The 55045-nt window shown below is 47.8% G+C and carries 65 protein-coding genes, 1 tRNA gene and 1 pseudogene (1 of these 67 cut by a window edge); 39 read left to right on the top strand and 28 right to left on the bottom strand.

The features are described from left to right. A protein-coding gene (gene blh / locus GS501_RS00325; RefSeq protein WP_160829913.1) for a bifunctional sulfur transferase/dioxygenase Blh crosses the window boundary here: on the top strand, positions 1-1069 show its 3' portion. The gene continues 227 nt to the left of window position 1, outside the view; only the last 1069 of its 1296 coding nucleotides appear in the window; its start codon lies beyond the left edge, outside the window; its stop codon occupies positions 1067-1069. Positions 1070-1239: 170 nt separating this feature from the next. Here blh and GS501_RS00320 read toward each other — a convergent pair whose 3' ends face one another. Further along, positions 1240-2676: a Hint domain-containing protein gene (locus GS501_RS00320; protein WP_160829912.1), complete on the bottom strand. Its 1437-nt coding sequence runs from the start codon at positions 2674-2676 to the stop codon at positions 1240-1242. Between the two features lie 340 nt (positions 2677-3016). On the opposite strand from GS501_RS00320, the gene rfaE1 reads away from it, so the two are divergent. The 3 genes from rfaE1 (at position 3017) to GS501_RS00305 (ending at position 6292) form a co-directional block, all read left to right on the top strand. Beyond that, the gene (gene rfaE1 / locus GS501_RS00315) at positions 3017-4447 is read left to right on the top strand and encodes a D-glycero-beta-D-manno-heptose-7-phosphate kinase (protein WP_160829970.1); all 1431 of its coding nucleotides are present in this window, start codon (positions 3017-3019) and stop codon (positions 4445-4447) included. Further along, positions 4444-5616 carry an AGE family epimerase/isomerase gene (locus tag GS501_RS00310; protein ID WP_160829911.1) on the top strand — a complete coding sequence of 391 codons (1173 nt, stop codon included), beginning with the start codon at positions 4444-4446 and terminating at the stop codon, positions 5614-5616. Before rfaE1 ends, GS501_RS00310 begins: the two co-directional genes overlap by 4 nt. Positions 5617-5686: 70 nt before the next feature. After that, positions 5687-6292 (top strand): LysE family translocator, encoded by a 606-nt coding sequence (locus GS501_RS00305; RefSeq protein ID WP_160829910.1) that lies wholly within the window; start codon positions 5687-5689, stop codon positions 6290-6292. A gap of 345 nt (positions 6293-6637) precedes the next feature. Here GS501_RS00305 and GS501_RS00300 read toward each other — a convergent pair whose 3' ends face one another. Further along, a complete protein-coding gene (locus tag GS501_RS00300) occupies positions 6638-7816 on the bottom strand; it encodes an MFS transporter (RefSeq protein ID WP_160829909.1) in 1179 nt (392 codons plus the stop codon). A gap of 30 nt (positions 7817-7846) precedes the next feature. Further along, positions 7847-8254, bottom strand: coding sequence for a Rid family hydrolase (locus GS501_RS00295; protein ID WP_160829908.1), 408 nt, complete (start codon positions 8252-8254; stop codon positions 7847-7849). A gap of 74 nt (positions 8255-8328) precedes the next feature. Between GS501_RS00295 and GS501_RS00290 the strand changes: the two genes are divergently transcribed. Then, a complete protein-coding gene (locus tag GS501_RS00290) occupies positions 8329-9186 on the top strand; it encodes a TrmB family transcriptional regulator (protein ID WP_160829907.1) in 858 nt (285 codons plus the stop codon). Positions 9187-9247: 61 nt separating this feature from the next. Further along, positions 9248-10168 carry an STM4504/CBY_0614 family protein gene (locus GS501_RS00285; protein ID WP_160829906.1) on the top strand — a complete coding sequence of 307 codons (921 nt, stop codon included), beginning with the start codon at positions 9248-9250 and terminating at the stop codon, positions 10166-10168. A gap of 110 nt (positions 10169-10278) precedes the next feature. On the opposite strand, the gene GS501_RS00280 is transcribed toward GS501_RS00285, so the two are convergent. The 4 genes from GS501_RS00280 to gatC form a co-directional block, all read right to left on the bottom strand. Then, positions 10279-10370 (bottom strand) — tRNA-Ser (locus tag GS501_RS00280). Between the two features lie 93 nt (positions 10371-10463). Further along, a complete protein-coding gene (gatB, locus tag GS501_RS00275; protein ID WP_160829905.1) occupies positions 10464-11924 on the bottom strand; it encodes an Asp-tRNA(Asn)/Glu-tRNA(Gln) amidotransferase subunit GatB in 1461 nt (486 codons plus the stop codon). Continuing rightward, a complete protein-coding gene (gene gatA, locus GS501_RS00270) occupies positions 11921-13402 on the bottom strand; it encodes an Asp-tRNA(Asn)/Glu-tRNA(Gln) amidotransferase subunit GatA (RefSeq protein ID WP_160829904.1) in 1482 nt (493 codons plus the stop codon). Before gatA ends, gatB begins: the two co-directional genes overlap by 4 nt. Continuing rightward, the gene (gene gatC, locus GS501_RS00265) at positions 13402-13689 is read right to left on the bottom strand and encodes an Asp-tRNA(Asn)/Glu-tRNA(Gln) amidotransferase subunit GatC (RefSeq protein ID WP_160829903.1); all 288 of its coding nucleotides are present in this window, start codon (positions 13687-13689) and stop codon (positions 13402-13404) included. Before gatC ends, gatA begins: the two co-directional genes overlap by 1 nt. A gap of 70 nt (positions 13690-13759) precedes the next feature. Between gatC and ruvX the strand changes: the two genes are divergently transcribed. Beyond that, positions 13760-14224 (top strand): Holliday junction resolvase RuvX, encoded by a 465-nt coding sequence (gene ruvX, locus GS501_RS00260; protein ID WP_160829902.1) that lies wholly within the window; start codon positions 13760-13762, stop codon positions 14222-14224. A 58-nt stretch (positions 14225-14282) separates the two neighbouring features. On the opposite strand, the gene GS501_RS00255 is transcribed toward ruvX, so the two are convergent. From GS501_RS00255 to GS501_RS00225, 7 genes are all read right to left on the bottom strand, one after another. Beyond that, on the bottom strand, positions 14283-15503 hold the full coding sequence (locus tag GS501_RS00255) for a Gfo/Idh/MocA family protein (protein ID WP_160829901.1): 1221 nt from the start codon (positions 15501-15503) through the stop codon (positions 14283-14285). Positions 15504-15879: 376 nt separating this feature from the next. Beyond that, a complete protein-coding gene (locus GS501_RS00250) occupies positions 15880-16257 on the bottom strand; it encodes a VOC family protein (RefSeq protein ID WP_160829900.1) in 378 nt (125 codons plus the stop codon). A gap of 73 nt (positions 16258-16330) precedes the next feature. Continuing rightward, the gene (locus tag GS501_RS00245; RefSeq protein WP_160829899.1) at positions 16331-17173 is read right to left on the bottom strand and encodes a glycosyltransferase family 32 protein; all 843 of its coding nucleotides are present in this window, start codon (positions 17171-17173) and stop codon (positions 16331-16333) included. A gap of 49 nt (positions 17174-17222) precedes the next feature. Beyond that, complete coding sequence (locus GS501_RS00240; protein ID WP_237442334.1) at positions 17223-18467, bottom strand: glycosyltransferase family 32 protein; 1245 nt, start codon at positions 18465-18467, stop codon at positions 17223-17225. A gap of 120 nt (positions 18468-18587) precedes the next feature. Then, on the bottom strand, positions 18588-20039 hold the full coding sequence (locus GS501_RS00235; protein ID WP_160829898.1) for a mannose-1-phosphate guanylyltransferase/mannose-6-phosphate isomerase: 1452 nt from the start codon (positions 20037-20039) through the stop codon (positions 18588-18590). A 60-nt stretch (positions 20040-20099) separates the two neighbouring features. Then, the gene (locus tag GS501_RS00230) at positions 20100-21245 is read right to left on the bottom strand and encodes a polysaccharide biosynthesis/export family protein (protein WP_237442333.1); all 1146 of its coding nucleotides are present in this window, start codon (positions 21243-21245) and stop codon (positions 20100-20102) included. A gap of 424 nt (positions 21246-21669) precedes the next feature. Continuing rightward, a complete protein-coding gene (locus tag GS501_RS00225; RefSeq protein ID WP_160829896.1) occupies positions 21670-22134 on the bottom strand; it encodes a sterol desaturase family protein in 465 nt (154 codons plus the stop codon). 759 nt (positions 22135-22893) lie between these two features. On the opposite strand from GS501_RS00225, the gene GS501_RS00220 reads away from it, so the two are divergent. The 3 genes from GS501_RS00220 (at position 22894) to GS501_RS00210 (ending at position 27020) form a co-directional block, all read left to right on the top strand. Next, positions 22894-24579: an alpha-keto acid decarboxylase family protein gene (locus tag GS501_RS00220; protein ID WP_160829895.1), complete on the top strand. Its 1686-nt coding sequence runs from the start codon at positions 22894-22896 to the stop codon at positions 24577-24579. 684 nt (positions 24580-25263) lie between these two features. Continuing rightward, positions 25264-26316: a Rieske 2Fe-2S domain-containing protein gene (locus tag GS501_RS00215; protein WP_370517886.1), complete on the top strand. Its 1053-nt coding sequence runs from the start codon at positions 25264-25266 to the stop codon at positions 26314-26316. Positions 26317-26612: 296 nt separating this feature from the next. Continuing rightward, positions 26613-27020 (top strand): hypothetical protein, encoded by a 408-nt coding sequence (locus GS501_RS00210; RefSeq protein WP_237442332.1) that lies wholly within the window; start codon positions 26613-26615, stop codon positions 27018-27020. 520 nt (positions 27021-27540) lie between these two features. On the opposite strand, the gene GS501_RS00205 is transcribed toward GS501_RS00210, so the two are convergent. The 7 genes from GS501_RS00205 to GS501_RS00175 form a co-directional block, all read right to left on the bottom strand. Further along, positions 27541-28632: a site-specific integrase gene (locus GS501_RS00205; RefSeq protein WP_160829892.1), complete on the bottom strand. Its 1092-nt coding sequence runs from the start codon at positions 28630-28632 to the stop codon at positions 27541-27543. 402 nt (positions 28633-29034) lie between these two features. After that, positions 29035-29406 carry a Lar family restriction alleviation protein gene (locus GS501_RS10090; RefSeq protein WP_160829891.1) on the bottom strand — a complete coding sequence of 124 codons (372 nt, stop codon included), beginning with the start codon at positions 29404-29406 and terminating at the stop codon, positions 29035-29037. After that, a complete protein-coding gene (locus GS501_RS00195) occupies positions 29403-30032 on the bottom strand; it encodes a lambda exonuclease family protein (protein ID WP_160829890.1) in 630 nt (209 codons plus the stop codon). The genes GS501_RS10090 and GS501_RS00195 overlap by 4 nt, the downstream gene beginning before the upstream one ends. Further along, positions 30029-30796, bottom strand: coding sequence for an ERF family protein (locus GS501_RS00190; RefSeq protein WP_160829889.1), 768 nt, complete (start codon positions 30794-30796; stop codon positions 30029-30031). The genes GS501_RS00195 and GS501_RS00190 overlap by 4 nt, the downstream gene beginning before the upstream one ends. After that, positions 30793-30981: a hypothetical protein gene (locus tag GS501_RS00185; RefSeq protein WP_160829888.1), complete on the bottom strand. Its 189-nt coding sequence runs from the start codon at positions 30979-30981 to the stop codon at positions 30793-30795. The genes GS501_RS00190 and GS501_RS00185 overlap by 4 nt, the downstream gene beginning before the upstream one ends. Positions 30982-31021: 40 nt before the next feature. Beyond that, a complete protein-coding gene (locus GS501_RS00180) occupies positions 31022-31462 on the bottom strand; it encodes a hypothetical protein (RefSeq protein ID WP_160829887.1) in 441 nt (146 codons plus the stop codon). Beyond that, positions 31462-32097, bottom strand: coding sequence for a hypothetical protein (locus tag GS501_RS00175; RefSeq protein WP_160829886.1), 636 nt, complete (start codon positions 32095-32097; stop codon positions 31462-31464). Before GS501_RS00175 ends, GS501_RS00180 begins: the two co-directional genes overlap by 1 nt. Before the next feature lie 37 nt (positions 32098-32134). Between GS501_RS00175 and GS501_RS00170 the strand changes: the two genes are divergently transcribed. Then, positions 32135-32350: a hypothetical protein gene (locus GS501_RS00170; protein WP_160829885.1), complete on the top strand. Its 216-nt coding sequence runs from the start codon at positions 32135-32137 to the stop codon at positions 32348-32350. 95 nt (positions 32351-32445) lie between these two features. Here GS501_RS00170 and GS501_RS00165 read toward each other — a convergent pair whose 3' ends face one another. Both GS501_RS00165 and GS501_RS00160 read right to left on the bottom strand, forming a co-directional pair. After that, complete coding sequence (locus tag GS501_RS00165; RefSeq protein WP_160829884.1) at positions 32446-32943, bottom strand: hypothetical protein; 498 nt, start codon at positions 32941-32943, stop codon at positions 32446-32448. 15 nt (positions 32944-32958) lie between these two features. After that, entirely contained in the window at positions 32959-33756 is a 798-nt protein-coding gene (locus tag GS501_RS00160; protein WP_160829883.1) for a LexA family transcriptional regulator, read from the bottom strand. 314 nt (positions 33757-34070) lie between these two features. Between GS501_RS00160 and GS501_RS00155 the strand changes: the two genes are divergently transcribed. From GS501_RS00155 to GS501_RS00095, 13 genes are all read left to right on the top strand, one after another. After that, the gene (locus GS501_RS00155; protein ID WP_160829882.1) at positions 34071-34748 is read left to right on the top strand and encodes a Rha family transcriptional regulator; all 678 of its coding nucleotides are present in this window, start codon (positions 34071-34073) and stop codon (positions 34746-34748) included. Next, on the top strand, positions 34741-34995 hold the full coding sequence (locus tag GS501_RS00150; RefSeq protein WP_160829881.1) for a helix-turn-helix domain-containing protein: 255 nt from the start codon (positions 34741-34743) through the stop codon (positions 34993-34995). The genes GS501_RS00155 and GS501_RS00150 overlap by 8 nt, the downstream gene beginning before the upstream one ends. After that, positions 34992-35174 carry a hypothetical protein gene (locus GS501_RS00145; protein ID WP_160829880.1) on the top strand — a complete coding sequence of 61 codons (183 nt, stop codon included), beginning with the start codon at positions 34992-34994 and terminating at the stop codon, positions 35172-35174. The genes GS501_RS00150 and GS501_RS00145 overlap by 4 nt, the downstream gene beginning before the upstream one ends. After that, entirely contained in the window at positions 35174-35623 is a 450-nt protein-coding gene (locus GS501_RS00140) for a single-stranded DNA-binding protein (RefSeq protein ID WP_160829879.1), read from the top strand. Before GS501_RS00145 ends, GS501_RS00140 begins: the two co-directional genes overlap by 1 nt. A gap of 11 nt (positions 35624-35634) precedes the next feature. Continuing rightward, positions 35635-35814 (top strand): hypothetical protein, encoded by a 180-nt coding sequence (locus GS501_RS00135; protein WP_160829878.1) that lies wholly within the window; start codon positions 35635-35637, stop codon positions 35812-35814. After that, positions 35807-36058 (top strand): DUF2312 domain-containing protein, encoded by a 252-nt coding sequence (locus tag GS501_RS00130; protein ID WP_202405245.1) that lies wholly within the window; start codon positions 35807-35809, stop codon positions 36056-36058. Before GS501_RS00135 ends, GS501_RS00130 begins: the two co-directional genes overlap by 8 nt. Positions 36059-36230: 172 nt before the next feature. After that, a complete protein-coding gene (locus tag GS501_RS00125) occupies positions 36231-36653 on the top strand; it encodes a hypothetical protein (protein WP_160829877.1) in 423 nt (140 codons plus the stop codon). Next, positions 36650-37519, top strand: coding sequence for a helix-turn-helix domain-containing protein (locus tag GS501_RS00120; RefSeq protein ID WP_160829876.1), 870 nt, complete (start codon positions 36650-36652; stop codon positions 37517-37519). Before GS501_RS00125 ends, GS501_RS00120 begins: the two co-directional genes overlap by 4 nt. Continuing rightward, positions 37516-38088 (top strand): hypothetical protein, encoded by a 573-nt coding sequence (locus GS501_RS00115; RefSeq protein ID WP_160829875.1) that lies wholly within the window; start codon positions 37516-37518, stop codon positions 38086-38088. The genes GS501_RS00120 and GS501_RS00115 overlap by 4 nt, the downstream gene beginning before the upstream one ends. Beyond that, positions 38081-38239, top strand: a complete 159-nt coding sequence (locus GS501_RS00110; protein WP_160829874.1) for a hypothetical protein — start codon at positions 38081-38083, stop codon at positions 38237-38239. Before GS501_RS00115 ends, GS501_RS00110 begins: the two co-directional genes overlap by 8 nt. A gap of 10 nt (positions 38240-38249) precedes the next feature. Further along, on the top strand, positions 38250-38927 hold the full coding sequence (locus tag GS501_RS00105; protein WP_160829873.1) for a hypothetical protein: 678 nt from the start codon (positions 38250-38252) through the stop codon (positions 38925-38927). Continuing rightward, on the top strand, positions 38924-39469 hold the full coding sequence (locus GS501_RS00100; RefSeq protein ID WP_160829872.1) for a hypothetical protein: 546 nt from the start codon (positions 38924-38926) through the stop codon (positions 39467-39469). Before GS501_RS00105 ends, GS501_RS00100 begins: the two co-directional genes overlap by 4 nt. Then, a complete protein-coding gene (locus tag GS501_RS00095; protein WP_160829871.1) occupies positions 39466-40011 on the top strand; it encodes a hypothetical protein in 546 nt (181 codons plus the stop codon). The genes GS501_RS00100 and GS501_RS00095 overlap by 4 nt, the downstream gene beginning before the upstream one ends. 823 nt (positions 40012-40834) lie before the next feature. Here the strand turns inward: GS501_RS00095 and GS501_RS00090 are convergent. Then, positions 40835-41101: a transcriptional regulator gene (locus GS501_RS00090; RefSeq protein ID WP_160829870.1), complete on the bottom strand. Its 267-nt coding sequence runs from the start codon at positions 41099-41101 to the stop codon at positions 40835-40837. Positions 41102-41487: 386 nt separating this feature from the next. Here GS501_RS00090 and GS501_RS00085 point away from each other — a divergent pair, with 386 nt between their 5' ends. Next, positions 41488-41841: a hypothetical protein gene (locus tag GS501_RS00085; RefSeq protein WP_160829869.1), complete on the top strand. Its 354-nt coding sequence runs from the start codon at positions 41488-41490 to the stop codon at positions 41839-41841. Between the two features lie 7 nt (positions 41842-41848). On the opposite strand, the gene GS501_RS00080 is transcribed toward GS501_RS00085, so the two are convergent. Both GS501_RS00080 and GS501_RS00075 read right to left on the bottom strand, forming a co-directional pair. Continuing rightward, positions 41849-42232 (bottom strand): type II toxin-antitoxin system HicB family antitoxin, encoded by a 384-nt coding sequence (locus tag GS501_RS00080; RefSeq protein WP_160829868.1) that lies wholly within the window; start codon positions 42230-42232, stop codon positions 41849-41851. Next, positions 42229-42417 (bottom strand): type II toxin-antitoxin system HicA family toxin, encoded by a 189-nt coding sequence (locus GS501_RS00075; RefSeq protein ID WP_160829867.1) that lies wholly within the window; start codon positions 42415-42417, stop codon positions 42229-42231. The genes GS501_RS00080 and GS501_RS00075 overlap by 4 nt, the downstream gene beginning before the upstream one ends. Before the next feature lie 250 nt (positions 42418-42667). Between GS501_RS00075 and GS501_RS00070 the strand changes: the two genes are divergently transcribed. Genes GS501_RS00070 through GS501_RS00060 form a run of 3 tightly spaced genes read left to right on the top strand, consistent with a single transcriptional unit; the run spans position 42668 to position 45690 of the window. Then, positions 42668-42952, top strand: coding sequence for a hypothetical protein (locus GS501_RS00070; RefSeq protein ID WP_160829866.1), 285 nt, complete (start codon positions 42668-42670; stop codon positions 42950-42952). Between the two features lie 23 nt (positions 42953-42975). Next, on the top strand, positions 42976-44256 hold the full coding sequence (locus GS501_RS00065; RefSeq protein ID WP_160829865.1) for a PBSX family phage terminase large subunit: 1281 nt from the start codon (positions 42976-42978) through the stop codon (positions 44254-44256). 3 nt (positions 44257-44259) lie between these two features. Beyond that, entirely contained in the window at positions 44260-45690 is a 1431-nt protein-coding gene (locus GS501_RS00060) for an anti-CBASS protein Acb1 family protein (protein WP_160829864.1), read from the top strand. Between the two features lie 8 nt (positions 45691-45698). Here the strand turns inward: GS501_RS00060 and GS501_RS00055 are convergent, their stop codons facing one another. Then, entirely contained in the window at positions 45699-45920 is a 222-nt protein-coding gene (locus tag GS501_RS00055) for a DNA-binding transcriptional regulator (protein WP_160829863.1), read from the bottom strand. A 98-nt stretch (positions 45921-46018) separates the two neighbouring features. Here GS501_RS00055 and GS501_RS00050 point away from each other — a divergent pair, with 98 nt between their 5' ends. Genes GS501_RS00050 through GS501_RS00035 form a run of 4 tightly spaced genes read left to right on the top strand, consistent with a single transcriptional unit; the run spans position 46019 to position 50764 of the window. Further along, positions 46019-46849 (top strand): hypothetical protein, encoded by an 831-nt coding sequence (locus GS501_RS00050; protein ID WP_160829862.1) that lies wholly within the window; start codon positions 46019-46021, stop codon positions 46847-46849. A 28-nt stretch (positions 46850-46877) separates the two neighbouring features. Then, positions 46878-48944 (top strand): NUDIX domain-containing protein, encoded by a 2067-nt coding sequence (locus tag GS501_RS00045; protein ID WP_160829861.1) that lies wholly within the window; start codon positions 46878-46880, stop codon positions 48942-48944. A 12-nt stretch (positions 48945-48956) separates the two neighbouring features. Next, entirely contained in the window at positions 48957-49613 is a 657-nt protein-coding gene (locus GS501_RS00040) for a hypothetical protein (protein WP_160829860.1), read from the top strand. Between the two features lie 23 nt (positions 49614-49636). Continuing rightward, entirely contained in the window at positions 49637-50764 is a 1128-nt protein-coding gene (locus tag GS501_RS00035; RefSeq protein ID WP_160829859.1) for a major capsid family protein, read from the top strand. 25 nt (positions 50765-50789) lie between these two features. On the opposite strand, the gene GS501_RS09800 is transcribed toward GS501_RS00035, so the two are convergent. Beyond that, entirely contained in the window at positions 50790-50927 is a 138-nt protein-coding gene (locus GS501_RS09800) for a hypothetical protein (protein ID WP_202405244.1), read from the bottom strand. 155 nt (positions 50928-51082) lie between these two features. Between GS501_RS09800 and GS501_RS00030 the strand changes: the two genes are divergently transcribed. The 7 genes and pseudogenes from GS501_RS00030 to GS501_RS09795 all read left to right on the top strand — a co-directional run. After that, positions 51083-51376: a hypothetical protein gene (locus GS501_RS00030; RefSeq protein ID WP_160829858.1), complete on the top strand. Its 294-nt coding sequence runs from the start codon at positions 51083-51085 to the stop codon at positions 51374-51376. Further along, positions 51373-52176 (top strand): antA/AntB antirepressor family protein, encoded by an 804-nt coding sequence (locus tag GS501_RS00025; RefSeq protein WP_160829857.1) that lies wholly within the window; start codon positions 51373-51375, stop codon positions 52174-52176. The genes GS501_RS00030 and GS501_RS00025 overlap by 4 nt, the downstream gene beginning before the upstream one ends. Before the next feature lie 75 nt (positions 52177-52251). Beyond that, on the top strand, positions 52252-52737 hold the full coding sequence (locus GS501_RS00020) for a hypothetical protein (protein ID WP_160829856.1): 486 nt from the start codon (positions 52252-52254) through the stop codon (positions 52735-52737). 5 nt (positions 52738-52742) lie between these two features. Beyond that, entirely contained in the window at positions 52743-53198 is a 456-nt protein-coding gene (locus GS501_RS00015; RefSeq protein ID WP_160829855.1) for a hypothetical protein, read from the top strand. Between the two features lie 18 nt (positions 53199-53216). Beyond that, on the top strand, positions 53217-53723 hold the full coding sequence (locus tag GS501_RS00010) for a hypothetical protein (protein ID WP_160829854.1): 507 nt from the start codon (positions 53217-53219) through the stop codon (positions 53721-53723). Position 53724: 1 nt separating this feature from the next. Beyond that, on the top strand, positions 53725-54738 hold the full coding sequence (locus GS501_RS00005; protein ID WP_160829853.1) for a hypothetical protein: 1014 nt from the start codon (positions 53725-53727) through the stop codon (positions 54736-54738). Continuing rightward, positions 54738-55045 (top strand): annotated as a pseudogene (locus GS501_RS09795) (hypothetical protein); the annotation flags it as partial. The gene GS501_RS00005 and the pseudogene GS501_RS09795, both read left to right, overlap by 1 nt.

Raw genomic sequence — 55045 nt, 5'->3', positions numbered from 1 at the left:
ACGGGCTTTTCAGGCAGTATTACACGAAAAGAACGGGCCAGTTTTTGCTCATTGCGCTTCGGGTAAGCGCGTCATGACGCTCTATGTGCTGGGCCAAATACTCGATGGCCACATGCACGCGGATGATATCTTACCCTTTGGACGCAATTATGGCTTCGACCTAACCGAAGCCGTAAAATGGCTCGAAAAAGAGCAAGAACGCAAACTCCATGTGGAAGGTTTTTTTGATAAAAGCACCTGGAGCGTGCAGTATATTCTCATTGACCCGAAGACGAAACATTGCGCCATTATTGACCCCGTTTGGGATTATGACGAAAAATCTGGAACAACCAGCACCGAGAATGCCGATAAATTACTCCGCTATATCCACGACAACAAACTTCACCTTGAGTGGATCCTTGACACACATCCCCACGCTGACCACTTCTCAGCGGCTCATTATCTGCACGAAAAAACAGGAGCACCGACAGCAATTGGCGTCCATGTACGTGATGTTCAAAAGCTGTGGAAAAAACTTTATAATCTCCCAAACCTCAAAACAGACGGCTCTCAATGGAACCATCTCTTCAAAGAAGGCGATCATTTCACCATAGGTTCCCTCAAAGGGCGTGTTCTCTTCTCACCTGGCCATACTTTGGCCTCTGTGAGTTACTTGGTCGATGATGCTGTCTTTGTTCATGACACCATCTTTATGCCAGATTCTGGCACAGCCCGAGCTGATTTCCCTGGCGGTGACGCCAAAACTTTATGGCGCTCTATCAAGGAGATTTTAGCCCTCCCAAAAGAAACCCGCCTTTTCACTGGGCACGATTATCAACCTCACGGGCGACATCCCCGTTGGGAAAGCACAGTTGGGGAACAATTACGCACCAACCCGCACCTAAAGGATATGACAAAGGCAGCGTATGTGAAACTCCGTCAAGCCCGGGACAAAACGCTTCCTATGCCCAAACTTATCCTTCACGCGCTTCAAGTAAATATTCAGGGCGGTCGACTTCCTGAACCTGAAGATAATGGGGTAAGTTATCTCAAGATTCCCCTCAACACACTACGCGGGACGACAGAGTAACATTCCATTCTAACACATCAGAACTCTCGCGCTTGCTGCAGGGGGCCTAAAAAAGGACATCTCATTTCTCTGCAGCAAGACTTAACCATGAAATAGCTCCCTCATGGGAGGGCTATAAAGCCCTCATTACGAGACCACATGACAGATACACACATCCCCACTCACCCCATTTAGGCCGCCATCATAGGCTGCACATCCGATTGATCTGCAAACATATCCCCCTCGGCAAGGTAAGGCCCAGCCTGTTGAACATGTAGACTGAGAACACAGGGAACCGATGTCCTTCCAATCGGGAGAAGTGCTGATCCACTGGTCCAGCGGCAATGCGATGCTTCCATGACGTCCCATCCCAACAAGGATGAATCCTGGAACGGTGTCTCTAAGGTGACACACTCATCGTCATAAAATAAGCGGACATCATCCACCAAAACACCGAGATTGCGCCGATCATCAATAAAAGGCCCAATCACATCAGACGGACGGAATGTCCGGGATACGAGATGAATATGTTTAATATTCTCTGGCAGCATAAATAAGTAATAATGCTCTCTTACACGATAAGGCCGAACATCCATACCGGTATCTGTGACGATATGGAGATCTGGATCATCCACCGCTGCAGGAAGAGTTTGCGTCAGTCCAGAACGTTGCGCAATTTTTCGCCATATAGGCTCGGCAATATCTCGACGTGCTCCCAACGGGGCAACCGCATCACGCGCCCATGTTTTACGACCAATCGTAATAAGATTCCCGTCATGCCCTAACTGATGAGCCGTATCGAGATATGTTTCGGCATAGACCCCATTAGCGCAGATAATTTCATGATTTCCGCATTCAACATGATAAATATCATAGTCACGAACAGAGTTTTCCCTCACAATAGAATGCTGATTTAAAAGCATCCGCACAGGGATAAGATCCCCATCTAAAAATATACAATGCTCTTCCGTAAGAAGAAGATCATTATAGGGAACATTATCAGCAAGAGCATGCGCCTTAATACGGACGGGGTAATCCTCAAAGGAAGAAACAATAACGCGTTTCTTGCAGATGGATGTAGTTTTTTGCGGAATTTCTTTCCCTTGTCGGTATGTTACGATAACTTCCCCAGGAGCAATATCTTCAATTTTTTTTAGGCCTGACAGTGTCTTAATTTCTGCTCCGACTAGAAAACATACCGTTGCCGATGGGACATCGGTCAGCAATCCTGACGTCGTAGCGGTTTTATTGATCTCAAATGTCGGGAGAAGAGCAATCGTTCCAGCTGAATTCCCGCCCAGTAGAGATGTAACGGTTGCATCTGTAGTCAATTTTGTAAGCAATGAAGATGCCGTCGTCGGGTCCAAATTTGTTGGTTTATCACTACCGTCTAAATATGCCGAATCTGGAACAATATTACCGTAAGAAAAAATCAAGGCTATTTTCGAAATACTGCTATTACCACTACTATCATCATCGCTATCACTGGATGGTGTATATGTTGGATCCCCCTGATATTTCAGGTTTACTTGAACACTCGAGACAGGAACACCCGCCTCTGTTGTTAAATTTAAACTCGTATCAAAGACAAGCGTAGCAACAATCGTTTGATTATTAGGAGAAAGCACCGTTCCTTTCGGAACAATAATATATTTTAACCCTGTACTAGAGTTTAGTGAGTTGAATTAACTGTAGTCAGCACTTGTTGCGAGAATACTCCCCATAGACTGAGACGTATTAGTATATTGCGTCACCGCACTATAGGTTGTCTTATTCGTCCACGTGACATCGGCCATTTCTCTTCCCCTCAGAATCAGCAGTCATCATCAAAGCACGTAAACTCTTCCATAAGGTTTAGTTACAGATGACAGGCCAGCCACATGGCCCAAATTTTGAAACCATGACCAACCTATGTCAGTATAGGAGAGTTTCAGATATCTCCTCCCTTCCAGGAAGATCATGCGCCTTATGATAGACAATTTTAAATTCGGCCATATCACCGTTATTGGGGATATTATCTTAGACCATTACATTATGGGCGAGGTACACCGGGTCTCGCCCGAAGCACCTGTTCCTGTTTTGCTGCGCTCTAGTCAAACTTCCCGCCCAGGGGGGGCCGCTAATGTCGCCGCCAATGCCGCGGCATTAGGGTGCCACGTAACGTTAATCGGAATTGTCGGTCCTGATAAAGAAGCACGTATACTACAAGAGACCCTTCATCCATGGCCGCAGATTGACACCTCTTCTTTAATTACCTCTGAAAACTGGGATACCATCACAAAAACACGTATCGTCAGTGGACGGCAGCAAATTGTCCGCATTGACCATGAACAAACCACCCCTCCCTCACAAGAAACCTATTATCGCCTCATAGAAGCTACCTGCCGCGCCATTGAACACACGGATATTGTTGTCTGCTCCGACTACGCTAAAGGCGCTCTTTCTGACGCCGTCATCAACGCCATTATGCAAGCCGCACAGGCACATTCTGTTCCTGTCATTGTAGACCCTAAACGTCCTGATTTCTCAGCCTATCGTGGCGCGTCTTTAATAACGCCAAACCTCAAAGAAATGGCACTCGCTACCCAAAATATGCCCCTAGAGACTGACCAAGAGGTTGAACGCGCTTCGCAAAAAGCAAGCGAGCAATTTGGCGGGGATGTCTTACTCACACGCTCAGAAGCGGGGATGTCACTCTGGTGTCGCAATGGACGGATCCTGCATAGAGCCGCACGTAAATCAGAAGTATTTGATGTTTCTGGTGCAGGTGATACTGTTATTGCAACGATCGCAAGTATTCTCTCAGCGGGCCAAACATTGGAAATGGCCACAACCATTGCAACCACAGCAGCTTCCATCGCTGTGCGTAAACTCGGAACCTCTGTTGTCTCGCGTGATGAACTTAATCAGGAGTTAAAAGAGGAAATTGAGGATAAAGACCTCCTCATGCCCATAGATCGTGCCTTAACGATCATTAATGAATGGAAACGTCATGGCGCCACGATTGTTTTCACCAATGGATGTTTTGACCTCCTTCATCCTGGTCATATTTCCCTCATTGAAGGCGCTGCTAAGCAGGGCGATAAACTCATCGTTGCCCTCAATAGTGATCAATCTGTCAAACGTTTAAAGGGGGCTCAAAGACCCCTGCAAAATGAACATGCCCGCGCAAAAATTATGAGCGCGCTCCGTCATGTCGACATGGTCCTTATTTTCGAGGAAGACACACCATTAGAGCTTATCAAAAAAATTAAACCCCATACTCTTGTTAAGGGCGCTGATTATAAAGAAGAAGACGTGGTCGGTGGTGATGTGGTCAAGGAGTATGGTGGAAAGGTCGCTTTGATAACGATCATTGAGGGACAATCAACCACGCATATTGTAAAGCGCATGTCATGACATATTATGCCGATGCACCCTTCTATAAAAAACATCTCAGAAAAAGATGGCATCACTGGCTGACAGAACAAGCCCTCCCCCTTTGGATAACACGCGGCTTTAATGAGCGCATTTCGCTCTTCCATGAGCGCCTCTCCTTTGACCATAGCGCGATCCCATTGCCAGAATTACGCCTTATGGTGCAGGCACGTCAGATTGCGACCTATTGCCACGCAGAACATCATGGCCTGTACCATGGGGGACAAAAGGCTCTTGCTTGTTTAGATAATGTGACACACCGCTATTATCGGCCGGACGGCAAACCAGGATGGGCCTTTGCGGTCTCCCCTGATGGATCAACCATTAACCCCCTGCGAGATCTCTACGCACACGCTTTTATTCTTTACGCACACGCCAAGGCATATCAACTCACAAAAGACCCTGCCCTTATTAAGCGAGCAAAAGAAACCATTGCGGATATAAAATCAATTTTTACAACAGAGAATGGGGGCTTCCTTGATACTGCCCCCTCCCAACCTCTACGCCGCCAAAACCCACATATGCATCTTCTAGAGGCCTTCTTGGCACTCTTTTTCGCCACAGATGATTTGTTCTTTTTAAACGAAGCTGAAGAGCTCGTTACATTCTCTTTGAAGACTTTTTACCGGTCTGATTCAGGAATGTTATTGGAGTTTTTCACACCGGATTGGGTCCCAACACACGCAGAAAACCTTAACCATGTTGAGCCCGGTCATCTTTTCGAATGGTCTTGGCTCCTTATGGCTTATAGACGGGCAAAAACCTCTCGTTCTTTGTCACTCCCTCTCAGCACAAACCTTCGCTACGACCAAATATTCGAAGCAGCAAAAAATCTTTACGCAGCGGGCCTACGCTATGGGGTAAGTGATGATGCCTTTGTTTATGATTCCATCCTCAGCTCTGGCCTCCCACAAGAGCGCTCACTCCGCCTATGGCCTCAAACGGAATTCCTCCGTAAACTTGTCGGAATGTATGATGTTCAGCTTTTACTGAGCGTATCCAAAAATTTCTTCACCTTCTTCGCTCCTCCCTCCCTTAAAGGCGGATGGATTGATCGCCTTCATGAAGACCGCACGCCAGCAAGTTCTGATATACCAGCAAGTTCGCTTTACCATATTTACAGCACAGCCATTGAGATCATTTCGGATTAGGAATATAGAGATAATGAAGAAATTTTTCTTTCAAAAAGAAACCATATCAAAATAAAAAGGGGAAGATTTGATGATACCAAGCCTGATAACCTCACTCGTTTTTTACTCATTCATAACGTCTGTTACCCCTGGCCCCAACAACCTTATGCTGCTTACATCTGGCGCCAATTTCGGCTTTATCAGGTCAACACCACATATATTAGGTATTTCTTTCGGCTTTTTCGTGATGTTACTCTCTGTTGGGTTCGGCGTAGGAGCACTATTATCAACCTTCCCAACCTTGCATATAGTACTAAAACTAATGAGCGGGGTCTATCTTCTATACCTCTCTTGGCGCATTGCCATGACCCGTTCCATAGGCAAAAGCAAAGATATCAGCCAACGCCCCATGACTTTTTTAGGCGCGTCTGCTTTTCAATGGATCAATCCAAAAGTCTGGGTCATGGCTCTAACCGCAATCGCCATGTACACAAATACCATACACCCCTTTAGCTCCGTCGTTATTGTAAGCATCATTTTTGCTGCAATAAACTTACCGAGCGTAGCCCTATGGGCAAGCTGCGGAACGATGCTTCGCCACTTTCTCGACGATCCTGTCCGCCTCAAATGGTTTAATATCACAATGGGTCTCTTACTAGCACTCACCTTATGGCCATTAATGATGTCATCGACATAACGTCCTCTTTTCTAAGAGAAAGGTTATGTGAACTGCGTGATACATCATAAAGAAAAACGTTCTGATATTATGCCCTTTTCCTATGAACATTTTCACATTGTATCTCAATGGTTCTCTAATAAACGTGATGTTGTCCAATGAGGTAGCCCACAACTTTCCTTTCCCAAAATAAAGCGCCTGAATGAAACGTCTATTCGTAGAATAGACTTGCCATCCTTACCTATAAAAAAATTGGCTTCCAAACTGAAGGAACACGTCGTTTTCCACGTTAGTCGCAGGGAAATTCTGTTATATTAAAAAGCTGTTTGTATAATGCCACTCGCCACATAACCGTCGTTCTTCGCCCTAACAACCATCACGCGTTACGCTCCTAGCACCAATACCAACTGTTAGCGCACTGATAAATGTTAACCCTAAGCAAAATGCGCACACGGCACTCCATCCGAAATACTCTAAAAGTGTAAAAGAGACCGCCGCACCGATAGCTCCGGCTCCATAATATAAAAACATATAGAGACTATAGAGGCGACTACGCGCATTAGGATCTAGCGAGAGCACGCGAGCTTGATTAGCCACCTGGGAAGAGAAAAGACCAACATCCACCAACAAAACACCAAGAATAAGCGCCCATAACGCACTATTAAAATACCACATCAGCACAAAGGCACAGAAGGCTGTCAACACACCCGTTATAATCACTTTTCTCGCCCCGATACGGTCCGCCCAACGCCCCGCAGAACGCGATGATAACGCACCGGCAATCCCTACCAAACCAAACAAACCAGCCTGCTGTGGACCAAAATAAAAAGGGGACTGCGCAAGATGAGCCGCTAAACATGCCCAAAAAGCACTAAACGCCGCAAACCAACCCCCTCCAGCAAAAGAGGCCTCTTTCAGCAGATGACTTCTTCGAAATAAAGGAATCAAAGACCGTAAAATATCCCTATAGGGCGTAACAGGTTTGGAAGGCTCATCAGGAAGTAAAAAATGAATGGCAACCGCGCAAAAAAGCACGAGCACCCCACTCATAGCCAACATCACACGCCATCCGAGATGCTGACCCAGCATTCCCCCTACGACGCGTCCGCCAAGAATGCCAAGAGCAACCCCCGTGGCTACTATTCCAACTGCCTGACTACGATGTTCCGGAGAAGCAATATTGGCAGCAAAGGAATTGAGATGGATAACAATCGTCATCATAATACCCATCACAAGTGAAGCACCAAGAAACACCCAAAGAGATGGGGTTATCGCAGAAATAAAAAGACATAGTGCCAGCCCAATAAACTGATAATACGCCATTTTTTTACGATTATACCGATCTCCTAAGGGTGTAAGAAAAAGCAAGCCGAGAGTATATCCCAGTTGCGGAGCCGCAGCCACAAATCCCAAAGAAAACGTTCCTACTGAGAAACTTTTTGAGATATCAGGCAAAAGCGGTTGTAATGAAAACCCATTAGACATAGCCACACCAGCACTCACTGCTAGAACCAAGGTCCGCACATGTTGCTGACTACTGGGCATATTCCTACGTTGAATAGTTTGTCCCATATTTTATCTACCCAGCGCATCATGTGATGATAAACAGGCAGTAACGTCAATTTCGACCAAGATATCCTGGTCAACAAACGGCATGACATGCAACATCCCAAGAACAGGGCGAATAGTTAAGAATATGTCTGCATGTGCTTGCGCTGCTTCGTGCCAACGCGAGATATCCGTTAAATATAAGGTTACTTTAATAACGTCTTCATAACGAGATCCTGATTCAGAAAGAACTTCTCCAATTTTTGCTAGAATAAATTGGGTTTGAGCAAAAACATCTCCCTTCCCAACAATCTTCCCATCTGATCCCGTCGCGGCAGTCGGTGATATAAACATGAAGCCATTTGTTACAACTGCACGCGAATAACCAATTTTCTCTTCCCAGGATGAACCAGAAGAAATGTTTTTGCGCGTCATATAGTTCTCCTTTCGATTCGTTTAACTACCTTAGTAGTGTATTATCGATTATAAAAATGTGCTATTTATTTCTCATGGAATTTAAGCAGTCATCAGAGCAAACATTGGGCGCACTCATGCGCCTCGGCTTTTCTCAGTATGAGGCAAGGGCTTATTGCGCTCTTGTGGAGACCTCGCCAATGAATGGTCATGAGGTCAGCAAAGCCTCAGGCATCCCCCCTTCCAAAATTTACGAAACACTCCAACGTTTGGAAGCAAAAGGAGCTGTGTTAAAAACACGGTCAGAACCGGTGCAGTACACCGCTTCCCCTCATACAAAGCTTATGAGTGCCCTTCGACAACGATTTGAAACTGACCTTGCTACAGCTGAAACGGGACTTTCCGAACTCCCAACATCGCGCCCCAACGGTCTAATTTGGTCCCTCCGTACAACGGAAAGTGTCATTTCTGCATTCTGTGATACTATCGACAATGCCACATCAGAAATTCACGCGGCCTTATGGGATGCAGAGCTTGAGCATGTCGCCCCTTCCCTAGAACGCGCCAGTCGCCGCGGCATCCAGGTGCATGTCGCCATTTATGGCAAACATACGCTTGATGGCCCTGTATGCTATGATCTAACTCTGTGTGGAGAGAGTGCACTCAAAAGGCTAAACGGGCGACGCCTCTCTGCTATTGTCGCTGATCAAACGAAAACCGTCATCGCCGAATTTCATACAGACAATTCAGTCGAAGCCTTAACAACAGACAGCCCCCTTATGAGTTTACTGACTGTCGAATATATCAAAGGCGACGTCCTCGGCCGCTTGCTGATCAATCAAATGGGGCAAGATCATTTCGAGCATATACGCCAAACCTCCCCCTCCATGCGCACTCTGCTTGATCCGGTTACGAAAGGGAAAACTACCCCCAAGGCACAGACAAAGCAGTAGGCCAGGCCGTCTTGGTCAACTATAATAACGAAATGTGAAAATCTTCCAGAGGATGGACTCTATGTCGGTGCCAGATATTTATTCAAGGCGAAACAATATTGATAAACATAATGATATTTATAATTATGATACTGTACCGAAAACACTCAAAATACAAGTTATGTACATCGCCGAAGACCTATTCGGAAATGGAAGTTCAGTCAGGCCTCGGGGTAGGGAAATCAGTTCCAACACCATATGGACTAATTTTGGGCGTCTTTTATTCAGAGAATGGGCCTTACCCTTTAAGCAAATCAGCCCCAAGAGAGAAATTGAACATGCTCTTAACTCCCCAAACCTTACCACACCTCAATTCCTTGATTTCTGTGAATTAATTTTCATTTTAGCTGAAAAAATAATCCGAGTAGGCAGTTGGCGACCATCAACAACAATATCCTCAGCGATAGAAGAACTTAACACAAGGTTTCTAGAAGCGGGTTTTGGCTATCAATATGATGGAGGAAAAATTATTCGGATCGACAATCAATTAATCCATAAAGAGATTATTATACCAACATTACAATTCCTATCAGACCCATTATTTAAAAAATCAGATGAAGATTATCGTCTTGCGCATGATCATTATAGAAAACAACATGTAAAAGACTGTGTTATAGCCTGCGGTCGTTCTTTTGAATCAATGATGAAAGCTATTTGTGATAATAAAGGATGGGCCTACCAATCTGGTGCCCGAGCTTCTGATCTAATAAAAATTCTGAGAGAAAAAGGCTTATTCCCTGCCGGAGCCAACAGAAGCTTTGACACTTACATATCGATGCTCAAAACAGGTGTCCCAGACTTAAGAAATGAAAACGGAGGTCATGGAGCAGCTCCTGATACCCCTGAGCCAGCTTTGCACATGGCTGCCTACGCCTTACATCTGACAGCTTCCAATTTACTGTTTCTTGCAAATTCATGGAAGGCCCTAGAAAATATCGACTGATTTTGCCACTCGGGATATTCCGGCTTTCCTGTTAGGAAAAGTATCCAAAGACCTCACCCGCTAAAATCTTCGAATTTTTGGCTTTTTTCTGGGATATATTTGGGTATCGCTGGCGGAGGGGATGGGATTCGAACCCACGATACGGTATGACCCGTATAACGGTTTAGCAAACCGCCGCCTTCAGCCTCTCGGCCACCCCTCCGCTTTTTACGCGGTTTAACACGGCGTTTGCAGGAGTGTTTCTAGGGGGAAATGCCGCGCGGGTAAACCCCCAGAAACACTTTTTTTCAGCTTTTTATGCGGAGAGCATCTTCTTCAACAGTTCGTTGACCAGTGCAGGGTTTGCTTTCCCCTTCATAGCCTTCATGGTCTGCCCAACGAAGAAGCCGAAGAGCTTCTCTTTCCCGCTTTTATATTCAGCAACCTTATCCGCATTCGCGTCCAAAATTTCCTGAATACTCTTCTCAATTGCTCCCGTATCGGTCACCTGCTTCAGGCCCTTACGGTCCACAATGGCTTGAGCGGACTCTCCCGTTTCCACCATATCTTCCAGAACTTCCTTAGCGATCTTCCCATTAATGGTCGAATCACTAATCAGCCCGAGAAGTTCACGCAGCCCCTGCGCACTCACAGGGCTATTTTCAATAGAACGCCCTGTGCGATTCAGCGCTGCGAAGAAATCCCCAAGGATCCAGTTTGTCGCCAAACGCGCGTCCTGGCCCTTCGCAACCTCTTCATAGAAATCCGCCACAGACTGCTCAGCGGTCAGAACGGCTGACTCATAACGTGACACGCCATATTCTTTTTCAAGACGTGCCCGCTTATCTTCTGGCAGCTCTGGCAGATGAGCCTTCAGCTCATCAATCCAGCTTTGCTCAAGCTCAAGTGGCAGCAAATCAGGATCAGGGAAGTAGCGATAATCATGCGCATCTTCCTTTGTGCGCAAGGAACGTGTTTCACCTTTTACATGGTCAAATAAACGCGTTTCCTGATCGATCGTGCCACCCTCTTCCCAGATATCAATCTGACGTTCGGCCTCAATCTCAATCGCCTGCATCACATAGCGCACGGAATTAAGGTTCTTAATTTCACAGCGTGTGCGATAGCCCTCTTCACCCGGACGCCGAACAGAAACGTTCACATCCGCCCGCATGGAGCCTTCTTCCATATTCCCGTCACAGGTGCCCAGATAACGGAGAATTTGGCGTAATTTACGCAAGTAAGCGCCAGCTTCTTCGGGAGAACGAATATCGGGCTCGCTAACAATCTCCATCAGCGCCACACCCGCACGGTTCAAGTCAATAAATGACCGTGTTGGGTCTTGGTCATGGATAGACTTTCCAGCGTCCTGCTCAAGATGCAGACGCGTGACACCAATCACACGGACTTCCCCATCAGGAAGCTCAATCTCAACCTTTCCTTCGCCAATGATGGGGTGCTCAAATTGGCTAATCTGATACCCCGTTGGCAAATCCGCATAGAAGTAATTCTTACGGTCAAAGCGGCTAAATTTATTAATCTTTGCACGCAGCCCAAGCCCGGTTCTCACCGCTTGAGCAACGCACTCCTCGTTCAAAACAGGCAGCATACCTGGAAAGCCTGCATCCACGAGGCTGACATGGCTGTTGGGCTCACCACCATAGGAAGCAGAAGCACCAGAGAAGAGCTTCGATTGACTCACAACCTGGGCGTGGACTTCCATCCCAACGACAATTTCCCACTCACCTGTGTTGCCGGTAATGCGATAGTTGCTCATGCCGACACTCCTGCATGAAGGGTGGGACGATGGGTGAAGGATGCCGCTTGTTCGAGAACAAACCCTGCGGCTAACAGCGTTTCTTCATCAAAATGACGACCAATGAGCTGAAGGCCTAAGGGAACTCCCTGGCTGTCCAACCCAGCAGGGACAGACATTGCCGGCACCCCAGCAAGGCTGGCAGGCACGGTAAAGACGTCATTCAGATAAACCTGCACAGGATCTGTTGGCTTCTCATCCCATGCAAAAGCCCCTGATGGCGCTGTAGGGGTCAACAACACATCAACCTTTTCATAGGCTTGGAGGAAGTCACGCCGCAGCAACGTACGGACTTTCTGCGCACGCAAATAGTAAGCATCATAATAACCGGATGACAAAACATGCGTCCCCAGCAAAATACGACGCTTCACTTCATCTCCAAAGCCAGCTGAGCGTGTTGCCTCATAGAGTTCGTCAAGTGACTTACCAGACACACGCTCACCATAACGCACCCCGTCATAACGGGCTAAGTTGGACGAGGCTTCTGCCAATGCCGCGATATAATAGGTCGGCAATCCATATTTCGTGTGCGGAAGAGACACATCCACAATCTCAGCGCCGGCATCTTTTAGCCAGACGATACCATTATCCCACAATGCCGCAATTTCAGAAGGCAAATTGTCAATGCGGTATTCTTTAGGAATACCAACCTTCAACCCTTTAACCCCACGATCTAAAGCCGCCTCATAATGTGGAACGTCTTTGTTAACGCTCGTCGAATCTTTGGGGTCAAACCCTGCCATGGCTTCCAGCATGATCGCACAATCACGCACCGTCTGTGCCATTGGCCCTGCTTGGTCTAAAGAACTTGCAAAAGCAATGGTGCCAAACCGTGAGCACCGACCATAAGTTGGCTTTACCCCTGTGATCCCACAAAAAGACGCCGGTTGACGGATAGACCCACCTGTGTCGGTTCCTGTTGCCCCCAGCACAAGCCCTGCTGCTACAGCCGCAGCAGATCCGCCAGAAGACCCACCTGGGACCAAACGCGCATCAGAACCTTTACGCTTCCAAGGGTTCTCTACACCACCAAAAGCCGATGTCAGATTCGTGGAGCCCATGGCGAATTCATCAAGGTTCAATTTCCCTAAAGAAATAGCCCCTGCTTGCTTCAAATTCGCCGTTACCGTGCTCTCATAAGGTGGAATAAAATTATCCAAGATACGGCTGGCTGCGGTTGTACGAACATTTTCTGTCGCAAAAAGGTCTTTAATCCCTAGAGGAATGCCACACAGAGCCCCTCCTTCGCCTTTCGCCAGCTGCTCATCTGCTTGTTTTGCCGCCTGGCGTGCTTGATCCGGCGTCCGTGTGATAAAACTATTCAAACGGTCATCAAGACGTTCAATCGCGCTGAGATGAGCATCAACCAACTCAACTGCCGAAATTTCACGCTTTTTCAACGCATCACGCGCCGAGGCTAGAGTATAATTAAACGCCATTATTCCACCACCTTCGGCACAGTATAGAAAGGCCCTTCGCGCTCTGGCGCATTAGACAGCACAGCCTCTTGGCGGTTTCCGTCCGTCACCTCATCTTTACGCAAACGAGCACTTGCCAGCTCGCTACCAATCATTGGTGGCACATCAGTGACATCCACCTCATTGAGCTGATCAACCCAACCAATAATACCATCCATCTCGCGCCGATAGGTTTCAACCTCAGCGTCTGAAAGACCAATTCGAGCTAGTCGGGCGATCCGCGCGACTTTTTTCGCATCAAGCGACATGTACATTCCTGAATAAATGTGAAAGGTCAGGGTAGCCTTGCAGCCATAAACATGATCATAACGCTTAGATATGCCGCTATTCAATCCACATGAGCTCAGAGCTCAACTCAAATCGTCTCAATCTATCATGGGAATTGACCCTGGAAGCCGTCAAATCGGCATTGCCATCTCGGATTCATCCCTCATGTTGGCCTCTCCTTTGATCGTTCTTAAACGCGGGAAATTGGCCACTACCGCTAAAGAGATTCACGCGCTCTGCCAAAAACACGCTGTCGGTGCGTTCCTTGTCGGGCTTCCCCTCTCCCTTGATGGAAGTTTTGGCCCTGCAGCACGAGCCGCCTCCGATTGGGCCCTCGCCCTTTCTGAGAGATTGAACATTCCTGCCTCTATGTGGGACGAACGCCTGTCATCCAACGCGGTCAATCGCTTTCTCATCCAAGATGCAGATATGACGCGCAAGCGACGCGGTGAAGTTGTTGATAAAATGGCGGCTGCTTACACATTGCAAGGATGGCTAGATGCCACAGCCCCCTAACAAAAACGCCTGATCTCAAAGACCAGGCGCTCCGTTTATATCGCTCTAGAGCACCATCTCAGATGGTTTTACGCCAATCTGACCAGTCTGTCGCAACAGGACGTCCTGTATGAGCAGACTCATAAATGGCTTGGATGAGACGCACATCTTGCATCCCTTCCTCACCCGTTGCGGCCACACGCGTCCCTTTTTCAAGAGAAATGGGCAGATGGTCTAATTGGGCCGAAAACTGATTAAGAGCCTCAATGGTGAACATGGGGGTCGACCATGTATGGATATCACCCGTCTTGATAAGATTAACCCGGTTGCTCCAATAGCTCGTTGCAGGATCAAGCAACAAAGAGCCTTTTTCTCCCTGCAAGCAGAAACGCGTCACGGCATGGGTGGTAAAAGACGAACTTCCATGAGCCACACCACCGGAACGATAACGCATCATCCAAGTAATAGTATCCTCAACCTGACTAAATCTTGGGCTTGGATTCGGAACAATCATCGCCCGAACTTCAACAGGATCTTCATCCATCAAATAGCGCGCACCATTAACGCCATAGATGCCCAAATCCATCAGCGAGCCGCCACCCGAGAGCGCACGGGTTAAACGCCAATGCGTGGTGGGGTCCGTCGTATCAGCGCCTAGATCGTTATTATCGGTTGTCACAATCTGAGGCTTCCCAATAGCCCCGCTCCGCGCAAGAGAAATCGTCTTATTGGTGATGGGATCAAAATGGCAACGATACCCAACCATCAGCTCTTTCTTCGCGTGCTTGGCCGCATCAATCATACGTTGACAATCTTCAACGCTGGTTGCCATGGGCTTCTCACACATAACGTGCTTGCCAGCCTTAAAAGCACGAACCGCAAAATCTGCATGGAGTGCATTCGGCAGAATGATGTAGACTGCATCAACGTCTGGATTTTTCGCAATCTGGTCAAAATTCTCGTACGAATACAGGTTGGACTCTTCAAGTCCATATTGGCTTCCAAGTCTGCGGGCTTTTTCCTGGTCGCCACTCACGAGCGCCACGAGACGCGCGTGCTGACACTCAGCAAAAGCTGGCAAAATCTGATTGATCGCATATTTGCCAAGACCAACGATCGCATAGCCAAATTTACGTGGCCCTGTTGCTAACGGGCGCAACACGTTAGGAAATGGGCGCCCTCCTAACCCCGCTGGAGGTGGTGGAAACCCCATAGACTGCGCAGCTCCCTCGCCAGCACCATTTGCCATCAGAGTGGCGCCGTGTAAGCTATGACCTTCCGCAGAAAAACGACCATGCATAGCACTTAATCCTTCCACCTAGATATGTCCCCGTCCATTACGGGAAGCACGCGAATGTCGGCGCACTACGCGCAGTCCATTCTATTTATAAAAAATGTTTTAATGATAAAAAAACCAAAATATCAAGATAGAATTATCTCACAATAAAACGGTTTTTTTCTCATTGAGAAACAAGAGGTTAGAACCGAGATTACTAAAGTCTCTCTTCTCCAAGCTCTTTATTATCGCTGATCAAAGGTGACTTCTGTCACTATGATAAAGAGGCCGAAGGCGGCGGGTTTGCTAAACCGTTATACGGGTTCATACCGTATCGTAGGTTCGAATCCCATCCCCACCGCCAGCGATACCCAAATATATTCTAGAGACGCGACAGCCACTAAAACTTGAATAAGCCGCAGAGCTTATTGCCATCTGGATCTCTCAAATAAGCGAGAAACAGCTTCACCCCTTTTTTCTCTCTAACCCCTGGTGGATCTTCAATCGTCTTTCCACCATTTTGAACACCTGCCTCATGCCAGGCCTTCACCATTTCAGGTGACTCCATGGTAAGCCCGATGGTTCCACCATTGGCAGAAGTCGCCGCCTTGCCATCAATCGGGCGTGTTACGAGGAATAGCTGGCCGTCTTTAGCATAGCCAAATCCTTCATCAAGAAGCGTAGGAACTTCTTCTGCACCAATAACGGCAAAAATGGCCTTATAGAAGTCCTTCGACTTCTGAAGATCATTCGTTCCAATAACGATATGACTGAACATAGCTTCTCCCCTGATCCCAACGATTGACGACATTACTTCTACAACTACGTTATTTTAGAAAACGCAAAAATAATCAACTAAATATCTTCTTCCATAAACCATGAAAGCTTATCTTTTTCCTGCTACCAATCTTATGAGACTTTTCACCATAAACCTGACGAGATTCCCATATTTCCTTATAATTATTAGTTCCTTTTAAACCGAGATGAGAAAGATCACCCGCGATCAATTTTATTCTAAAAGCAATAAGCCTATGATCAGGAGAAACATAAGCATCATTTTTCATCGCATATTCTGGCGTTGTCCAACGATACTCCCCGACCCATTGATCATCTACCTCATCTGATTGCCCCTTCTCTACCATAGCAGCTGTGATAGCGCGCCCGTACATAATGGGTCCTGTTATACAAAGCGGTGTCTTGCCATAAAATTTATTTTTATAGTTTTCTATAATATACTGGATGCAAATCTCTAACTCCCTTCTCTTTGGCAAAGACCAAATCAAACCATTTTGCATAGTGGTCCAACTTTCATTTGTAAATCCAAGTTCTTTAAAAGCCGCAAAACCTTTTTCTTTAGGAATATCCCAAGAATTTATTATTTTAATACCTAGATCAACGTAAATACCGCCCATAATATATAAAATACAATATCGCGCTAAGTCAGCTTTGTATGCAAATGCCGTGATATTCTTATACGCAACAGATACATCATTATCAAAATTATCTTGAAGAAACTTCAGTATCGTCTCGTCATTCCACAATATATACGTAGCGCTCGGATAAATTCGACGTATCTCACATATATTATCCTCAATAGGATCTGGGAATTTCAGATTATCACGTGGATAATTCTCATTACAAATAAATATCTGATGTATATACATAACATCATGAATGTCTTTATTACCGATCATATCCACATTACCAACAAGTTAAAATAAAAAAACGTATTCATTCAAAAAATTACTCTCTCTTATTTAACCTCATCCTTGAAATGATATTCTGCCCTCTCATTTTAAATATGTTATATACGCATCGCAATTTATCATCCCCAATATCGTCAGCGGGAACAATCTCAATTTTCTCAATAAATCCCTCAAGCCACCCCATATTGTACAATCTAATTTCTACTCCTGAATAAAAATGATCGATTGAGAAAAAAGCCCTTATCTTATTTAATTTTCCATGTACATTATCAAAATTCCCTTTAAAAAGATTATCGCTATCAGCTCTGCTGCAAATACCTACACGCATATTGTGAAATTTCGTACCTTCTTTGAAGGTCACTCTAATCTCGTAAGATCCTGGAGATAACCCAATATATGGGCCATACGTAAATCGTCCCTTTTTCTTTTCAACAACGGTTATTCCATCAGGAGTACGCCTTCCTCCTCCAGTTAATTGAATCTGCTGGTCATCATGTTTCCATGCAGGCCATCTCTCACCATATGCCTGACGGCGCTGCCAACTCTCATTATAATTATTTCCCCCCATAAGCCCCATATGAGACAATTCGCCAGCACGAACTTTGGCCCTCAAGGCCACTAGATTGCCAAATGGGTCAACATAAATCATATTTTTGTTGTCTTGGCTCGGTGTTACAGAACGGCAGTCACCGATCCACTGAGCTCCTGCCCCTTCAGATCCGAGTGATGCCGCAACTAACGCGACAGATCGACCAAGTTGCACCGGACCGGTCGGATAAAGCGAATTTAAACCATAATAATGGTCCCTACAATTTTGTACAATCCAATTAATTGCATTAAGCAACTCTGGACGACCTTTTTGTGCATAAACAAGGCCGTTTTGTATCATAAAACTCCCTGTCTCTTGATAAAGATCTCGAAACGCACAAAACTCTATTTTAGATGGCACCTTAAATTCTCGGAAAAGCCTGACGCCAAGGTCAATATATAAACCGCCCTCAACATAGAGTATACAGAGCCTGGCTAAATCACATTTATACGCGTAAGGCGTTAACGTATCATAACTATCAAGCACTGATTGATCAAAATCATTTTTTATTAACTCTCTAACATCTCGACCACTCCACATTTTATAGGGAATATTTGGATGTAGCTTCTTTATCTCTAATAAATTAAGCTCAAAAGCTTCAGGTATCTTCTCTGGGAGCTCTCCACCATCAACGATCATAACCTGATGTATTAGGTTTACGCGTTTTGTAAGGAATATATTTTTTTCACTCATTAATTTTATCTTTCCTCACAAAAAAAAGTTAACCTCGAAACCTAAACACTAACTATCTAAACCTGTTCTCTGTCTCAAATATTCACTCCAAGAGTGACGCACTGTAATATATCTTTAAAATTACGCTCTAGAATAAAAATCTTCTATTCTAATAATATCATCTTCGTCCAAGTACGAGCCGGATTGCACCTCAATTAAAGTTAAAGGGATTTTTCCGGGATTTTCAAGACGGTGAATCTCACCCAGTGGAAGATAAACACTTTCATTTTCACACAAAACAAACTCTTCCTCACCACGCGTTACAAGCGCAGTCCCTGCAACGACAACCCAATGTTCTGCGCGATGAAAATGCTTTTGCAAAGAAAGCTTATGGCCAGGATTTACGCAAATACGTTTTACATGAAAACGCTCTCCACGAATCAGACTGTCATAAAATCCCCAAGGTCGATAGACACGATTGTGATGCAGTGCCTCTGGGTATCCCTCTCGCGCCAACCTTTCAACAGCTTTCTTCACATCCTGCGCATTGTCCCTATGAGAAACAAGCACAGCATCCTCCGTCACAACGACAACAAGATCCTTAACACCACAAACGCTTACGACTATTTTATCGGATCGAACATAACAATTCTGTGTTTCATCTAAAAACACAGTCCCCAAGGCTACATTCCCCTCATCATCTTTGGGGGTCAACTCCCACAGACTATCCCAACTTCCAATATCTGACCATCCGAATTGGGAAGGAACAACAGCAGCATGTTTTGTACGCTCAGCCACCGCATAATCGATGGAAATATTGGGAGCTTTCCCAAAATCCTCACGTGCAAGACGCTCAAAATCTAAATCAATCGTCCGTTTCTCGACGGAATCACGGACTGTCATATACAACTCTGGTTCAAATTCCTGTATATCTCGCAAAATCGTACGTGCTCGCGCAACAAACATGCCCGAATTCCAATAAACATCCTGATTCTGAAAAAGCTCTAACGCACGATCGTAATTAGGTTTTTCAATAAATTGAGATACACTATAAACGTTACTTATACTATCTAACAGTTTTCCTCTCTTTATATAACCATAACCTGTTTCCGGTTTTGTCGGACAAATACCGAAAGTGGCGATATAGCCCGCTTTTGCCGCTTCCACAGCTTTCATCAATGCGGTTTTCAATAGATCTTCATCTTGAATAGCGGCATCTGCGGCCACTATCCATAAGATAGCATCTGGATTTTCTTCCATTACCATGAATGCAGCAGCCGCGATGGCAGGAGCCGAATTACGGCTGAAAGGTTCAAGCACGACACGCGCATTCGTCACTCCCACTCTGCGTAATTGTTCAGAAACAACAAAACGATGTTCTTCATTACAAACAATTACAGGAGCAGAAAGACCAAGGTGACTTCCCCGCAAAACAGTTTCCTGCAGCAACGTATTATCGCCTAATAATGGCCAAAATTGCTTGGGAAAGCTTTGCCGAGATACTGGCCAGAGACGGCTCCCAGACCCTCCCGACAGTATAACCGGCACAACTGTCTGATAGAGAGAGACTATTTCCTCCTGCTTCACAGACATCACCCTCGCCTTCTATTTAATTCGATTAAATGGAAAAAATCTTTCCGCAAAATCAGCCGACTAATACCGTGACATATTCGCCGCCGTAATGCCTGGGCTTACGATAGTTGAAAGAAGCTGAACAAATTTGTAGAATCTGTTGCTCTTAGCCGTCGCAATGAGGATCACGTCCTTCGTCTTCATAGGAATACGTTGCGCTAGGAAATAACTACTCGGGTTCATCATATCAAGTTGATACACGACGGGAATCCCATGTGGGGTCGCGGGCGTATCCAGCTTCAGTGCTTTTGCTGCCACAGGATCTTCAAAACGGAATAAGAAAACAGCATTTGGATCAGCTCGGTTATCGTTAGGCCCCCCTGCCCGCGCCACAGCTTCGGCTAGAGAAACATGAGGGGATTTAAAGGGAGTCTCAACAGCCTGCAACCCAGCTGCACCAAAAACAGTATAACTACGCGGCTGATAAATCACATGGATTCTATCACCTGGGCGTGCTCGAATATCTTCACTTGGAAAATTTTCCAACGTCCCTAGATCTGTCTCACCGACCTGCTTACCTCGAACAAGCTCAACATGGGAATCTTCTGGGGGATTTACAGCCCCCCCCGCGATAGCAATCACATCCGATAAGTGCTCTTGTGCCGTACTCAGAACAACCCGCCCTGGCCGATGAACTTCTCCCGATACAATAACTGTGTTTGAAATATCGTTAGATATTCTTACCATGACTTGTGGATCTTGCGACTTACCAGCAAGATTACTCCTAATTTTCCCTGCAAGTTCTTGGGGCGTCAACCCCGCCGCGCGAAGCCTCCCAACATATGGGATCGAAATCGTTCCATCTGCTTCAACCTCTGTAGGTGGAAGATTTTGGTTCGTTACACTCGCAGCAGGCCCCACTGGCAAACCTTCAGAACCAGAAGTACTTTGTGAGGAAGCAAAAAGCCCATTCCCAAGCTCAAAGACCGTCACCGTCAGGACATCCCCTACCCCAATTCGGTCATTTCTCACTTGCCTGTTCGATGCTTTATCCAAGCTTGAGATAATTGGCGGTACCTCAGATGAAAGAATGGCTGCCAATTGAGGCGTTACAGGCAAGATACGAAATCCTAATGGATTTGTCTCAGGCTTCTTCACCGACTTTAGGACAGCCTGCTCTGTCGGGGCGCTATCGGGAAGAGAGCTGCACCCACTCAAAACTCCCATCCCCACGCTTACGAGACCACATAAAAGACGTCTCGATATACCAATATGAAAGCAAGTTCGGGTCACTTGTCCTAAAGCCATAAACTGTCAGATCTTTCTTGATAGTAAGCTCACGAATGGGAAAGAGCAGCACAACACATCTTTGTAAGACGTCACTGATACGCGCTCATGACATATTTTTGCATTCGACGATACCCAGTTTTCTGCCAGTCCCTTGTTCTAAACACGCCATTTCGTGAACAAACGCCACGACATTGCACAGCGTCATTGCCAGAATCGCACCTCTCCACTCCACACAATGTTCATCATCAGATGGCCAAAACAAGAATTTCATCATAATAAAAACACAACCTAACGAATCATCGTCAGGTGGCTACACCGGTTCCCTCTTCTCGTCCAGTATTACCCAAAGCAGAATCCACGATTACGAACGCTGTGAGGGTCTCTTCATTTTGGTACTAAAAACATAATCCCAAAATGTATTGCTCACCGCATAATTCGTCTCAGCCGACGCAAAATGATGCAAATTATGGTGACGACGCAGACGCGCCATAATTCCTCGTTTAAATCGTATTTGATGGCACAAATAGTGAATCACATCATACGTGATGTACCCTGCAAGGAAACCACAGAACACCGACGTCCCTACCCGGCCTCCCCACCACTCACCCACATACCAAAACGCTAATGCCAAAGGTACACTTACCACCAAAGGCATCATATTTCTCAGCTTATCAGTGGGCTGATCATGATGATTTCCATGAATAACGAAAACAAAATACTTCCCTAACTGCGATGAAAGCTCCAAATGGAATATGAAACGGTGCGCAAGATATTCAAACAACGTCCACAACAAGAAACCGGCTAAAAATAAGTAAGAAAATTCCAAAAAAGGAATCGGAAAACTCTCGAAACAAACCCACGAAAAAAACACCGCCCAAAATGGTAAGAATACAGATAGTGGCATGAAAGTAAGCCGTTCAAGCCATGGGTTCTCTAATAACCTCAAAGACACGTGGATCTCTTCCTTTTTTACTGGAATCTAGGCTGTTTTCTATCTTTCAACAGCCTAATTACTCAATTCCAAAACGGCTCTCCCGACGACGCAGCCATAACCCTGTCAACTCGGACCAATCTCTCATAAAGAGAAATAAACTGAAAGGGCATAATTAACATCCGAAAACCTGAAAAAGGTTCTTTCACTAACGCCCACGACACAACCTGACAGGCATATGGGAAAAGATCATGTCGTCCGAGACGTGAACTCGTCTCTTTTTTTATAAAAATATACTGACCACAATCTGATAAAGCATATACTCATTTTCTATGATGTTACTAAAATTATTTTATAAGTCAGCTTGCGACTACCCCCCCCCCAATTAAACTAGATGCCCTATAGAAGCACTACATACATACTTTACGCGATGACCTTTTCTTCTTTTCTTCCAACATACACTATCCATTCAACCCTCTGTAATCCAGATAATATTCTTTGCAAGATCAATTCGTTGATCAACGAACCCTTGAGATTTTTTTGTAGAAAGATTATCTTTATTTAATGTAAAAATTATCTTTACACGACATTAAAAAAGTTGCTCCTGAAGGATAAGGCTCCATCGTTAAGAGCTTTTTCAGTTAGGAGCGTGTTATGTTTACCGTCGGGCATTATCTATCTGAGCGCCTCAGTCAGATTGGGTTGAAGCACCACTTCGCGGTCGCTGGTGACTACAACCTTGTTCTTCTTGATCAGCTCCTGGAACACGGCGGCACTAAGCAGATCTACAACTGTAATGAGCTCAATTGCAGTTTTGCTGCAGAAGGATATGCGCGTGAGAATGGTGCGGCCGCCGCTATTGTAACATTTAGCGTTGGTGCCATTTCCGCTATGAACGGAATTGGCAGTGCCTATGCCGAAAATCTTCCCGTTATTCTGATTTCTGGAGCCCCAAACTCGAATGATCACGGTTCTGGGCGCATTCTGCACCATACCATTGGAACCACAAGCTATAACTACCAACTTGAGATGGTACGCCACGTCACGGTAGCCGCAGAAAGCATCGTGTCTGCTGAGAATGCACCAGCTCAAATTGACCATGTTATTCGTACAGCTCTCCGCGAGAAGAAACCCGCTTATTTGGAGATCGCTTGTAACATAGCGAATCAACCTTGCGCACGGCCTGGCCCCGTTTCTTCTCTCCTCTCTTACCCCGCCCCTGACAAAGAAAGCCTTGCTACTGCTCTTAAAGAGAGCCTAAGCTTCCTTGAAAAACGCGAGAAAGTTGTCATCCTTATCGGCACCAAGCTCCGTTCCGCTGATGCCCTAGAGGACGCGGTCAAGCTGGCTGATAAGCTCGGCTGTGCTGTGACAGTCATGGGAGCATCCAAAAGTTACTTCCCAGAAACTCACCCGGGCTTCCGTGGCGTCTATTGGGGTGAAGTCAGCAGTCCAGGGGCACAAAAGCTCGTTGAGGAAGCGGATGGTGTCATCACGCTTGCGGCTGTCTGGAATGATTACTCATCCGTTGGCTGGAACAGTCTCGTCCGTGGGAAGAATGTCCTAGAGGTTTCTCCAGATCACGTAGCGGTCAACGACCATGTATTCGAAGGCTTCCACCTCAAAGACTTCGTTGACGCTCTGATAAAAAAAGCCCCGAAAAAACCTGCATCCCTCACGGGTCAGTATGAGCCTGCTACCCTACCGAAAGCGTCTCCTTCCGAACGCCTGACCAACGATGAGATGGCACGTCAAATCAATCACCTAGTTGATAGTAAGACGACCCTTTTCGCTGAAACAGGAGATTCATGGTTCAACGCTGTACGCATGAACCTTCCAAAAGGAGCCAAAGTAGAGAGCGAGATGCAATGGGGCCATATTGGCTGGAGTGTGCCCTCCATCTTCGGTAACGCTCTTGCAGCACCAGACCGCCGCCATGTCCTGCTGGTTGGGGATGGATCATTCCAACTGACGGCTCAGGAAGTCGCACAGATGGTTCGTTACGAGCTGCCTGTAATTATCTTCCTCGTTAATAATTATGGCTACGTTATTGAAATAAAAATCCATGACGGGCCTTATAATTATATCCAGAACTGGAACTACGCTGGCCTTATTGAACAATTCAACGGTGGCGTTGGCGGTGAAGGTGGCGGACACGGCCTTGGCTTGAAAGCAACCACAGGCGCTGAGCTTGCTGCTGCGATCGAAAAAGCGAAAAAGAACACTCGTGGGCCAACATTGATCGAGTGTCAGCTTGATCGTAGCGACTGCACGGAAGCTCTTACCGAATGGGGTAAACGCGTCGGAGCTGCTAACTCACGCTCTCCTAAACTAACATAAAATATTTAACTGCCTTCTGTTAGCGATGTAGCCAGAACATATCTCTCCTATGTTCTGGCGGACCAATAGAAGGCAGGCCTCATCTGAGGCACCACGGCGCGTCACCCACTCTATAGGGGAAAGAAATTGTTTCTGCTATGTTCCGTAGAGTGCAACTTGTTCTTCTAAATAAAAACTTTCAACAGTGATATTTTCTATCTAACAGAAACTAGAACAAGCTTGTTAAGTAGAAATATATAAACTCCCTTTCTCTTTTTTGACTTTATAAAAAACTCTCTCCGTCAAAATGTACTCTACCTCCCCTTTGATACGTCACAATCAGTGCAACGGGTATATATACATGTTTACCGGCTCTACTATAAATTAATCTCTTCATCTCAATACACTATACGACTGAACATATAGCCAGTCTCAACCTAAAGACTACCATCAATATATCAAAAATCAAAAAAAGCATTCATCCTCCACTTTCTTGCATATCCTGAATGAAAAATCCTTATATTTTAGCAACGAAAATATATCTCAAAATTAAAAATAAGACTAAATTGGTTCTATAAATAATACCACTCTAACATCCATAATAAATAGTAAATTTTTATTGATATGATACTTTCAAAACCCTCCCTTTATGAAAATTATGCGCTATTACTAATCAGTCTTTTATTCGAACATGAGTACCCTGACGTGAACACAACAAATGACCTTAGATTAACTGATATTTCTCCTGATTTTTGGTACCCGATTGCCTGGTCGAAAGACCTCAAACGCGGCAAAACAATTGGTCGGTATTTTGGTAAGCACCCTATTGCACTCATTCGCCCTAAAAAAGGCCGTGTTTTCGCCCTAGAAGATCGTTGTGCACACCGACAAGTCCCACTCAGCAAAGGGGTCGTTGAAGGTGATAGTATTAAATGTTGCTACCATGGTTGGGCTTATGGACGTGCAGGCCAGTGCGTTGATATTCCTTACCTCGGGAAAGACGCCAACAAAGAAAGAATACCTAACTGCGTAAAAAGCTATCCATGCCGTGAAACGGGTGGCATGATTTTTATCTTCCCTGGGGAACCCGAAAAAGCCGACAGCGCCGCGTTCCCACGCCTTGCGCAGGTTTATAACCCAGCCTTTAAAACACGGCGCTTTAACCCATCTGTAAGATGCCATTATACCTTCATGCATGAAAACCTGATGGATATGAACCATCAGTTCCTACACCGTCGACAAATGGGACAAATCAAAGCCCGTTATCTAGGTGGGGATAATGGCGATAATTTTGTTGAGGCACGTTACAGCTTTGCTCGGACAGGAAACCAACAACCCCTCGCAGAGCGTCTCATCTTCGGTAAACATAAATACGACCCTAACAAGGTACAGCCAGTCGAAGAAGTCGTTACAATCCGCACTACCTACCCCTATCAAAGTCTCCACATTCACGACAAAGATGGAGACCTTATCATGGAGCTCTTTGCGGCCTACGTGCCAGACAGCCCAGAGGGGAAAAGCTGCCAGACCTTTGGCCTCTTATCTGTATTACGCCCCAAAACACCCTTCCTCATCGATATTATTTGGCCAGCACTCGGCGTTTTCACCAACCGCATCTTCCATGAGGACAAGGAAATTGTTGAAATGGAACAGAAAGCTTGGGAAGAACTGGGAGGAGATCATAATGTCGAAGTCTTCCCTATCGTCAAAAAATTACGTGAGTTACTACTCCGTCACGGCGTCCCGCATGAAGCGTAATTGTTGAATATAGCTGGATAAAAGCCTTCTTCTTTTTAGGGCCATATATAGGGCCCTAAAAAGGGGGAAAGCATGAGAACAGATAATCGACAAAAGTAATAATAAACAAACACCCCAACTACCCGAACAACTACATACAACTTCCCCATGATGAAGAAATCCCATACTTCATATAAGAAATGTTTTCTATATAATTTGGATATATTTCTTATGCTATTTAAGTAAAATCGTTATATCGTAAATCAAAAGAACGCATCATAGGAGAATTTTCAGCAATGTATGAACCTTATGTTAGAATGAGCCTTCCTTCTGCGCGTTATCGCGAGTTATTGGGGACAGCCATTTATGTCTTTAATTCCAACAACTCCTTTATTATTGAACTCCTACTTAAAAATGAAAAAAGCATAAACAACTGGCACTCTTTGATAGATAAAAACACTATTACCATAGTAAAAAAAGCAAAAGAAACTTTCCAATCAAGAGAATATATAACAAATCTCTTTGTAGAAATAATCTCTATAAGAAATAGAATCATTCACAGTTTCGGAATAACCGCACCTTACGATATATTAGGGGATAATCAGGTTCTTTCAACTAAGTATAAAGATGGGAGACAACAAATTATAGACGAGAATTTCCTTTTAGATTTTATAAAAAAGAACGAAGCTCTTTCAGATCTGCTACATGACCTTAGAGGGCACTGAAACGCCTTACTGATGCGTGCCATTCGGGCTCCATACTGAGACTTAGGAAGGCGCATAGGTGGTGGATTGTTCTCAATAAAAGGAACTCCCTTCTCAAGCCACTCTGCCACATCGAAGGGGATGGTGACTTTCCCTCTCACCCACTGTCTGACCGTCGCTTCTGCTCTATCAACAATACGAGCAAAACCACGCTGGGACCAACTCATGAGCAAGAGGCACTCACGGAAGCGCTCCGGTGTCATTTGTCTCTCTCCAATGTCAATTTCTCAAAGAGACTGTGCAGAAATTTGCCAGCAAGTCCTAAAGACTCGCGTGAAAAAGCGGGATAAGATGGATAATAGAAGAATTTCATTTTGCAGAATATTTATGCAAAAACAGCTATTTTCTGGGGATTTTATCCGGTCGGGGTGGTGGGCGCAACAGGGATTGAACCTGTGACCCCTACCATGTCAAGGTAGAGGACGACCGCCCACAATCTGCGTTCTTCTGACATTTCACAGAATTACTTTCCTTTCCCGTGTCAATTTCGTGTCAGAAAATCCCCACCTAAAAAGCTCCTAATTTCGTCAGCATAAACTGGCGGAATAAGCTTTGAGTAATGTTCAACCATCTTCAGCGTCTTCCATCCTCCCATTTCTCTGAGCAAAATAGGATCACGATATAAGCAATAGTTCCATGTGGCCCATGTATGCCTCATAATATGAGGTGTTATATCTGGCACAAACTGTTCTCTCGGGGAAAGCTCTCCTTTGGGAGACCACTTTCTATACTGTCCTGAGAAACCAGCCCGCCGACAAGCGCCAGCCCATCCGCGTTTAAACTGTCCTCCGCTTGTGCGCCCATTATCATGATAGCCATCTGCCTTAGTTCTACGATAAGTAGAACGGAAAACGCGCCCTTCTCGATGTGGTAGTTGCTGCAAGGTCTTAATAACAATAGGAGGCAGATCAAGCCGCCGTTTATTTTGCTGCTTCTGCCAGATTGTCGCTTGTTTACCGTATAAATCAACCTCCTTCCATTCAAGCTCAAGAGCCTCGGATACGCGAGCTCCTGTGCCCAACAAAAAAATAAACAAAGGCTTTAAATGATCCGCCGCTTCCTCAATTAAACGAATAGCTTCTTTTGGATATAAGAACTTTACCGGCTGTGTTTGCACTTTTACCGGCGCAAATAGAGGTGGGTCACACCATCCTCTATGCGCCGCAAAACGCATCACAGCACATACAGGCGTATTGACCGCCCGCTTTTTGGTTGCTTGTGATGAATGAATGCCTTTTTTTAAGATTACTTTATAGGCCTCATCCAATTTTTCCTGGTTAATATCTATTAGACGCGTATCATGAAAGAAATCCAGCAACCTTCTGAGATACGCCTTCGTTCCTTCTCCTCTAGGTTCAGCCTCCAAATAAGCAAGAACAGCATGGGAGAATGTAACTACCGACTTTGCGCCATAGATGCTTTCCTGCCAGGCTTGGCTTTCTCTCTTTGCACGATATTCTTCTGCTCTTTTTTTGCTAGAAGTCCCCGTGCTTTCGCGTATGCGCCGTCCGTTGACCGTACCGATGATATGCCAGAACGTTGAGTCCGGGCGTTTGATGAGCTTGAGGGGCATGATGATAGGCTCTGCTTTAATGTTTGATATTGTTCTTCCGTAAAGATGTATTTTTTCCCCCATCTCCCATGCGTTGACTTCCCCTCGAATGAAGGGAAATCTCTCATGTGATGAATGAGGCGAGTGCGACCGACACGGCCTTGGAACCTCTTCAGAACATCGTTCAGCGTCATAATTTCAGCGCCGCCCTGCGAGGCGGCGATATGATTATTCATCACTCTGCCCCCTCGTGCGTTTCGTTGTCTTCTTCAATATGTCTTCTGTTCCAGTTTTGCGCGGAAAACTCCCAGTTCGCCCCGGCCTTATATGGACCTATTGCCTCACAGGAGTTGCAAAAAATATGAAGACCTTCATTTTCGAGGTCGTTTGACCCACAAAATGGACATGGCTTTAGGAGGTTACTCATGGGCTCTTTCCCCGCTTTAACTCCCTGATAGCCAGGACTAACAAGGTTCCGTAAAAGAAAACCCACACGGTCCAGACCCCAACCCATCCTTTTAAATTAAGCACCAGCATCGAAACCGAAATCATGAAAAACCATAGGGTTATCCCAAAGATTTTTTCATTTTTCGTTTCAATGCGGCGTTTGTTCCAACGAGATATAGCCTTAATTCCGTCCTCGTTACTCTTCCCTTCATCTGAGATTGGACCGTTCGCATGACAGTTCACACACTCAACCGCTAACCGTTTGTCGTATGTGTGGGAGCTTGTGAGGACAAGAGCAACATGGCCCGACGCGCAGAATGGGCAGCGTTTTAAGTCATGGTAGATCATGCTGCCTCTCCCCACCTATCCTGCTTCTGCAATGTAGCTAGGTAGTTCATTTTGAGGACGTGAAACGTCACAAGTTCTTTCTTGAGTGCTTCAATAAAAGCTTCGTCTCGTGTGATGCGCTCTCTATAAGGATGGAACCCAGGGCAGTAAGAATAACGGTCGCACCATTGGCGCCCTGTGACGAGAAGTTGACCTTGCACCTGTGCAAAATAATCATCTCCAAACCCTTTAATGATATAAAGAGCGTGTTTTTCAGGCCGCGGACATTTAATTTCGAGAAGCCCCTCTTCTCCGACAAACCTGTCAGGACTTGCGCCGTAAGTTCCTTCATCGTCCGTGATAAAGCCAACAGAAGTCACTGTTTCTGCCGTCTCGAATTCGTACGCCATTGCCGCGTTTGTCTCTAATTCAATACCGCGCTGCACGTCCATATTCTGGCTTAAATCGCGCTCTAAAGAGATACCTAGTATAATTTCAACCGCTAATTTTGCCGCAAAAGCAGGCACTGAAGCAGAAGGCTTACATGTCTTAGGTGTGATGATCTTATTAAATTCAGATGCTGTCGGGATGCCCGCACGAAGGGAAAGCCATTCATCCGATCCTTGCTCTACATTGTAAATTTTCATGGCTTAATACCTCTTTTAGACATATTTTTCTCTAAGTAATCCATCACCCTTTTGAAGTAGTTTGCAGGGATATCATCTAAAGCTTCCACTCCGACATAAGACAATATTTGCCCCGGCCCCGTTTCTAATTTTTGCAGGGCGTTAACAATGGCATTCTTTTGTTGCGGAGTGATAACTTCCTTGTTCTGCGGACGAACCGTAGAAACGCCGTCCTTGTCTTCGTCTGTACGAACGATATTAAGCAGCATTTCAGTGCAATAACGCTTTGCATATGAAATGGTAGAGCCAACTGCTTGAATAGCATTGCGCCCTTGCCCCGCATCTGGTGGCAAATCCATTTCAGCCGTCTGATACTGTCCATTCTTATGCGTTATGATGCCGATTATTGTCTTTACCCCACCTTCAGAAGCCCGGCTTGTAAACGAAAGGCGTAAGTTATGCTTCCGCAATATGGGACGTATGGCCTTATCCATGTCTTCCCAACGAGCAAAGCTATACCCCCCTTTCCCTCCTAAGCTTACTTTCCCGTTTTTCTGTATCTGAGGGATCTCGCCAGAGGCGTCACTCATGGCGGTATTAAACTCCATGATATCTTGCCGCTCTTGAATTTTCTGTTGCATCTCAAGCAACGACTGCATTTTCCCAATGTCACATTGTGGGTTTGTCGCTGCCCGCGAAATGATCTCTAAAAGTGACGCAGGCCCATTCTGCTCTGCATTAGAGGCCGCAGGCATTTTTTTATCTGCTATTGCTATGTCACTCATGGCCGCCCTCCCAAACTGCGAGGCGTTCCCATGATGTGTATGTTAGCAATCATGGCGCGTCTAAAAGCCAGCACGGCACCTTCTTTGTTGCCAGATTTGAGGCACTGCATACCGCTATCGCGTGCCTCTTTACGCTCTTCTACGGGGCTCTTTTCGCTGATTTTGAATACAGCTTCCCCGTTCATGTGTTCGCACATGCTGAAAAATCCTTCGTTTATTTGGGGGTTATTTATTTAAAGTGACGTAAAGACAGTCTGTTCCTTGCAAAGAACCTGCTAAAGAGCGTTCTGACGCTCTTTCAATAATTCCCTGCAATGGCTCAATTATTGAGATATACTTCTCTGATACTTTCTCAGATACTAACGAGTACCTTAATTCGTCGATCTTTATATCAAACAACTTTAATAAGTGTTTTTCCTCTTCTTCACTCACAACAAGAAGACGTTTTTCTAATCTCTGCAAAATATACATTGCAGATTTTATCTTCTCTTTAAGTTGAAAGACTAAATCAACTGGCCATCTTTCCCCTTTAAACTCATTAATCTTCTTCATTCGCGTATATTCAAACGAAACATAGTCGTTCATGAGATCAAGGCTAAAAGATAATTCCGAGACAGAAACTACATAGGGTTTCTGCTCATTTTCATTCAGTAAAATAGCCGTCATCACACCGCCGCCCTGTCTTCGTATGCCATCTTACGGCGGACATCATTAGCCTGATGGATGGCGTCTTCCTTGTCGTGTTGTTCTGGTTCTTCTTCAGGACCGAACAGCGCGTGGAAATTACTCATGCCGTCCTTGGGGTCAGTGGCGGCTACGGCTGCCCCGCAATCAGTAGCGGCCTGATAAAGAGCATCTGCTTCTACCTCATCTTTAGAAGCGTAACTTTTCGCGTAGAGCTTCTTCTCGAGAGAGATTAAGTCAGCATGCGTCTTCATTATTGCTTTATAGGCATTATGAAAATCATCGCTATCAGGCTTCGCCCTTGTGAGAGTAAGGCCCGTTTTGCTGCCCTCTTGTTCAGTGAAACCTTTCAAAGCAGGAGCGACTTTTTCGTCAATCGTACCTGCAAAATCACCAAGCGCAAATCTGAGGTCTGTTGTTGCGTCTGATACACCGAACGATTGCAACCACTCTAAGTTACGAGGCAACGCGTCAAGAATATCCTTCAGACGCAGGCCGTAATCCTGGATTACTCTGAATACATCAATCTGCTTATCTAGCTTATTACTATCTGGGTGCGTGCCCAGGATCATCTGCCCCAGCTCGCGCTCTTTTTGCTCTTGCAATAGGTTGTGCATCTACCCTCTCCCTGCACCCTTGTGCGGGTGCGTTGTGGTGTATGAGGGTATTTTGCCTATTTGGAAAAATATTGCAACGTTAATTTTGCCTTTATGGCAATTTATTGCATTATATCTTCTCATACAAAAGCATCTACAAAAGGGTAAAACCTTCAACCAGGGGCGTCACAATGAAAAATACAGCATGGGCCGAGCTTTCTCACCTATGGACGGAAACTTCGAAAAATGGCAGCTTCTTTATGGGGCGGTTTAAAGAGCCTATACCCTATCTTAGTAAACGACTCTTTTTACAAATGGGCGGATTCTATAGCGGTAGTGGTTTTATAGAATTCTCAAGTTGTGGCTCGATCAATGGGAGAGCACTGATTCGATCAACTGCCATACATGAGGAACTTCCTGAAGCCCTTCCTGAAACATACGTCCTACTAAAGTTTTCAGGGCCTCAGCAGGAGCGCTTTTAATTGCATTCATCATCTTTGATTTGGCTGTTTTATCCTTAGTCGTTGCCTGCACATAAGCTTCTAACATCTCTTTTAAAGCAGATGATTCTATTTCTATACGCACAGACGTCTCTTTTTTATAAAGACCGCCAGCCTCTTCAAAGTAAGCTATCCCCTTTGGGGTAATACGCGCATCCGCAAAACTCCAATATCCATCTGCACTTTGCAATATATTGGCATATACTAATCCTATATCGTGTAAATACTCAAGATTTGTACACAATACATCAATGTCATATAATTCCGTTATTTCGGGTCCATATACTCTCTTTCCTTGTCTTTCATTTAAGACATTCAGTATTTTTAAATATCTCTCTCTTTTTACAACATATTTATCTTCACTCATTCCACTGTCCCCAACTCAAAAAACTGCCTTCAAGCGCGTCTTAATCAAACCAACAACAAGCCCTTTTACTTGGATATCAGGGGCACCCGCACATTCTGGACAGTCTAAGTCAGGTGCAGGGATGACAAATGGCTGCTGGAAAGATGGGTCTGTACTTTGAGGCCATAGACATATCGATCCATCGTCGCGGACTTGCAGAGCTTTTATAGTTACCTCAAAGCCTGATCCGTATGGGTCGCGCCTGTGCACCGTTACGAAATCACCAGTCTCCGGCGGGCGCCCAAGTTCATAAAAATCTATTACGGACACCATCGAACCAGAGGGGAAGACCTTATTCATGCTCTCACCGCGCACCTCAAGGCCATAGCGCCGCAGAGAAGCCGGGTAGCCATCATCAATAGGAGTTATTACCAAGTATCTTTCTGAAGCCTCCCATTCAAAAGCTTCGGTGAACATGCCTGCTTGCACCGTCCCGATAACCTCAATTTGTCGTATCTTTGATGTTGGGACAGGCCTTAGCGACTTGCCAACAGGTGGGGGGCCTTTCCACTCTATCCCATGTTTGGCGAAATATTCAGGAGTGGGCTTTTTCGTAAAAAGTAACCCCACATCCTCTTCTGGAAACCCAAAGCTTTTCCAGAGAGGCAGCGCGATTTCCATCTGCAATTTCCTGTCGCCATTGGCAGGCCGAGATAAACCACTGGCGGCAAGACCTACAACCTCTCCTGCCTGTTCGTATGTCAAGCCAAGAGCCTGGATATAGGCACGAAGATAATTCTTAGCTGGCTTTTGCGTGTTACGTGTTTGGGTCATGGCTAATTTTATCCAAATTGGAAAAAATTATCTTTAGCCAAACAGGCAAAAAATTCTTGCTTAATATTTCCTATTTGGCAAAATACGATTATGAAACTCGCTGATTATATGAAGGTGCATAACCTGACTTACCAAGACGTGGCGCATGGTATCGGCGTCCAAGGGATAGCAACGATCTACAGATATAACTCTGGTGATCGGCATCCCTCGGCTCGAGTATTGCGCCGCATATACGAATTCACGAACGGGAAAGTCACAGCAAACGACTTCTTCCATTCCACTCCTGATCAATCAACCCAACAGGAGAAGCGGGCATGATCTGCCTCCCTACCCAAACACCTCTCACGATGTCGAGCCGTGAGATTGCAGAACTGACAGGCAAACGGCATGATCACGTTATACGTGACATCGAAAAGATGTTTTTGGAGCTGGAATTAGATGCCCCCAAATTTGGGGGCATCTATAAAGACGCGGCAAACAGGGAAAAACCTCTTTATAATCTTCCCAAAGACCTCACCTTAACGCTGGTTTCTGGTTATAATGTTAAACTACGAAACGCCATCATCAATCGTTGGATAGCGCTAGAAGCGCAAGCACATCCCCAAATACCACAAACGCTTCCCGAAGCACTTCGCCTCGCCGCTGATCTATCTGAGCAAAATGCACAGCTTCTTCCGAAGGCAAATGCTTACGATGTCGTTGCAGAACATGCGGACGATATTGGAATTCGTGATTGTGGGCGCCTTCTAAAAATAGGGCAAACAGCCGTCGCCAATATTCTTATCAGTCGAAGATGGGCCTGCCGTGATAGCGAGGGGCGCCGAAAGCTTAAACCTGCCCATTATGGATTAATGCAAGGTTACACACGGCTTGTAACGCGTACCTACACAACTAACGAAGGCGAAACACGCCTTTCTGATGAGTTGCGTATTACATCGCGTGGACGTGCCCGTTTAGCAAAAATTGTGAGTGGGGAGGCCGGGTATGAGTAATTCTTTATCCTCTCCCCGCATTCCGATCACTGAAAAGGAAATATCGCAGGTGCGTTCTTTTCTGATGGATGGGCTGAGCCAAAAAAACATCGCCAAAAAAATGGGCATTTCAAAACATCGTATTTACAGGATTATGAAAAATATACGTCGCAAAGAACACGGCGCTAATGGTGGGTGTGTAAGGTTCCAGACAGGACAAAACCCCACGGGTTATTTCCCTCCTTTCAAGAGGGCTGAATTCCAATGAAAAACCCCTTCCCCAAGCAATGGGCAACTATTGCGCGTTATTCAAAAATAGCGAACCGCTGGGAGCCTGTGCCCGGCGCGGTCTGCTCTGAAATTGAAGCTTGCTCCAATCCAAAGATTGAGATGCGCAAGACTAAAATTCGCGGTCTTGAAGTGCTCCAAGTAAAGGAGCGCAATTAATGGCTCGTAATAAGAATTATTGGGTCGGCACAGGGCGTCTGGGCGCAGACCCGGAAGTTCGCACAACACAAACCGGGGTGAAGGTAGCTCATCTACGCCTCGCCTGTTCCCGCAATTGGAAAGACAAAGACGGCAACGACAAAGCCAATACCTTTTGGGCGCCAATCGTCGCATGGGGACTTACCGCAGAAATTTGCGAAAAATACTGCCGAAAAGGCGATCTAATCCGTGCCGAAGGGCCGCTTACCAATCGTGAGTGGCAAGATAAAAACGGCAATAAACGCTTCTCAATAGAAGTAACTATCAACGGGTTTTCTGGGGAAATCGAATTTCTTTCGTCCCCCAAACGCGACGAAAGCTCTCCTTCTCAACAAAGCAGCAGCAGTCGCCAGTCTTCCAAGGAATCCCAATGGAACGATGAGCCTCTTGACGATGAAATTCCGTTTTAAGGACGTAACCAATGACTGACAATTCTATAGATCTCCTAGGTCGGCTTCTCCACATGGCTTTAGAGCAGAAAGATACACTCGGAATAGCTAAACAGATTGAAATCATGGATACTCTAGCGCGAGTTCTCAACGTGAATACCCTTGGCGAATTGTCTCCTTCTCAAGATGGAGAGAGCAAAGCCAATGACTAATGACACAAACACCGGCGGCATTGCGGCGGATCGCCTGCTCTCCATCATTGAACGTGTTGAGCGTTTGGAAGAAGAACGTAAGGCGTTGGGAAGTGATATTCGCGATGTTTTCACCGAGGCAAAATCAGCAGGCTTTGACGTAAAAGTCATCAAGCAAATCTTAAACCTGCGTAAGCAAGAACCCGCAGAAGTCGAAGAGCAAGAAACGCTGCTTGATATTTATCGAAAGGCGCTCGGGCTATGATCAACTTCTTACGCCGGGTATTTTCGCCTGATCCCAAGCTGTTAGCGGAAAATCAGAAACTTAACGGCGAGGTCGTTCGTGCCTTTGAGATTATCGCACATAAAAACGCTTACATAGAAGCCCTAGAGAAACAGGATTACAGGCGACGCGATAAGCGCGGGAGATATGTTTAATGCCCCGCTCCATCAGCTTTACGCTACCCACGCCCTATCCGCTTCTTAATAAGACGTTACGGATGCATCACCGCGCGCTCACGAGATTAAAAAAATCTCTACGGGCGAACATCGTTGCCGCCATTGGGGGGCCTCAGAATATCCCCTCTAAGCCCTTCCCTTATGCTCATATCCGCATTGAACGCTGGAGCGTAGGAACGCCCGACAAAGACAACCTGGAAGGCGGCGGCGCGAAGCAGCTTATTGATTGCCTCACAACGCCCGTTATCCAGGCTCGCAGGCACGTCCGGAACAAATATGGGCTCGGTATCATCGTTGATGATTCCCCAGCTCACATCACGACTGAATATCACGCCGTTAAGTGCCGCTTGTGTGAGCAGAAAACCGTCGTGACAATCACCGAAATTGAAGGCCCACGATGAGCTACTCCGCTATGAAATGGGCGCGCCATCAGCAGCTCCCAACATCCGAAAAATTCGTTCTCTTTATTATGGCGGATTGTGCACGCGAAGGAGACAACGTGTCCTTCCCCTCGCTCAAAACGCTTGTCGCTGACACAGGAATGTCAGAGCGCACTATTCAGCGCGCTCGTAAGGCTTTGGTGCGCCACGGGCTAATCGTTAGAGAACCACGTTACGGGCAAAGCGGCTTCCGTTTGTGCTTTGATGTAATGGTCGCGTCTGAAAGCGTTTCTGACACCAAAAACGACACACGGACAGTAAATAGCGACACTGTGTCGGAAACCCCGTCACCATGTCACCCCGTCACAGTGTCACCCCTAGACGACACTGTGTCACCCCAAAACGACACAGTGTCACCCCCACCTAACCACCATATAACCACCATTGAACCAGAATATATTCCCCCTATATCCCCCAAGCCGAAAAAGTCGGCTCAGAAATTCGCTCCGCCTGATTGGGTCCCACTTGAAGCCTGGGCGGGATGGGTTGAGATGCGTCGGGCGAAAAAGCGCCCGGCGACACAACGAGCCCTTGAGCTGTCCGTCAAAGAACTCGCCAAGCTGCGCGATGCTGGAAACGATCCTGGGGAAGTCCTGGACCAATCAACGCAAAACGGCTGGCAGGGCTTGTTCCCGATCAAGGGCCGCTCGCCTCAAGCCTCTAAGCCGCAGAGTTTCGTGACGACTAGCGGAAACACCAAACGCAGCCACGCCCCAAGCAATCCATTCGAGGGCTTTGGGGACGATTTCGACGACGAGCTCCCCGAGCTGCCGCCCGAATACAAATCGCTCTGCCATCCTCAAAACCACGGGGGGTATTTCGCGTGAGTACCGTTGTCGAATTCAATGCTGACCAAAAGCTCAGTTACCAGCAAGCCAAGAACCGCCGCGTTGGGCAGTGGCTCACGAAGCTTGCTTCTTACGTCGCCCATAGCAAGGAATTCCGCGAGAAAAACGAAGAATATCGGGGAAGATACTGGGCCGAGCTGGTAGCCGTCATGGTGGAAGCAGAAAACATCCCAGACGAAGCATGGAGCGCTGACGCCATCCGTTTCTGTCGCCGTCGCTTCACATTTTTCCCCTCAGCCGCCGAACTATGCGCCGCATTGGCTGAGTTTTCAGAACCACTCCGCGCAGCGCAACGTAAAAAGTGGGAAAAGCAACGAGCGACTAGAGCCATTTCCTCACACGGGGGCGGACTTTCAGTCTTTGCTCAATCGTGCCTCAGAAACTACCACCGCCAAGCTGAAGACGGCTTTCAAGAGCTCGCTTCCTTGCGTGGCACACACCCAGCAGAAGCACGACGCGCCGCTCTCTCGTTTTTGAGACAGCAAAGCCCAGAGGCTTACGAAACGCTGGGCGTGACAGAACAGAAGGATCGTTCTCGCCATGCGTGACAGTTGGGCAGACAACACCACAGAACATCCACTCAGAGACGCGACGCTCCTCTCTGAGTTCGGTCTGGGAATTGAAACGGTAGACGATACCAAAAAAGACAAAAAGCAATCAAACGACGATCTACACGGGACTTCAGAGGGAGAGAAATAATGGAAGCTTTTTGGGAGCTAACAGGTGGTGGATTGGCGGTATTCTTCGCTCTGTCTGGCATTGCCCTGTTCGTAAAGGCGATACGAAGCTTATGACGACAAAAGCAACCCGTTCACCTTATGAACGAGTAGAAAGCGATTTCTATGTTGAACCCGAAAGCGCAACGGATCGGCTCTTGCAGGCAGAACGCCCGTTCTTTGGCCGGATTGTTGACCCGTGTTGTGGTCAGGGGAATGTCGTGCGCTCCGTCAAGCGGCATCTTTCCCCTGATTCCTGCGCTTCTTGTGCTGGCTATGATCTCGTCTCGCGCGACCCTGAGTTTCTCGTAAACGACTTCAGGGAGACGCTGGCCCTGGGCTGGTCGTCCGTTATTTCAAATCCGCCTTATAACCAGGCGCAAGAGTTCGCAGAGCTAGCATTAAAACACACGACTGACCGAGTGTGCTTGTTCTTGAGAATCGCCTTCTTAGAAGGGCGTAAACGGGCAGAATGGCTGGATAAAACACCCCTGGCGCGCATCTATCTCCCCGCAGACAGAATCAGTTGCACACCGGGCCACTTGCTCGGCCAGAAACAACGACACGGAGGAACGATCTTTTACGCCTGGTTTGTCTGGGAGCATGGACATGTCGGGTTTTCACAAAATAGACGACTTCCGCCACTCTCCCACACCGACGAGGCCACATGACGGATAACATTAACATGCCCGCTCTGATGAACGCAGAAAAACTGCCTGATAGGAAAGCAGACAACGAACTTATCTCCACGACGGAACGTTTCTTAGCCGTCGAAAGGCCTTTCGTTGGAATGGTTCTAGATCCCTGCTGCGGCCAGCGGGATATTGCTAAGGCATTTTCTCACTTCCGAGGATCGGGAATATCGTCTTTGGATATCAGTGACGGATACGATTTTAGGGATACCATACCTCAGTTAGGTCATGAACTGGTGTCTGTTGTTTCACAGCCGACTTATGATCAGGCGCAAGAACTCGCTGACCTTGCGTTAAAACATACCAAGGATCGCGTATGTCTATTCCTAAAACTGTCCTTTCTTGAAGGAAGGAAACATAGTCAATGGATAAAAGAGACACCTCTTTCTCGTGTTTGGATTTTCTCCGATCGCGCGACCAGCGAAACGGCCTATGCATGGTTTGTTTGGGAGCGTGGACATGTTGGCCGCCCCCAAATTGACTGGATTCCGCCACTCATTCCCCACAACGAGGCCTTATGACGGATAACATCTTCAGCACGATCCCACCGACCAAAGAGCGCATATTAAAACCCGATTACGAAACAGTTGGGACGGGCAAGCGTAAACGCCGCGTTAAATCGAAGACCGTGCAAGCGCTACACGATAGCGGGGATATTGACGGGGAGGCTGTCACGGCATCTGAGCGGTGGCTCAAAGACTACCTCTTCAGTGTGCATAGATACGCTGACGAATTAGGCGAGCCCCTCCCCGCTGATTACATCAAGGGCGATGAACACACATTTGCGATTGCACGCGCTAAGGCGGGCGAACGGCTCAGCGAAGTAACCCAAGCGCTGGGCTTGTGCTCTCACATGCGGCTTAAAATGCTGCTCGTTGACGGACTGAGCTTTTCGGCTTTGGGAACGACGCTCTGGCCACAAAAAAAACAGCCAGACGCTCACAAATATGCGCGCTCTCAATGCGCTCTACTCCTAGAACAACTAGGGAACTTCTACATCGAAAAAAAGAAAAAAGAAGCACGAGAAAAAGACACTTGTACGTTTAGAAAAAACGTGTCATGATTTCCATAAAATCGGCTGTAGTGCGTGAAAATAGAGAGGTGAGAAAACCCACCTCTCTTTTGCTATTTGAGGGAAATATGGATCATTGGTCAGACTGTGCCGTCCATAATGAACCCGCCGAACTAGCAGACACATGCGATTGTGGAGGCTTTAGATTCTTTGATAAATGGATATCATACCTTTATCGTAAGGGTTATATCCCGGGCGGTTGGGTTGGAAAGTGGTGTTCATCAAAAACACGTTACCGAGTTTGCTTATTTCTAAAAGCTTCCAACCGCTATTCTGCCCACTGATACTTGCTCCACTAACCTGCCACGCACGAACCACGGGATTGCTCGCCCGAGAAATACCTATGGTATAGGGTTCGATAACCCTCCCGATGCCATTATACACAATAGATAAGCAGCGATGTTGTGTTATCCCTTGCATTATAAGGTCTGGAACGCTTGGAGTTGACATAATTGTGTCTCACTATTGACACAGCGTCGCTTCTGTGCTCTGTCTCGCAGGCATAGGGTGTATACCTATAATGATACGAACGCTAAACCCGAATGGGTGTGTGGTTGGTATCGATACAGACAAAACAGCACCTGTCCTTGAGCAGCACAGAAACGTGCTGTGAGTTTGGAAAATGGTAGCAGGGTTGCAGCCCCGCTACCGGTGAAAAGTCCTAAATCCCGGGGTGGGAAAAAGGACAGGTGCCTCTATATCGTACCCTTATATAATGAGTCGACTCAAATTCTCTATAAAACGGCGGTTTTTTGTACTTTTTACGGGGTTCGTCACGCCACTGTGTCACTTTAGAGACCTCTGAGAAATTGAGTTAATCCCTATCAGGCGCGTTGCCAGAATTAAGCTCATTTTCCAGGGCGCGCTCCATATCTAGGCATTCTTGGGAGCGCCTCCGTAACAGCTCTATAATTTCAGGGGTCCAACCAGGCGGAGGAAGTCTTTTCCCCGCTAGGACTCCCCTAATCCGGCTAGAATTAACATTTAAGACATTCGCAAGCGCCGTTTGCCAACGCTCACCAAACGCGGCTTGACCGGCGCGCGCTAGCTGATCAATTGTTAAGCGTTTCCCTTCTGTCATGCGAAATTCCACCATAGGCGGCCAACGAAGGCCACAACAAAAAGTGCCGCCATAGCGATCACAAAACGAGAAGGCTTATCGCTCAAATAGTCTATTAGTTTCTCAGTCATGCCACTTCCCCAAAAGGGGAGAGTTTCTCCCCTCTCCCTCAATGCTTAAACCATGTTTTGATGTGATCAGCGATAGCAAAAGCTGTCTGAATAACCGTTCCTACAGCGCCGATAAGCGCCATGATAAACAGTAAGTTTTCTTTCTTGTTACTCATTTTCGACCCTTTCTAGTCCGTCGGGTGCCCCTTATGGGCTCCCCTTGTTTCTATTTATAGAAACATACCTACAAAAAAGCAAGAAAAAACTGAGAAATTAGCCGTTTTTTGGTAGAAAATCATGCTCTCTTTCTCTCTCCTTCCTGGCCGCAGGATAGGGCGCGGGAGAATTGTATCTAGCCCACGCGGTCTTTACGTCATCATTAAGCGGCATCAAGGACGTGTGGTGATGGTGCCGATTAAAAAAGGCCCAGATACCCGACACCGCGCTGATGTCCATCTATCCCTCTATGACGCCGGGCTGCTCGGGCTTGATCCTCGTGATTTCGTGCGTTGTGTCCCGTTCATAACCGAACCGCGGCAGGTCTGGCGATTGGGCCAAGCCGTGCCCGTCCCTCTTATGGAGAGGATCGATAAAGCCGTCTCGAAAGAGATGGAGATGCAAGAATATGAGGATAGCTACTCTAGAAATTAGTTGTATCCTACCGTTCTGCTAACCCCAATCTCTCGCGGGCAGCTTGAGCAAGAAATGCCGAACGATTACGCCCTTTCCCAATAGCTTCTAAAACCGATCGCGGTAATGTCACGTTAACGCGCACCATAGGGTCATAGTCTTCTGGCGAAATCTCACAAACAAAAAGACCATGATTATCTGGGTCTTTCATAATGTCTTCATATGACGATGGCGCGGGGATGACGTCACCATCTTCCCGCATCAGTGCAATATGGCCTGACAGAGCTTCTTCAGCCATACGTCGTGCTTCGTCAATTGTTTCCCCTGCCGTCACGCAGCCCGGGAAGTCTGGAAAATGAACCCCATAGTCACTGTCAGGGTCCTTGCTAATAACAGCGAGATACTGAGTCATTTTAATTTAATCCCTGCTTGCTTCTCTACAGATTTCATGACCAAGCGGCTTACATCTCGCTTTGGATGCGTAACCGTGACCTTGCCCGGTTTCGTTGGGTGCTTGAAGTGCCAGTGATCACCAGTCGTTTTGACGTGGTACCAACCATCTTCTTTTAGTTTCTTGATCACGTCTCTGCTGTTCATGAATGAAATATACACACTTAATACACATAATACAAGCTTAAATGTGTTTTAGTGTGTTTCCAGGAAGGTATGGCATCCGCGATGACCCGTTTCATGCGCTTCTGTTTCTTCACATTCTGGCGCCCAAGGCATAGCTGCCTAAAAAGCGGTCATCTCTTCATGGAGACGCCGCTTCATCGTTGCGCTGTTTGTGGCGTTATTCTCAATAAAATAGATCGAAATAGATAATAATAGATAAGGAGAACCTATCATGCCACGGGCTAAACCCGCGGGTTCTGGTCGGAAAAAAGGGAGCCTCAATAAAGCGACGGCAGAAGTAAAATCAATCGCTCAGCAATTCGGCAAGCCTGCAATAGAAATGCTTTTCGATATTGCCCAGCGCTCAAAAAACGATACGGCACGCATTGCAGCAATTAAAGAACTTCTTGACCGCGGCTATGGGAAGTCAACCGCCGTGCAGGAACTTTCAGGCCCGGGAGGTGCCCCGCTCTCACCTCCTCAATTAATTATTCAGAGCGTCTCTGACGACGAATAGAAACGAGATTTAGTCCTGCCGCCATGGCTGAAGCTATCACCGTCAAATTGCACGCCAAGTTTGGGAATTTCTCACATCCTTATCGCTATCGTCTTTGGCATGGAGGCCGTGGGGGCGGTAAGTCATGGGCGATTGCAAAAGTTCTCGTTCTCCTCACGATGTCGCGAACATTACGTGTTTTGTGCTGCCGCGAATATCAAAACTCTATGGCAGACTCTGTTCATAAGCTTCTGTCTGATCAGATTAGCGAATTAGGGCTGTCTCCTTGGTTCACCATCCTAGAGAACAGTATTCGGGCTTATAATGGATCAGAGTTTCTCTTTAAGGGGCTCGCCCGCAATATTCAGAGCATCAAATCAACTGAAGGTGTAGACATTGCATGGGTCGAAGAAGCGCAAACCTTAAGCCAGGATTCAATTGACCTCCTTCTACCGACCATTCGAAAGAAAGGCTCTGAGGTTTGGTTTACCTGGAACCCGCTTGAAGAAGGCGCCCCTATTGAGAAGCTGAAAGAGAGCCTTCTTGAAAACCCTCGTGCTTTCATTAGTCAGATCAATTGGTCAGACAATCCGTGGCTTCCTGAGACCCTCAATGAGGAACGCTTACGGTGTTATGAACACGACCCAGAAAACTATGAACATATCTGGGAGGGGGCTTACCGGGCGCACGGCTCAAGCTTCTTTAAACTCTCTCATCTGCTTATCGATAACGCGCCCAGCGATACGCCTTCTTTCTGTGATTGTGTGTATGCCGTCATCGATACGACCCTTAAAGGTGGTGCAGGCAACGACGGAACGGGGGTCATTTACTTCTCGCTCGACAACTATAATCAGAGCCGCCCTCTTACGGTTCTTGATTGGGATATTGTCGAGATTGAAGGGAGCATGCTGGAAGAGTGGGCTCCCGTTGTTGTGGGCCAGCTTGAACATTACGCGCGCCTGACAAAGGCACGAAGCGGCTCTATTGGCCTGTTCATTGAAGACAAGGCGGCGGGCTCTGTCGTTATCCCACAGTTGCAACGAAACGGGTATCCAGTACAGCCCATTGAATCAAAGCTTACCAGCATGGGCAAAGATCAACGGGCGCTGAATGCCTCCCCTTACGTGCATCGTGAGCAGATAACCCTCACTCGCCACGCCTTCGATAAGACAACCATCTTTCGCGGCCAATCCCGCAATCACTTCCTTACCCAGGTTTTCAATTTCATCCTTAACGATAAGGACGCCGCCCGGCGCGCTGACGATCTCCTCGATTGCTTTTGCTACGGGGTCGTCATTGGGCTGGGCGACAATACAGGGCTTTAACCAATGGCAGGCACATCATCAGATTTTGGCGACAATGCCCTATGGCGTGAGCTGTTTAATACGCAGCTTCTGCCCGGTCACGCCCCTTCGTATGAGTTGTGCAAGCTGCTTTATACGTCTCATCCCTTAGGCGCTAAAATTGCGCGTATGCCTGTGGATATGGCCATGGGGGAAGAACGTAAGATTCGTGTTGGTGACGCCTTAGACGATGAGCCCGCAAAGGAGTTTAAACGCCATTGGGGGTTTATTGGTTGTGACGATATTATTGCTCAACTGGGCACAAAGGCGCGTGTTTATGGTGTGGCTGTTATGGTATTCGGAGCCGTTGACCCGAAAACGAATAAACGTATCCCCCCTGATCAAGACATCCCGTTTAACCGCCTGCATGAGCTGGATATTTATTTCAACGTTGTAGACCCTCTGAACACAGCAGGATCGCTTGTTTTCCAGCAAGACCCCAATGACCCCTCCTTTTTGAAGGCCCCTGCCGCCGTTACGGTCAATGGGACAACCTATAAAAAAGGGCGCTTCCTTATTTTGATGAATGAGGAGCCCGAATATCTTGATTATGAAAGCTCAGCTTATGGCTATTCTGGGCGCTCAAGTTTTCGCCGCTGCGTGTATCCTATGCGGTCTTATCTTGAGTCCCAGATTGCGAATAACCAGGTCGCACGTAAAGCGGGCGTTCTCATTGCCAAGCTAAAACAACCAACGTCTATCGCTAATCGCGCGATGCAGGTTTTTTCGACAGAGAAAGCCGAGAAACTCCGCATTTCTGCCAATGAGAACGTCATTACAATCGGCCATGATGAGGATGTCGCCACCCTTAACCTCATGAATGTTGACAGCTCCCTGAGCGGTGTTCGTCAGCATATCCTAGAGGACATCGCCGCCGGCGCCACGATGCCCGCCCAAATTCTCAAGGCGGAAACACTAGCACAAGGCTTCGGAGAAGGAACGGAGGACGCCAAACAGATCGCCCAATATGTCAGCCGCGTCCGCCGCTGGCTCAAAATGATCTACGGTTTTTGTGATGCTGTCGCCATGCGCCGGGCTTGGAGCCCTGATTTCATCGCGGCTATGCGTGAGAAATATCCTAAAGAGTATGGGAACAAGAGCAACGAAACTATTTTCCGAGAATGGCGGAATAGCTTTACCCCCACATGGCCTTCTGAGAGCACAGATGAAAGTTTCGATGTCACAGAAAAGAAATATCGTATCATACTTGAGACAGCGCGGGTTCTCGCCCCCTTAGTCCAAAGCTCTCCAAGGGATATTGGAGGACTCGTTGAGTTCGTCCAAAGAAATATCGAAAACACAGGAGAAGAGATATTCAGCGGTGAGCTCAATATCGACACGCAGAGAATCGCCTCTCTTCCCCCTGGCTCTTTTGACCTAAAGGAAAGCGAACCAGAGGGGGAAGATTTGCCCTGAGCGAACCGTCATGAAGGCTCGCTTTCTTGCGCAGAAAACGGCTTTGGGAGCGGGTTTTTTTCGACATAATCCGCTATCTTTTCCAGCCACGCCGCAATGGATGAGGGAACGGAGAGACGCCCACGCGCCCACTGTCTCACCGTCCCTTCACTGCATCCAACGATGCGCGCAAAGCCGCGTTGCGTCCAATGGAGTGTATCAAGGCATTGCCTCAGCCGTGTAGGTGTCATGGATATTCTCCTTTGAAAACCGGGTACTATTACCTCGGCAAGAACAATATTACGCAAAACGCGTAAAGATATAAGCTTTTTTGTGAAGAGTTTACATTATGTCCCGCAAACGAGAGACCTTTCAGAGCGTGCTTACGCAGGCGGTCGAAGATTTGAGGAGAAACGGCTATGACAGTAAAGCCAGACATCAAAGATGGCTCCGTAAGCTCAGACAACTCGCTAAGCGTATGGTCGGCAGTGATGAAGAAAGCACCCGACGGGTAAAGCGCGTTTTACAGGCGAGCTACACCCAAAAAGTCACCAAAGGATCCATCGCCAAAGAGCACCAAATCTCCGTTTACACAGTCAAGCAGCTCTCCCCATCCCTACAACGTGAATTGGCGCGACGGATTGCCGCCGCTACGGAGCTTATCACCCTCAATAAAGACCGCGCGGTCGAGCAAACATTGCAGCGCTTTTCAGGATGGGCGACGGCACAAAACCCCGGCATGACAACCCCCGAGAAAGTCCGAGAGATTAAGGCACAGATCAGCAAACCGCTTTATCAACAGCCCTTTGAAGAGCGGCGGACTGTTATTGACCAGAACGCCAAGTTTAGCGCCAATCTAAACTATCTCGTCGCCTCTGATAATAAAGCGATTGCCGTTATCTGGGATGCTAACGCGAGCCGTCCGAATTATCATCATCGACCGGAACATTTGGCCCGGAATGGGAAGATTTTCGTCCTCAAGGATAGCTGGGCCTACCAGAACGGCTACATCAAGAAAGACGTCGATTTTTACGAAGATACAGAAGGCTTCGCAACGGCGCCCTTCTGCTCCTGTAAGGGAATTTACCTTTACTCCCTCACTGATCTTCCTGAAGAAATGCTGACAGAAAAGGGCCTTGCTGCTGTGCACGACATCAAAAACGGCAAAGGCAAGCGCTAACAGTTCCCCCACCCTATGAAGGTTCCTCATGTCTATTCAAGCCGCCGGTAACGTCTATACCGCCGATGGCCGTATTCTGCTGCTCAAACGGCGTGACGGCACATGGGGGATTACAGGAGGAGACAGCCAACCAGACGAGACCCCACGCGAAACGGCCAACCGTGAAGCGCGCGAAGAAATTGGCTTCGCTCCTGATGGCTTGCTGCTGTGGAGTGTAAGCCTCCCCCGGCGCGATGGGGACGGCGCGTTTACGGCTTTTGCAATCAAATGCAAAGAGACCTTTACGCCCAAACTGAACGACGAGCATACCGCCTATGGGTGGTTTAAGGGCGATGATCTCCCGGCTCCGCTCTTTGGCTCTACGGCTGATATTCTCGACCGTTTCACGGCCAATATGGGCGACATCTGCCGCAAGATCGCCGAGGGGAAATATACCAGCCCGGAACTATTTTATAACGTCACACTTTTTGCCATGCGGATTAGTGGCACGGGCTGGGCGTATCGTGGTGGCGATAAACAGGAATACGCTTACCGAGATCGTGATGTCTGGCTAACGCCCGGCGTAATGGAGGCTTTCCAGGGGCTGCCCGTTGTTTTTGACCATCCCGAAGGCCCCGTCATTGAAGATAACTTCTACCGTGACCGCGTCGTGGGCTCCGTGGTTTATCCTTATGTCAAAGACAAAGAACTATGGGGCATCGTCCGCATTCAAGATCGCGCGATGGCGGAGCAGCTTACAAAGCAGCCGTGGTCCACCTCGCCGGGCGTTCTGACAGGGAAAGACAGTATCGGAACGCCCTTAGGCGATGGGCAAACCCTTATCCTCGAAGATGTCCCTTTCCACCCCGACCATCTCGCGATTGTCCCTGCTGGTGTGTGGGACAAATACGGCCCCCCAACCGGCATAGACACCCCTCTCAACAAACGCATAAAGGAACTCGATACTATGGCTGAGCTAAGCCGCGAGAAAACAAGAGCCGCATACGATGCGCTCAGACAAAAAGCTAAAGATAAACGCCACGATGCAAGCCGTAAGGACGACGCAGAAGGCGAGCGCGTTTATGATAAGGCCCTCGAAGACCTCGACAAGCTCAAAGGGCTTTTTGAAGGCGCGAAAGCAGAAGCCGACCGCAAAGACGGCCAGGAGCCTGACGAAAAAGAAATCGCGCGTGAGCTGGTGCGCATTGGCCGCGACATTGAGAAGCACGATACCGCCCCAACAGACCCAGCGCAGCCCTCAAGCTTTATTCCTGGGGAGCCCGCCCCTGAGCAGAGCCCAGCCACAGAAGAGCCCTCAGAGATGCCAGAAAACGGCGATGAGTTAGCCCAAGCGCTGCTCAATCTCGTCCCCTCTCAAGATGAAGAGAATAAACCGATGGAGAAGGAAGAACTCCGCAAAGAAGACAAAGAGCGCACCGATAAGAAGGACAAGAAAGACACTATGGCCGCGCCTGCGACTGTTACGGCTGACCGTAAAGATGAGCCCGGCAACGACGCTCAAAAAAATGAGATGCTCGCAACGATGGTCGCGCATATGCGTGAGAATGGCTGCTCTGATGCGGCAATTGCTCAATGCGTCACCGATTGCGGCGGCAACCCTGCGGAGTTTGTGGACCTAGAAAGCGATAAAGACCGCGCCGTAAGGGATCGCCTCGACGAACTCAATAAGCGCGATGAAGAGGCACGAGCAGAGCTCGAACGGCTTCAGCGGCGGACGCGCCCCCTTAGCGACGAAGAGCATAACGAGATCAGCGAGGCTGAATCTAAAACGGACGCAGTCGCCCAACCTCTGGGCCTTCAAACGCCGCGTTACATTCCGGGCGAAAGCGTCGCAGGCTATCAGCGCCGTTGTGCAAAGCTTCTTCAGCCGCATTCTACCGATTGGAAGAATGCAGACCTTTCCGAACTTCCCCCGGAAGTGTTCGCGCTTGCGTCCCGTCAAATCCACAAAGACGCCCAGGAAGCCGCAAGGCGCCCCGTTCGTTACAAAGACAGTGACCCCGTCCGCCCTGTCACGCAACGCAGCCCAACCGGCCACACACGCACCGAATATCGCGGCTCTTTCAAAAGCGCTTTCGGCGAATTCATGGCTTAAAGGATTTCTTTCATGGTAAATACGTTCCCAATCAACCCGTACGCCACAACTCAGGCGTCCGGGCTTTTTAGTAGCTCCACCACGGGCGCCATTCAGGGCCTTACGTGGGCTGACCCGGCCACCCGTTATCGTCTCTCTATTGGCTATGTTGACCCGAATGAGACACTGCCTATGTGGGGTGGCGTTGCCGTATCAGAACGCACCGGCCAATTCCCCGGCATGGGCGCAACCGTCAATGCCGGTCAGTCGCCTAATAATGGCCGTTATGGTAACGCGCTTAAACGCGCCACCTCACCCCAGGACATGACAGGCTTCGCGGTCTTCGACCATGCTAATCATATGGTCATCACACCATCAAGTCAGGTGCCCATTTCAACCCCAGGGATGTCTATCGGGTTTGTGCGGTTCGGTTCTGAAATGCGCCTTCCCGTGCAGGCTGACCCCGCCCTCTTAAGCCAAGTAGGGAGCCAGACGCAGGGCTCTTACGGGTGGGACTTCACGAAGCAACGCCTTGTTGCTGGATCGGGCTCAAACACTATTCCCGTACGCCTTCTCGACGTCTTCCAAACAGGCGGAAAACTCGTCTCGATTGACCAGACAGCGGGGACCTCCACCTGGCAGCGCAGCGAGGACGTTAAAGATTCCATTTTGGTTCTCATCCAATTTTAATTCTCCCTAAGGATCATTAAGAAATGGCACTCATCGCCCCTACCAGAATGACGGTGAACCCGTCATTTACAGACCCACGCTTTCTTATCAATTATGCCCTACGATCGGGCTTTATGTATCTCTTCCCACGCCAGGAATTGGATGTTCGCCTTACTGAGCGTGACCAAGCCGTTTATGTTCCTGTGCTCGATCTCCGCACCATCGCGCAGGGCTCTCAAACGGGGTATAATGAGCTCCCAACCGTAAGCCTTAACCTCGATTACATCACGACACCGACTTATGAGCAGAAAATTCGTGTCGTCTATTCGCGTGAAGATTTAAACGCAGCGGCCAACTGGAATATGTCGCTGACCGATGCGTATTCTAAGGCCATGCGTCAGGGGCATTTCCAGCTTTTGCGCGATGCGGCGCTCTTTGGGTTTAACCCACAAAATGGGGAAGGTCTCATCAATAGCAGCAGCGGCACGGTAAGAGAAAATCTCCCAGCCGATAGTAACGGTAAAGCAACCGTTGATGACTATGACCCTAACCAGCTTTTCCAGGCTTTAAACCGCGTTATTACAGGGATTTTGAACCGCTGTAACTTGCTTGGTGTTACAGGCCGCTACAATGATGGTGGTGCAGCCGTTAAAGTCACTTGCCTGACCCCTCAGCGCGTCTTGGGAACCTTGGTCAGTAAGGTTGTAGAACTTACCGGCTATCAGCGCCCTGGGGCTGGTTCTGCGTCCATTTTGGAGGCTGTCCGTGGCGTTATGAACGCCGCGAACGTGGATGTCACCTTTGCCCCAGATGACGAACTCCGTGGACGTGGGGCAAATGGGACGGACATCATGCTCTTTACCATTCCAGAGCTGCCCAATATGGCCGCACAAGGGGCAATTGATACGAACGTTTTTGCCGATGAGTTTGGTCAAGCTAATTTGAACTGCAATGGCTTGTTTGCAGACCGGGCTATTCCTGCCGAAATCACCGGCCCCGTCGGAGCAGAAGCAACAGACGTCGTAACATTCATGCGCACGACGAGCGGCTGGGCATTGCGCGGCGAAGCAACCACCATCCTTTCTGTGGGCGTGTCTGAGGCAAATGAGTTTACAGCCGCAGGGCCAGCGTCAAGTGCTCCTGCCTCATCTTCAGCAAGCACGGCTTCCTAACATCGCAAAAGAGGGTAAGAGCGCACTATGTCGCGCTCTCCTCAGCTTCTAGGCCTTTTTGGATCAAGCGGCGGATCGCCTCGGGACGCGTTACATAAGGCGGCCCACTGGCAGCAATCCACGCATCCAAATCAGCCAACTCTTCTTCAGAAACACGAACCATGACTGGAGAGGTTTTTCGGCGCGGCCTTCCTCTCGATGATTTCTTGATATCTTCGCTTGCCTTTTTCATAGATACGATGATATTAAAAAATCAGGCCGAGAGGAAGAGGCAACTTCCAGCTCAGCCCTAACACCAAACAAGGAAAGGACACTTCCATGCTCAGTGCTGTGGAAAACGATAGCGCACATGCGCATCCAGTACAAGAGGAAAACGCCCCTCAAGATTGGCAGCGTGTCGCGTTAGAGAATGTCATTCAGTCATCGCAAGAGTTTACGACACACATCATCTTATTGCTGGATACTCTGAAAGACATGATCCCTGACCCCGACAATGAAGGGATAAAAGCGGCTGACTTCGTCCGGCTGATGACCGCCCATTCCGAGTATCACTCAGACACTATAGGCCGTGAGATGGTCGCTATTAAACGCGCGATGGGAGAAGCAGCATGAGCACTATCATCCCCGCTGAGTTCTCCGACGTTGCGACGCTCTGCACAGCGAAAGAAGTCGTCATTGGCTCTCAAGTTGTGCTGGGCGTTGATGCCCGTGCTCTTCATGAAGGGTTGGGAGTAAAGCGTGATTTCGCAACCTGGACAAAAGCACGAATTAATTCTCTCGGATTAGAAGAAGGAGTAGATTACGAGCGGATTTCCCGCTCCCCCGTTTTGGGGAGCGGGAATAGAGGGGCCTCCACTGACTACACCCTCACCCTAGACGCCGCGAAACATATCGCGATGGTTGAGAAAAATGAGATGGGGCGTCTGATCCGTTCCTATTTCATTTGGGTGGAGAAGCAACAAATCACCGCACCTTCCGCCCTTACTGCGCGTGAGGTCGGCGGGATTGCAAAAAGCGTGGTGAATAAAGCCGTTGCCCCTGTGATGGAAGAAATCGCTTCTCTGCGAAGTCACTTAGAGCATGTCGTGGGCTCTTATGACCCAACGGGCATTTTTGTGACGGGCTATCGTCCAATGTCCGCCGTCGTCAATGAGCATAAAATACCCTCATGCGGACGGCGCGGTCTGGTCGTAAAATGCTCCAACCGATGTGCCCGCTTCCTACAAAGAAACGGCATGGGCGGCATGATCCGCTGCACGCGAGAACAAGGGACGCGCCTCTTTCATCAGGAGGGCCTCGATAAATGGCTTCTCGCTGAAGGGAAAGAAATCCTTCTTAACGCCCGCGATATTGCCATTGGGCAAAACACCATTCCTTTTCCGCGTGCTGTGCACAAAGAAGAGAAAAGGTAAAATCTACCATCATCACGCAAGTGAGGGCCCTCCCCATCCGGGAGGGTTTTTCTTTTTGATCCTTTTGGAGTTTTTATGCATCTCTTCATCGGAAACCCCACGCACCAAACGTATATTTTCACGTTCCGCCGCCCCGGGGATCGTGCTGATCAACCCAGCCGCATGACGATCCGTGCAGGGGCGCAGGTGGCTATTCGTGACCTTGACCCCGAGGATGCACGCGATATCATCAAGCAGCATCAAGTTTTCGGCCTATGCCGCGCCTCGGAAGCACACCGCTCTCCTCATTATCGCGGCCTCGTTTACAGTGAAGATAAGCCGGTCAATTTTAAAGAACTCGCTTCTGGTCTTGAGGACAATCACGAGAAACTGACCAAAGAAGGCCAAGCAAACCGGAAGCGTTCTGCTGAAGCTATCGCAGGCCAAACAATGGCCCAGGCCAAGCGCGGGAAAAAAGAAAACCTTACAAAGTCCATGGAAGTAAAGATTACCGCGAAAGACGATAGCGGTAAAAATTTGAGCGCTTTCTCGCAAGAAACCTACGAAGCTGCTGGGGGTTAATCCCTATGGAGAACCAAGAGCCAACCCTTGACGGGTTCAAGGCTTTTATCGGGGCTGAAATGCAAGTCCCGCCCTCCGCGCAACCTTCCGAGGCGATTATTGATTTCGTTTTCGGTTTGGCGAAAGATTTAGCCATTCCAGAGATCCGTTGCGTCTCGGTACGCGTTTATGCCGCAGCAGTTTACAATCTGGCAGCGTCCAACCTCATTCAATTCGCCCAAGACGACCCAAAATCAGCCACGCCGTCTTTTTGGAAGACTTTGCGCGGATCTCTGGGAATGAACAGCTTCACGCCGGGCCTTATCGCCTCAAGTGCTGACAACGGAACCTCTCAAAGCTGGTTCATCCCCGACGCTTTTAAAGATTTGAGTATTGCGGATCTGCAAGCGCTCAAAAACCCTTATGGGCAATTCTATCTGTCCCTTGCTCAGCAATACGGAACTGTTTGGGCGATGGTTTAACATCGCGGGGAAGTTGTTATGCCGAAAATCCATCTCGGCGTGAGTCAACAAGCTTATGACGGCGGGAAGACAACGGCTGATGTCGCCCGTATTTTAGAGGCACGTTACGGCCTTTTCTCTCGCTTTGTTGCCGCGAATGCCGAATGGATTCAAGAGCGCCTAGAGGCCGCCTTTGAGACCAACATTGCAGAGGCCCTTGTGACAGGAATTGTTCCCGCCTCGCCTTATAGGGTCGTAGCCCAACAACTCCAGGCCAAACTTCAAGAAGCAATCAACAGCGGTTCGATCGAACGAATGGGCCTCGGCCCCGGAAAAGTCCCCACACAAGCGGCTATTGATGGTGTGAATCATCGGTTTAAAAGTGGGTTTAACAATGTCTCCCCGTCGGACGCTAAACGGTTCCGCCGTGAACAAGCCAAGCTCCCACGCGGCGAACGGAAACGGCTCAAAGGCGACCCCCGCCCCTCATTCCGCGATACCGGGATTTTTGAGAGAGCTTTAATGGCTTGGGCCGAGGAGAACTAGCATGCCGTCACTCAGTGAACTCGCTGGCTCTAATACGCCTCTTGCGAACGCGCTTGAAGCAGGCCTGAAAGATATTTCCTATGACCAAAGCGTTCCGTTTCGGAAATATAAGCGCGTCGTGCTCCCTCTTGATGGGTTTATCTTCTGGGTAGCCTGTTCCGCACAACAAGACGTCAAAGGCAGCCTCCACGCCCGCACAGAAAGCACACAGAATGAATGGGCTTCTTACGATCAGAGCGGGATTGTTTTCACCACGAAAAAAGAACTCGACCCATTCCATGAAGAGACAACGGAGCTTGATACTGTATGGGTGGGAACATGGCAGGGAATCAAATTCGCCATCGGGGCACGCTCCCAGCGTTATGAGCAGGCCGGACTGCAACATTACCTCGGAGACACTATCCCGCCCACTTTTTGCCGCCAATTCATCGAAACAGAGGCGGAATTAGAGGGGATTTCTCCCATTGTCAGTAATTCACTTCCGTTCTTCTTAGCCATGGCAACCGAAAGCCCTGCACCTTTGGCATGGTGTGCTTGGCCGCGTGGGGTTCCTGTCTTCCCGAGCTTCAGCGTACCAGACAATCAAAATGCTCCTTATGTCAGCGCTCATCATGAAAGCGAGAGCACAACCGCTTTGAGCATGGGGACGCGCAGCCCTAACGGCACGACCGACACCCTCACCCGTGAACGCGTCCGGTTGCGGTTGGTGGGTTTAACGAATGAAGAAGCCTCCAACGTCCTCAACTTCGTCACTCATTGGGCTTTGCTTAATTGGGACAAGTTGGGCGTACTGAATACACCCATTCTTCGTGACGATAAGCGGCCCCTCGCGCCTATTAACACGCTGGGCATGCTGAAAACGATTGATTTTGACGTGATGTATAGCCAGCACGCGGCGCGTTCTGTGGCGTTTCAGACCATTCAAAGCGCGAAACTCACCCTTCAGAGCGCGGTTAAGAACCCCAAGCTCCAAACCATTTCCCACGCTCACGTAGCTTTAAGGACCTCCCTCTAATGCCCCAAATTGTCACGATTAATGAAAGCGTCACCCGTGGCGCAATGCCGAACCTATTACAACAAAAAGCGTGCCTGATCAGCTTAGGCGCAACCTCAATTCCGGTTGGTCAAGCCGCGGAAGTGACCTCTCTCTCGGATGTCATGGCCCTGCTCTCGCCTCTCGCTACCGTCAATATCAAAGGCGGCTCTGAGAATGGGCAGCCTATCGCCCACGGCACGATAGACCCGACGGATGGCACGCCAGAAGTTGACGATATGATCCGCTCAACCAGCGGGAACAAGGCCGCGATGGCCGAACTTCAGGC

The organism is Saccharibacter sp. 17.LH.SD (assembly GCF_009834805.1).
GTDB lineage: Bacteria > Pseudomonadota > Alphaproteobacteria > Acetobacterales > Acetobacteraceae > Saccharibacter.
Note: the sequence above shows the minus strand (reverse complement) of the source record. Positions and strands in the feature narration are given on the sequence as shown.

Excerpts from the sequence above, each read along its gene's own strand:
- GS501_RS00150 (WP_160829881.1), top strand. The coding sequence starts at position 34,741 with ATGAGTAATTCTTTATCCTCTCCCCGCATTCCGATCACTGAAAAGGAA.
- GS501_RS00120 (WP_160829876.1), top strand. The coding sequence starts at position 36,650 with ATGAGCTACTCCGCTATGAAATGGGCGCGCCATCAGCAGCTCCCAACA.
- GS501_RS00180 (WP_160829887.1), bottom strand. The coding sequence starts at position 31,462 with ATGACGGCTATTTTACTGAATGAAAATGAGCAGAAACCCTATGTAGTT.
- GS501_RS00125 (WP_160829877.1), top strand. The coding sequence starts at position 36,231 with ATGCCCCGCTCCATCAGCTTTACGCTACCCACGCCCTATCCGCTTCTT.
- GS501_RS00210 (WP_237442332.1), top strand. The coding sequence starts at position 26,613 with ATGAGCCTTCCTTCTGCGCGTTATCGCGAGTTATTGGGGACAGCCATT.
- GS501_RS00290 (WP_160829907.1), top strand. The coding sequence starts at position 8,329 with ATGGAATTTAAGCAGTCATCAGAGCAAACATTGGGCGCACTCATGCGC.
- GS501_RS00255 (WP_160829901.1), bottom strand. The coding sequence starts at position 15,503 with ATGCATGGTCGTTTTTCTGCGGAAGGTCATAGCTTACACGGCGCCACT.
- GS501_RS00310 (WP_160829911.1), top strand. The coding sequence starts at position 4,444 with ATGACATATTATGCCGATGCACCCTTCTATAAAAAACATCTCAGAAAA.
- GS501_RS00090 (WP_160829870.1), bottom strand. The coding sequence starts at position 41,101 with ATGACAGAAGGGAAACGCTTAACAATTGATCAGCTAGCGCGCGCCGGT.
- GS501_RS00195 (WP_160829890.1), bottom strand. The coding sequence starts at position 30,032 with ATGAAAATTTACAATGTAGAGCAAGGATCGGATGAATGGCTTTCCCTT.
- GS501_RS00080 (WP_160829868.1), bottom strand. The coding sequence starts at position 42,232 with ATGACTCAGTATCTCGCTGTTATTAGCAAGGACCCTGACAGTGACTAT.
- GS501_RS00190 (WP_160829889.1), bottom strand. The coding sequence starts at position 30,796 with ATGAGTGACATAGCAATAGCAGATAAAAAAATGCCTGCGGCCTCTAAT.
- GS501_RS00245 (WP_160829899.1), bottom strand. The coding sequence starts at position 17,173 with ATGATCGGTAATAAAGACATTCATGATGTTATGTATATACATCAGATA.
- gatB (WP_160829905.1), bottom strand. The coding sequence starts at position 11,924 with ATGAGCAACTATCGCATTACCGGCAACACAGGTGAGTGGGAAATTGTC.
- GS501_RS00065 (WP_160829865.1), top strand. The coding sequence starts at position 42,976 with ATGGCTGAAGCTATCACCGTCAAATTGCACGCCAAGTTTGGGAATTTC.
- GS501_RS09800 (WP_202405244.1), bottom strand. The coding sequence starts at position 50,927 with ATGGTTCGTGTTTCTGAAGAAGAGTTGGCTGATTTGGATGCGTGGATT.
- GS501_RS00085 (WP_160829869.1), top strand. The coding sequence starts at position 41,488 with ATGCTCTCTTTCTCTCTCCTTCCTGGCCGCAGGATAGGGCGCGGGAGA.
- GS501_RS00040 (WP_160829860.1), top strand. The coding sequence starts at position 48,957 with ATGGTAAATACGTTCCCAATCAACCCGTACGCCACAACTCAGGCGTCC.
- GS501_RS00035 (WP_160829859.1), top strand. The coding sequence starts at position 49,637 with ATGGCACTCATCGCCCCTACCAGAATGACGGTGAACCCGTCATTTACA.
- GS501_RS00025 (WP_160829857.1), top strand. The coding sequence starts at position 51,373 with ATGAGCACTATCATCCCCGCTGAGTTCTCCGACGTTGCGACGCTCTGC.
- GS501_RS00050 (WP_160829862.1), top strand. The coding sequence starts at position 46,019 with ATGTCCCGCAAACGAGAGACCTTTCAGAGCGTGCTTACGCAGGCGGTC.
- GS501_RS00110 (WP_160829874.1), top strand. The coding sequence starts at position 38,081 with ATGCGTGACAGTTGGGCAGACAACACCACAGAACATCCACTCAGAGAC.
- GS501_RS00005 (WP_160829853.1), top strand. The coding sequence starts at position 53,725 with ATGCCGTCACTCAGTGAACTCGCTGGCTCTAATACGCCTCTTGCGAAC.
- GS501_RS00100 (WP_160829872.1), top strand. The coding sequence starts at position 38,924 with ATGACGGATAACATTAACATGCCCGCTCTGATGAACGCAGAAAAACTG.
- ruvX (WP_160829902.1), top strand. The coding sequence starts at position 13,760 with ATGCCGCTATTCAATCCACATGAGCTCAGAGCTCAACTCAAATCGTCT.
- GS501_RS00030 (WP_160829858.1), top strand. The coding sequence starts at position 51,083 with ATGCTCAGTGCTGTGGAAAACGATAGCGCACATGCGCATCCAGTACAA.
- rfaE1 (WP_160829970.1), top strand. The coding sequence starts at position 3,017 with ATGATAGACAATTTTAAATTCGGCCATATCACCGTTATTGGGGATATT.
- GS501_RS00230 (WP_237442333.1), bottom strand. The coding sequence starts at position 21,245 with ATGGGAGTTTTGAGTGGGTGCAGCTCTCTTCCCGATAGCGCCCCGACA.
- GS501_RS00165 (WP_160829884.1), bottom strand. The coding sequence starts at position 32,943 with ATGAGTGAAGATAAATATGTTGTAAAAAGAGAGAGATATTTAAAAATA.
- GS501_RS00015 (WP_160829855.1), top strand. The coding sequence starts at position 52,743 with ATGGAGAACCAAGAGCCAACCCTTGACGGGTTCAAGGCTTTTATCGGG.
- GS501_RS00140 (WP_160829879.1), top strand. The coding sequence starts at position 35,174 with ATGGCTCGTAATAAGAATTATTGGGTCGGCACAGGGCGTCTGGGCGCA.
- gatA (WP_160829904.1), bottom strand. The coding sequence starts at position 13,402 with ATGGCGTTTAATTATACTCTAGCCTCGGCGCGTGATGCGTTGAAAAAG.
- gatC (WP_160829903.1), bottom strand. The coding sequence starts at position 13,689 with ATGTCGCTTGATGCGAAAAAAGTCGCGCGGATCGCCCGACTAGCTCGA.
- GS501_RS00175 (WP_160829886.1), bottom strand. The coding sequence starts at position 32,097 with ATGCACAACCTATTGCAAGAGCAAAAAGAGCGCGAGCTGGGGCAGATG.
- GS501_RS00295 (WP_160829908.1), bottom strand. The coding sequence starts at position 8,254 with ATGACGCGCAAAAACATTTCTTCTGGTTCATCCTGGGAAGAGAAAATT.
- GS501_RS00020 (WP_160829856.1), top strand. The coding sequence starts at position 52,252 with ATGCATCTCTTCATCGGAAACCCCACGCACCAAACGTATATTTTCACG.
- GS501_RS00145 (WP_160829880.1), top strand. The coding sequence starts at position 34,992 with ATGAAAAACCCCTTCCCCAAGCAATGGGCAACTATTGCGCGTTATTCA.
- GS501_RS00010 (WP_160829854.1), top strand. The coding sequence starts at position 53,217 with ATGCCGAAAATCCATCTCGGCGTGAGTCAACAAGCTTATGACGGCGGG.
- GS501_RS00130 (WP_202405245.1), top strand. The coding sequence starts at position 35,807 with ATGACTAATGACACAAACACCGGCGGCATTGCGGCGGATCGCCTGCTC.
- GS501_RS00205 (WP_160829892.1), bottom strand. The coding sequence starts at position 28,632 with ATGCCCCTCAAGCTCATCAAACGCCCGGACTCAACGTTCTGGCATATC.
- GS501_RS00300 (WP_160829909.1), bottom strand. The coding sequence starts at position 7,816 with ATGCCCAGTAGTCAGCAACATGTGCGGACCTTGGTTCTAGCAGTGAGT.
- GS501_RS00285 (WP_160829906.1), top strand. The coding sequence starts at position 9,248 with ATGTCGGTGCCAGATATTTATTCAAGGCGAAACAATATTGATAAACAT.
- GS501_RS00095 (WP_160829871.1), top strand. The coding sequence starts at position 39,466 with ATGACGGATAACATCTTCAGCACGATCCCACCGACCAAAGAGCGCATA.
- GS501_RS00155 (WP_160829882.1), top strand. The coding sequence starts at position 34,071 with ATGATCTGCCTCCCTACCCAAACACCTCTCACGATGTCGAGCCGTGAG.
- GS501_RS00160 (WP_160829883.1), bottom strand. The coding sequence starts at position 33,756 with ATGACCCAAACACGTAACACGCAAAAGCCAGCTAAGAATTATCTTCGT.
- GS501_RS00185 (WP_160829888.1), bottom strand. The coding sequence starts at position 30,981 with ATGAACGGGGAAGCTGTATTCAAAATCAGCGAAAAGAGCCCCGTAGAA.
- GS501_RS00045 (WP_160829861.1), top strand. The coding sequence starts at position 46,878 with ATGTCTATTCAAGCCGCCGGTAACGTCTATACCGCCGATGGCCGTATT.
- GS501_RS00075 (WP_160829867.1), bottom strand. The coding sequence starts at position 42,417 with ATGAACAGCAGAGACGTGATCAAGAAACTAAAAGAAGATGGTTGGTAC.
- GS501_RS00070 (WP_160829866.1), top strand. The coding sequence starts at position 42,668 with ATGCCACGGGCTAAACCCGCGGGTTCTGGTCGGAAAAAAGGGAGCCTC.
- GS501_RS10090 (WP_160829891.1), bottom strand. The coding sequence starts at position 29,406 with ATGATCTACCATGACTTAAAACGCTGCCCATTCTGCGCGTCGGGCCAT.
- GS501_RS00240 (WP_237442334.1), bottom strand. The coding sequence starts at position 18,467 with ATGAGTGAAAAAAATATATTCCTTACAAAACGCGTAAACCTAATACAT.
- GS501_RS00235 (WP_160829898.1), bottom strand. The coding sequence starts at position 20,039 with ATGTCTGTGAAGCAGGAGGAAATAGTCTCTCTCTATCAGACAGTTGTG.
- GS501_RS00305 (WP_160829910.1), top strand. The coding sequence starts at position 5,687 with ATGATACCAAGCCTGATAACCTCACTCGTTTTTTACTCATTCATAACG.
- GS501_RS00250 (WP_160829900.1), bottom strand. The coding sequence starts at position 16,257 with ATGTTCAGTCATATCGTTATTGGAACGAATGATCTTCAGAAGTCGAAG.
- GS501_RS00135 (WP_160829878.1), top strand. The coding sequence starts at position 35,635 with ATGACTGACAATTCTATAGATCTCCTAGGTCGGCTTCTCCACATGGCT.
- GS501_RS00055 (WP_160829863.1), bottom strand. The coding sequence starts at position 45,920 with ATGACACCTACACGGCTGAGGCAATGCCTTGATACACTCCATTGGACG.
- GS501_RS00060 (WP_160829864.1), top strand. The coding sequence starts at position 44,260 with ATGGCAGGCACATCATCAGATTTTGGCGACAATGCCCTATGGCGTGAG.
- GS501_RS00220 (WP_160829895.1), top strand. The coding sequence starts at position 22,894 with ATGTTTACCGTCGGGCATTATCTATCTGAGCGCCTCAGTCAGATTGGG.